Consider the following 57,671-nt stretch of genomic DNA (forward strand, 5'->3'; position numbering starts at 1 on the left):
CGGTTATGTTGAGAGTCATCCAGTCACCAGGCAAATACATTCAGGGCGCCAATGCGCTGGCCGCCGTCGGCGAATACGCCAAATCCCTCGCCGACCATTATTTCGTGATCGCCGACGACTTCGTGATGCAGTTGGCGGGAGACACCCTGATGGGCAGCCTGCAGCAGCACGGCGTGAAACATCATGCGGCCCGCTTCAACGGCGAGTGCTGCCGTAAAGAGATAGACCGGCTTGGCCGCGAGCTGCAGACCCACGGTTGCCGCGGGGTGATCGGCGTCGGCGGCGGCAAGACGCTCGACACCGCCAAGGCCGTCGCCCACTACCAACGGCTGCCGGTGGTGCTCATTCCCACCATCGCCTCCACCGATGCGCCGACCAGCGCGCTGTCGGTTATCTACACCGAACAGGGCGAATTCGCCGAATACCTGATCTACCCGCGCAACCCGGACATGGTAGTGATGGACAGCGCCATCATCGCCAAAGCGCCGGTGCGCCTGCTGGTAGCCGGCATGGGCGACGCGCTCTCCACCTATTTCGAAGCGCAGGCCTGCTTCGACGCTCAGGCCACCAGCATGGCCGGCGGCAAATCGACGCTGGCGGCGCTCAGTCTGGCGCGGCTGTGCTACGACACGCTGCTGGCCGAAGGGGTGAAGGCCAAGCTGGCGGTCGAGGCCGGCGTGGTGACGGAAGCGGTGGAACGCATCATTGAGGCCAATACGTATCTGAGCGGCATCGGCTTCGAGAGCAGCGGGCTGGCGGCGGCGCACGCCATTCACAACGGTTTCACCGTGCTGGAGGAGTGTCACCACCTGTATCACGGCGAAAAAGTGGCGTTCGGCACCCTGGCGCAGCTGGTGCTGCAGAACAGCCCGATGGCGCAGATTGAAACCGTGCTGGCGTTTTGTCATGGCATCGGCTTGCCGATCACGCTGGCGCAGATGGGCGTTACCGGCGACGCGGCGACGAAGGCGATGGCGGTGGCCGAGGCCAGCTGCGCCGCCGGCGAAACCATTCACAACATGCCGTTCAAGGTCACCCCTGCCGGCGTGCAGGCGGCGATCCTGACGGCGGATCGGCTCGGCGCCGCCTGGCTGCTGCGTCATTGATACCGTTGGGGCGCGGTGCGCCGCGCCCCTGGCTTACAGAGGAAACCATCGTGAAAAAACTGATTAATCAGGTCGAGTCGGTGTTGGAAGAGCAGTTGCAGGGGCTGGCGGAGGCTCATCCCGAGTTGCTGGTGCATGCTGATCCGGCGTTCGTCACCCGCGCCGACGCGCCGGTAGCGGGCAAAGTGGCAATTCTGTCCGGCGGCGGCAGCGGCCACGAGCCGATGCACTGCGGTTTCGTCGGTGAAGGGATGCTCGACGGCGCCTGTCCGGGCGAGATTTTCACCTCGCCGACGCCGGATAAAATGTACGAGTGCGGTCAGGCGATCGACGGCGGCGCCGGGGTACTGCTGCTGATCAAGAACTACACCGGCGACGTGCTCAACTTCGAAACCGCCACCGAGCTGCTGCACGACAGCGGCGTCGCGGTGGCGACGGTGCTGGTGGATGACGACGTGGCGGTCAAGGACAGCCTGTTTACCGCCGGGCGGCGCGGGGTGGCCAACACCGTGCTGATGGAGAAATTGCTGGGCGCCGCCGCGGCGCGCGGCGACGATCTGGACAGCGTGGTGACGCTGGGGCATCGCATCAACAACCACGGGCATTCGATCGGTATCGCGCTGGGCGCCTGTACCGTCCCCGCCGCCGGCAAACCGTCGTTCACCCTGGCGGAGAACGAGATGGAGTTCGGCGTCGGCATTCACGGCGAGCCGGGCATTGCGCGCCGTCCGTTCAGCACGCTCAACGCGGCGGTGGATGACATGTTCCATACGCTGATCGACCACGGCCACTATCAGCGCACGATCCGCGTCTGGGATCGCCAACAGGGTGAGTGGCGCGACGAGATGCAGACCAAGCAGCCGCTGACGCGCGGCGATCGGGTGATCGCGTTGGTCAACAACCTGGGCGCCACGCCGCTGTCCGAGCTGTACGGCGTGTACCATCGGCTGGCGGAGCGCTGCGCCGAGGCGGGCATCATCATCGAACGCAACCTGGTGGGCGCGTATTGCACTTCGCTCGATATGCAGGGCGTGTCCATCACGTTGTTGAACGTGGACGACGAACTGTTGTCCTTGTGGGATGCGCCGGTGAAAACGCCTGCGCTGCGTTGGGGTTGCTGAGGAGGAATTATGGCGTTGACCAAACCACAGGTCGTCGATTGGCTGATGCGTTGCGGCGAAGTGTTCAGCCGGGAGCGCGATTTTCTTACCCAACTGGACACCGAGATCGGCGATGCCGACCACGGCCTGAACATGAATCGCGGTTTCAATAAGGTGGTGGAAAAGCTGCCGTCGGTGGCGGACAAGGATATCGGCTTTATCCTGAAAAACACCGGCATGACGCTGCTGTCGAGCGTAGGCGGCGCCAGCGGTCCGCTGTTCGGCACCTTCTTCATCCGCGCGGCGCAGGCGGCGAACGCCAAGCAAAGCCTGGATCTGGCGGAGCTGCATCAAATGATGCAGGAAGGGGTGGAAGGCGTGGTGATGCGCGGCAAGGCGGAGCCGGGCGACAAGACCATGTGCGATGCCTGGTGGCCGGTGGTGGAAAGCCTCGGCCAGTCCGCGCAGCAGAACCTGAGCGTGGCGGATGCGCTGCAGCGCGCCGCCGACAGCGCCGAGCGGGCGGTGGAGAGCACCATCACCATGCAGGCGCGCAAGGGGCGGGCCAGTTACCTGGGCGAGCGCAGCATCGGCCACCAGGATCCCGGCGCCACTTCGGTGATGCTGATGATGAAAACGCTGGCCGAGGTCGCCGGCAGTTAGCAGGAGGCGAGATGATTAATATCGTGGTGGTGTCGCACAGCGCGTTGCTGGCGCGCGGCGTTGAGCAACTGGCGCGGCAGATGATGCGCGGCGACGGCTGCAAGTTGGCGCTGGCGGCGGGCGTGGATGACGAGGAGCACCCGATCGGTACCGACGCGGTCAACGTCATGGAGGCGATCGAAGCGGTCGCCGACGGCGATGGCATTCTGGTGCTGATGGATCTGGGCAGCGCGCTGCTCAGTGCCGAAACCGCGCTCGATCTGCTGGATCCGGAGTTGGCCGCCAAGGTGCGGCTGTGCGCCGCGCCGCTGATCGAAGGCACGCTGGCGGCGGTGGTGGCCGCCAACTCCGGCGCTTCGCTGGAGCAGGTGGTGGCGGAGGCGCAGGGGGCGCTGCAGGCCAAGCAGGCGCAGCTGGGCGAGGCTTCACCTACGGCGAAGCGCGCGGCCTTGCCGCTGGCGCAGGGCAAAAGCGCAACCTGGACGGTGCAGAACCCGCACGGACTGCACGCGCGCCCGGCGGCGCGGCTGGTCGAAGCGCTGGCGCCGTTCAAGGCCGAGCTGGTGCTGGAAAAACAGGGGCAGTGCGTCGATCCGCGCAGCCTCAATCAGCTGGCGCTGCTGCAGGTGCGCCACGGCGACACCATCCGTTTGATCGCCGACGGCGCGCAGGCGGACGAGGCGCTGGCGGCGTTCAAATCGCTGGCGGAGCAGCATTTTGGCGAGACGGTCTCCGAGCGGCAGCAGCCCTCGCTGCACGGCATTCCGGTGGCGGAAAGCGTCACCAGCGGGCCGGTGTTCCAGGCCCGCAGTGTCTGGCCGTCAGCCGCCGAGCGTCGGATCGGCGCGGACGAGGTGTTGGGCGAACAGCAACGCCTGCGGGAGGCGCTGCAGCACACGTTGAGCGATCTCAACCGGCTGGCGGAGCGCACCGGCACGCTGATCGGCAAGCCGCAGGCGGCTATCTTCGGCGCCCACAGCATGCTGCTGGACGATCCGGATCTGCAGCAGGCGGCTTACACCCGCATTGCGCAGCAGTTGTGCAGCGCCGAGCAGGCCTGGCGGCAGGTGCTGGAGGCGATCGCCGAAGAGTACCGCGAGTTGGATGACGACTACATGCGGGCGCGCGAACTGGACGTGCGCGACATGCTGCGCCGCACGCTGTGCCACCTGCAGGGGCAGCCGCTGCCGACCATTGCGCTCGCAGAGCCGTCAATACTGGTGATGGATGAGCTGATGCCCTCAGAGGTAGTGATGCTGGATCGCCGTCTGGTGCTCGGCATCTGCCTGAGCGGCGGCAATGCCCTCTCGCACAGCGCCATTCTGGCGAAGGCGATGGGCATTCCGATGGTGGTCGGCATGCAGGATTGCCTGAGCAAAACCCGCAGCGGCCAGAAGGCGATGCTGGACGCCGCGCGCGGGGTGTTGCAGCTCAGTCACTAGGCGCGCAGCTTGAACTGGCGGATGTCGATCCCGTGCTGTTTGATCTTCCGCCACAGCGTGGTGCGGCCGATGCCCAGCAACTGCGCCATTTCCGTCAGTTGGCCGCGGCTGACGGTCGCCGCCCGCAGGATCGCCTGGCGCTCCATGTCCGTCAGCGTCAACAGCGGCGCGCCGGGCTGCGGATCGCTTTCCAGCAGCGACGGTTGGCCAAGCAGGTGCGCCGGCAGGTCCGCCAGCTGGATGTGGTGGCCGTGGCAAATCATCGCCGCGCGCTCCACCACCCCTTTCAGTTCCAAATCGTTGCCCGGCCACAGATAGAGCGCCAGCTGAGCCATCACCTCGTCATCCACCTGGAAGCGACACTGAAAATGTTGCTCCAGCGTGCGCAGATGATGTTTGACCAGCAGCGGAATATCGCTCAGCCGCTGACGCAGCGGCGGGATTTGGATCTCGAACGCCTGCAGGCTGTAAAACAGCTGGCGGCGGAAGCGGTTTTGCTGCACCAGCAGCGGCAGATCGGCGGCGCTGCCGGCGATCACCCGCACATCGACCGGGATCACCCGGCTGGAATTGAGGCGGATCACCACGCCGGTTTTCAGCACCTGCAGCAGCGCCGACTGCATCTCCGCCGGCAGGTATTCGATCTGTTCCAGGTACAGCGTGCCGCCGTTAGCCAATTCGAATTTACTGAGCTGGCCCGCCTCTTCTTCGCTGGCGTCGCTGCCCAGCAGCTCACGCAGCCCCTGCGCCTGCGGCAGCAGTTGGCAGTTGAGGGCGATATACGGCCCGGCGGCGCGCTCGCCGGCGTTGTGGATAGCCTGGCTGAGCAGCTCTTTGCCAACGCCTTCTTCTCCGCGCAACAGGATCGGATGCTGGCCTTTGGCCGCCTGCTGCCCGTAACGGATCAGTCGCCGCATTTCCAGCGAGGCGGAAGGCATCTGTTCGAAGCTGTGGCTGACGCGCCCCAGCTGGCTGCTGACATACTGGCGCAGCCGTTCGAGCGGGTGCAGCAGGGCGATGAAACTGCAGCGATCGCCGTCGAAAATCGGCTTGAGCGTCAGCAAGGCGGCGATAAACTGCCGCTGGCTTTCGAAGGTGACTTCGACGTGTTGCAGCGGTTGGCGATCGGCGATGGCGCGTTTGAGCAGCGCGGGCAGCGTCAACAGCTGCGCCAACGGTTTGCCCTGGCTCTGCTGTTCGTCCAGCTTCAGCAGGCCGGCGGCGCGCTGGTTGATGTATTGCAGGTAGCCGCGGTGATCCCAGGCCATGACGCCGTCGTCCACGCCGTCCAGCAGGCCGTAAAGCTGATTCAGATGGCGGTTGGATTCCGCCAGCAGGCCGTCGGCGTTCAGCGAGTTGCCGATTTCGCGGGCGATGGCCAGCGTCAGCGACAGATCGCCGGCGGCGCAGTCGGCCAGCAGACAGCCCAGCGCGATCGAGCCGCGCTGGCGGCCGCTGTTGTCGTAGACCGGTGTGGCGCAGAACGACCAGCCGTGCAGCGCTCGGCGCACGTGTTCTTCACCGCTCACCCGCACCGGGTGGCCTTCCGCCGCCGCCAGCGCCGGGGCATTGGTGCCTATCTGTCCTTCGGCCCAGTAAGCGCCGGGGGCGAATCCCAGTTGCTGCAGATGTTCCCAGGTTTGGGCGTCACCGCAGCGCCACAGCATGCAGCCGCTCTCGTCGAGGATCATCAGCAGGCAACGCCGCGGCTCCATGTATTCACAGGCGTCTTCCAGCGCCGCCTGGCCGAGCGTCAGCAGATCGTTCTTGCGGCGGCAAATCGATTCGAAGGTGGCGCCCTGCGCACGGTGCGGCGTTTGCCAGACATCGGGCTGCATCAGGCTGCGGCAACGCAGCCAGGAGGCGTACACCGCCGGCGTCGGGCGCAGCGGCGGCGGCAGTTCGCCGTCGTTAATCAGTTGCTGCCAACGTGAATCGTTGTCCATCGAACCTCATCCAACTGCGAAAACGAGAGTGACGATGATATCACCTGGCGCAGCGGCGGCTGTGAGGCGGCGGGCAGAAGCGGGGAAAATCGGGACAAAAAAAACGGGGCGCGGCGCAGGCCGGACCCCGTGTTTATCAGCGTGCGGACATCAGTTGCGGAATGGGTTGCCGCTGTGGCGAGCCGGTTGGCTGGTGGTAACGGCCGGCGCGGATGCGCGAGTGGCCGCCGGTGCCGGCGCCGCAGTCTGTTGCATCGGCGCATTGTCCTGATAACCGTCCGCATAGGCGTCCTGCGCGCGGTTTTGCGGTGCGACGGCGTCAGGCGCGGTCGATACCGGCTTGCCCAACGCGCCGTTCAGCAGCAGCAGATCGTTCTGGTTCAGCGTGCCGAGCGCCGACTTGATGTTCAGCTGGTTGATCAAATAGGTATAACGCGCATCGGACAGCTGACGTTTGGCGTTATACAGCGTGGTGGTGGCGTCCAGCACATCGACGATGGTGCGGGTACCGACCTGATAACCGGCTTCCATCGCGTCCAGGGAGCTCTGTGCGGAGATCACCGCCTGTTTGTAGGCGTTGATGCTGCTGATCGAAGCGTTAACGTTGTTGAACGATGAACGCACGGTCTGCACCACGCTGCGGTGAGCGCTTTCCAGCTGCTCGCTGGCGCCGACGAAGCCGTACTGCGCTTGTTTAACCTGCGAGTTGGTCGCGCCGCCGCTGTACAGCGGCAGGTTGAAGCTGATGCCCACTTTATTTTGGCCCGCATCGGAGTCGCTGTAGCGTGCGGCATTCGCGCCGCCGGTGTTTGAGCCGTTGTATTTGGTATTGCTGATGCCGGTTGACGCGCTGACGTCAATCGTCGGCATATAGCCGGTCTGTGCGGCGCGGATCTGTTCGCGCGCCAGATCTTGGCTCAGGCGGGCGGACAGCAGGCTCAGGTTGCGCGCTTCCGCTTCTTTCAGCAGGTTGTTCACCGCTTCCGGGCGCTGGGTGCTGAAGCGATCGGTGTTCAGCGAGGCCAGCTCCGGGTAGAAGGCCCCGGTCACCTGGCGCAGCGTTTCCAGCGCGTTATCCAGATCGTTGCGGGCGGAGACTTCGGCCGCCAGCACGGTGTCATAGTTCGAGCGGGCGTTCTGCACGTCGGTGATCGCCACCAGGCCCACGTTGAAGCGTTGGGTGGTTTGATCCAGCGTGCGGTACACCGCGTCTTTCTGCGCCTGGGTGTACGACAGCGTGTCGATCGCCTTCAGCACGTTAAAGTAGGCGGTGGCGGTGTTGAGAATCAGCGACTGCTCTGCGGTCTGGAAGGTGACGTCGGAGATGCCGGCGCTCTTTTCCTGCAGCGTCAGCTGGCGCCATTTCGACATGTCGAAGAGGGTCTGCGTCAATGCCAGCGAACCGCTGGTGACGTTGCTGTTAACGCCATTGCTGTCACGATAACCGTTGGTGTAATCGTAACCTGCGGTTAAACCGAGCTGCGGCAGCAGCGGGCTGCGCGCTTCATTGATCTTTTCGAATGCGGCGTCGCGGTCAGCAGCACTTTTGCGCAGATCCGGGTTACTTTCCCTGGCCTGTTTGTAGACCTGCAGCAGGTTCTCTGCCTGGCTCATTGCACTGAAGCCGCCCAGGCTCAGTCCGATAAGAAGGGGGAGCAGTTTCTTCATTTGCATTCCTTGTTGTGCAGCAATATTGCTATGTTAGCGCTGACGATAGACGAAATAGTTGCCGATTCTAGCAGAGTCTGCGGTACGCATCAGGTGGCTGAATGTGCCATCTCACGTAACTTTTACCTTTCAGACCGCCCATTTACCTTGGCGTACTGCCCGGGCCGACTGCAGCTGATATTATGGCTGACAATCAGGATTGTTTCCCGCTATTACCTGCGAGCGCACAAACGCGCCGCGTCCGGCGGCGAAAAACAGCCTAACATAAAGCGGCGGCGGTGAGACCCGCTGTTTCTGTCATCAAAACCGTTTATTTTATCGGCATACTCACGCAGGAGAATTCGCGCATGAACCGTTCGCAGCCGTCACCCGTCACCTTCGATAAAAAAGATGTAGAAATTATTGCACGCGAGACGCTGTACCGTGGTTTTTTTTCACTCAATTTATACCGGTTTCGCCATCGCTTGTTCAATGGCGAAATGAGTCCTGAAATCACGCGTGAAATTTTCGAACGCGGCCATGCGGCGGTGCTGCTGCCCTACGACCCGGTGCGCGATGAAGTGGTGCTGATTGAACAACTGCGCATCGCCGCGGTCGATACCAGTAATTCGCCCTGGCTGCTGGAAATGGTGGCGGGTATGATCGAAACCGGCGAAAGCGTCGAAGACGTGTGCCGCCGCGAAGCGCAGGAAGAAGCCGGCGTGGTGGTCGGGCGCTGCAAGCCGGTGCTGAGCTATCTGGCCAGCCCAGGCGGCACCAGCGAACGCTTGTCGATCATGGTCGGCGAGGTGGACGCCGGCACCGCTGAAGGCATCCACGGCCTGGCGGAAGAGCATGAAGATATTCGCGTCCATGTGGTCAGCCGCGAGCAGGCTTACCGCTGGGTGGAAGAGGGCGCGATCGATAACGCCGCATCAGTGATTGCATTGCAATGGCTGGCGTTGCACCATGAATCGTTGAGAAAAGAGTGGGCCAACTAATGAAACAGCGCTATACCCCTGATTTCCCCGAAATGATGAGATTGTGCGAAACCAACTTCGCGCAATTGCGCCGCTTGCTGCCGCGCAACGACGAAGCGGGCGAAACGGTGACTTATCAGGTGAACGGCGCTAGCTATCGTTTGACCATCGTTGAGTCCACGCGTTACACGTCGCTGGTGGAGATCGAGCAGATCTTTCCGGCGGTCAGCTACTGGAGCCTGCCCGCGATGACGGTGCGGTTATACCATGACGCCATGGTTGCGGAAGTGTGTTCCAGTCAGCAGATCTACCGCTTTAAAGCGCGTTATGATTATCCTAATAAAAAGTTGCATCAACGCGACGAAAAGCATCAAATTAACCAGTTTCTTGCTGATTGGCTGCGCTACTGTTTGGCGCATGGAGCGATGGCGGTTCCGGTTTGTTAGACAGACTGAAATAACAAAGGACACCATTTGGAAAGCCTGTTTAAACTGCCCGTGGCGAGTGGGGCCGCGGTCAGGATTCTACAAATAACAGATACCCACCTTTTTGCCGGCGAACACGAGACGTTGCTCGGCATCAATACCTATCGCAGCTATCACGCGGTGCTGGACGCCATTCAGGCGCAGCGCCGCGATGTCGATTTGATCGTCGCCACGGGAGATTTGGCGCAGGATCATTCGCAGGAGGCGTACCGCCACTTCGCCGCCGGCATTGCGCAACTGCCGGCCCCGTGCGTGTGGTTGCCGGGCAACCACGATTTCCAACCGGCGATGGTCGACGCGTTGGCCGCCGCCGGCATCGCCCCTTCCAAGCAGGTGCTGCTGGGCGATAACTGGCAGGTGCTGATGTTGGACAGCCAGGTGTTCGGCGTACCGCACGGCGAGCTGAGCGAATATCAGCTCGAGTGGATGGAACGCTGCCTGCAGGCGCACCCCGAGCGTTACACGCTGTTGCTGCTGCACCACCATCCGCTGCCTTCCGGCTGCACCTGGCTCGATCAGCACAGCCTGCGCAACCCGCATATGCTGGGCGCGATCCTGTTGCGCTACCCGAAGGTGAATACCGTGGTGTGCGGTCATATTCACCAGGATCTGGATCTGGAATGGCAGGGCCGGCGCCTGTTGGCGACGCCGTCCACCTGCGTGCAATTCAAGCCGCACTGCACGAACTTTACCATCGACGACGTCTCTCCCGGCTGGCGTTACCTCGATCTGTTGCCGGACGGCCGCGTCGAGACGCAGGTGTTCCGGCTGGAAAACGACGATTTCCGCCCCGATATGGACTCGGATGGATACTGATGCCTTCGACACTGCTCTACCTGCACGGTTTCAACAGCTCGCCGCAGTCGGCCAAGGCGGTGGCCTTCAAGGCCTGGCTGGCCGAACACCATCCCGCTATCGAGATGCTGGTGCCGCAGCTGCCGGCCTTTCCGGCGGAGGCCGCCGAGATGCTGGAAAATCTGGTGCTGGAACGCGCCGGACAAACGCTCGGATTGGTGGGGTCCTCGCTGGGCGGCTATTACGCCACCTGGCTGTCGCAGTGTTTTTCGCTGCCGGCGGTGGTGGTCAACCCGGCGGTCAAGCCGTTTGAGCTGCTGGTCGACTATCTCGGCGCCAACGAGAACCCCTACACCGGCCAGCAATATGTGTTAGAGTCTCGTCACGTTTACGATCTGAAAGTGATGCAGATCGATCCTTTGGAGTCGCCGGATTTAATCTGGCTGCTGCAGCAAACGGGCGATGAAATTCTCGATTACGGCCAGGCAGTGGCGTATTACACCGCGTGTCGGCAAACGGTGGAGTCGGGTGGAAACCACGCCTTCGTCGGTTTCGAGCACTACTTCCCCCAGATTGTGGATTTTTTAGGGCTAAACGCGGTCTGACGGACCGTTCCGGCACCTCCCTTTAACCACGAAAAAATAATCAACGATGACTCAATCCAGCTATAACGCTGATGCCATTGAAGTACTCAGCGGTCTAGAACCAGTGCGCCGTCGTCCCGGCATGTATACCGACACGACGCGCCCAAACCACCTCGGCCAAGAGGTGATCGATAACAGCGTCGACGAAGCGTTGGCCGGACACGCCAAGCGTATCGACGTGATCCTGCACGCCGATCAGTCGCTGGAAGTGATCGACGACGGCCGCGGCATGCCGGTGGACCTCCACCCGGAAGAGGGCGTGCCGGCGGTTGAGTTGATCCTGTGCCGGCTGCACGCCGGCGGTAAATTCTCGAATAAAAACTACCAGTTCTCCGGCGGCCTGCACGGCGTTGGGATCTCGGTGGTCAACGCCCTGTCGAAGCGGGTGGAAGTCAACGTGCGCCGCGACGGCAACGTTTACGGCATCGCCTTCGAAAACGGCGACAAAGTGCAAGATCTGACGGTGACCGGCACCTGCGGCAAACGCAACACCGGCACCAGCGTGCACTTCTGGCCGGACGAACAGTTCTTCGACAGCCCGCGTTTCTCGGTATCGCGCCTCACTCACCTGCTGAAAGCCAAAGCGGTGCTGTGCCCCGGCGTCGAGATCTATTTCATCGACAAGGTGAACAACACCGAGCAGCGCTGGTGCTACCAGGACGGCCTGACCGACTACCTGATGGAAGCGGTTAACGGCCTGATCACCCTGCCGGAAGCGCCGTTCGTCGGCAATTTCGCCGGTGACACCGAAGCGGTGGACTGGGCGCTGCTGTGGCTGCCAGAAGGCGGCGAGCTGCTGACCGAAAGCTACGTCAACCTGATCCCGACCATGCAGGGCGGCACCCATGTCAACGGCCTGCGTCAGGGGCTGCTGGACGCGATGCGCGAGTTCTGCGAATTCCGCAACATCCTGCCGCGCGGCGTGAAGCTGTCGGCGGAGGATATTTGGGATCGCTGCGCTTACGTGCTGTCGGTGAAGATGCAGGATCCGCAGTTCGCCGGGCAGACCAAAGAGCGTCTCTCTTCGCGTCAGTGCGCGGCCTTCGTTTCCGGCGTGGTGAAAGATGCCTTCAGCCTGTGGCTGAACCAGAACGTTCAGGCGGCGGAACAGCTGGCCGAGCTGGCGATTTCCAGCGCCCAACGCCGTCTGCGTGCCGCCAAGAAAGTGGTGCGCAAGAAGCTGACCAGCGGGCCGGCGCTGCCGGGCAAGCTGGCGGACTGCACCTCGCAGGATCTGGCCATGACCGAACTGTTCCTGGTGGAAGGGGACTCGGCGGGCGGATCGGCCAAGCAGGCGCGCGATCGCGAATATCAGGCGATCATGCCGCTGAAGGGCAAGATCCTGAATACCTGGGAAGTCTCCTCGGACGAAGTGCTGGCCTCGCAGGAAGTGCATGACATTTCCGTGGCGATCGGCATCGATCCGGACAGCGAAGATCTCAGCCAGTTGCGCTACGGCAAAATCTGCATCCTGGCGGATGCGGACTCCGACGGCCTGCACATCGCTACGCTGCTGTGCGCGCTGTTCGTGCGCCACTTCCGTTCGCTGGTGAAAGGCGGGCACGTTTATGTGGCCATGCCGCCGCTGTACCGCATCGATCTCGGTAAAGAGGTGTTCTACGCGCTGGATGAAGAAGAGAAAGCCGGCGTGCTGGAACAGCTGAAGCGCAAGAAAGGCAAGCCGAACGTCCAGCGCTTTAAAGGGTTGGGCGAGATGAACCCGCTGCAGCTGCGCGAAACCACCCTCGATCCGAACACCCGCCGTCTGGTGCAATTGACGGTCGCGGAAGATGATGTCGATCAGACGCTGGCGGTGATGGACATGCTGTTGGCCAAGAAGCGTTCGGAAGATCGCCGCAACTGGCTGCAAGACAAGGGCGACATGGCCGAATTGGCGGTCTGAGCCTGACCCTGGCCCGGTGAAACGCCGGGCCGGCTTTCCCGCAGGGCGTTCATGCGGCGCCCGATAACCTGGGCCGGAATGCATGAAGATCACGCTCGAAGAATTGCTGGCGTTCACTTCGGTGGTCGACAGCGGTTCCATCACCGCCGCCGCCGATCAGCTCGGCCAGACGACTTCCGGCATCAGCCGCGCGCTCAGCCGCCTGGAGAATAAGCTCGATACCACCCTGATGCGCCGCACTACGCGTCGCCTGGAGCTGACCGAAGAGGGGCAAAGCTTCCTGAGCCATGCGCGTACGATCATCAACTCGGTGGAAAATGCCGAAGAACAAATGGCGGTGCGCCGGCAGATGCCGGCCGGGCGACTGCGGATCAATGCGGCTGCGCCTTTTATGGAGCACGTCATCGTGCCGCTGGTGGCGGGGTTCAGGGAACGTTATCCGCAAATTTCGCTCGAACTGAACACCGACAATCTGATCATCGATCTGCTGGAAAAACGCACGGATATCGCCATTCGCATCGGCGTGTTGCGCGATTCGACCATTCATGCGCGCGCGCTGGGCGCCAGCCGGTTGCGCATCCTCGCCAGCCCGGCTTATCTGCAGCAGCACGGCACGCCGCAGAGCGTGGAGGCGTTGCACCGGCATTGTCTGCTCGGTTTTACCCAACCGGAATCGCTGAACCAATGGCCGTTGCGCTATCGCCAGGCGCCGCATTTCGCCATCACGCCGACGATCTCGGCGTCCAGCGGTGAAACGCTGCGGCAATTGGCGCTGCGGGGCGAGGGGATCGTACAGCTGGCAGACTTTATGACCCGGCGCGATCGGGAAGCGGGCAAGTTGGTGACGTTGCTGGAGCAGGAGACGCTGGACGTGCGCCAGCCGATTAATGCGGTGTATTACCGCAATACGCAATTGGCGGCGCGCATCACCTGTTTTCTTGACTACGTCAGCGCGCACATCGACGCGCAGACGTTATAAGGCGGAGCTTACAGGGCGTTTTCCAGGATGTAGATCTCGGTGTCCAGCACGCTGTCTTTGAGGGTGTCGCGGTGTTTGAGCATGTGCTCAATGGCCAGATGTTTTTCCAGATGCGCCATGCTTTCCCATTTCTCCAGCATGAACACCGAATCCGGCGACCGCTTCTGCCACGGTGCCTGGGTATTGCTGTCGACCATCGGCGTGTATTCGCCGCAACCCTCTTCCGCCAGCACCAGCGGCACCAGCTTTTCAATGGCTTGCAGTACGGTGGCGCGGCGGCCGGGTTTCACTTTGATTTCTGCGATTACGGTGATCATGCTTACCTCGTTGATGAGTATGTTCTGCGTCAGTTAAGCAAAAATTTTCGCCAGATGCTCGCGATAACGTGCGATGTCCGCTTCGATATCCGGTTGTTTTATCACATCATTGCAGATAAAGGTCGGCAGCGCTTCCATTCCCAGGAACTGGTTGGCCTTGTGGAAGTGCAGGTAAACGCCGTCGACGCCGACGCCGTGGAAGAACTGATCGGGATCGGTGAAGGCCTCCAGCGGGGCGTTCCAGGTCAGGCTCAGCAGGTATTTTTTGCCCTGGATCAGGCCGCCGGAGCCATATTTTTTGCTTTCGTCAGAACGAGAGCGGCCGTCGCTGGCATACAGGCTGCCGTGACCGGCGGTGAACACTTCATCGATGTATTTTTTCAGGATCCAGGGTTCGCCCATCCACCAGCCCGGCATCTGGTAGATGACCGCGTCGGCCCACAGGTATTTCTTTACCTCTGCTTCGATGTCATAACCGTCGTCGACCACGGTGACCTGCACATCGTGCTGCAGATCGCGCAGGAAGCTTTCCGCCACGTCGCTCAGGGTTTGGTTGAGTTCGCCGTTAGAATGGCCGAATTGTTTTTTAGCGTTGATAATCAGGATATTGCTCATCTTTCGCGGCTCCCGTCAGAGTTAAGATATGGCATGCTTCCCGCCGAAAAGGCGGAAACCAGCTCGCTGGCGACGAGTGTAATCGTTAGGCAGGCAAGTAAAAATGCGATCCAGCGCACAACAGTGTTGACTGCCAGTCAATAAACGGGCCACCAGACAGCGAAATTTTGCATAAACCGCAGCGCGCAACCGGCCGCCGCCGGCGATCCTTGCGCCAACTGTGACAGCCACCCTGCAGATGGGTTACTATCGCGGGCAGAATCGACAAGCGATGCCTTTTGTCGTCCAAGGGATTGCCAAGCCACGGTCTGAGGATAATTGAGTAATGAGTGATCTGACTCATGACGGTGTAGAGCGTTTACCGCTGCACACATTCACTGAAAACGCCTATCTGAACTATTCCATGTACGTCATCATGGATCGGGCGTTGCCGTACATTGGCGACGGTTTGAAGCCGGTACAACGCCGCATCATCTACGCCATGTCTGAACTGGGGCTGACCAACAGCGCCAAATTCAAGAAGTCCGCCCGCACCGTGGGCGACGTGCTGGGTAAATATCACCCGCACGGCGACAGCGCGTGTTATGAAGCCATGGTGCTGATGGCGCAGCCGTTCTCGTATCGCTATCCGCTGGTGGACGGCCAGGGGAACTGGGGGGCGCCGGACGATCCCAAGTCGTTCGCGGCGATGCGTTATACCGAATCGCGCCTGTCCAAATACGCCGAGGTCTTGCTGGCCGAACTGGGCCAGGGCACGGTCGACTGGATCCCGAACTTTGACGGCACGCTGCAAGAGCCGAAGATGCTGCCGGCGCGCCTGCCGAACATCCTGCTGAACGGCACCACCGGCATCGCGGTCGGCATGGCGACCGACATTCCGCCGCACAACGTGCGCGAAGTCGCCGCCGCCGCGGTGGCGCTGCTCGACAAGCCGGGCGCTTCGCTCGATGACCTGCTCGAGTTCGTGCAGGGGCCGGACTTCCCGACCGAAGCCGAGATCATCACCCCGCGCGATGAAATTCGCAAAATTTACCAGAGCGGCCGCGGCTCGGTGCGCATGCGCGCCGTGTGGAAGAAAGAGGATGGCAGCGCGGTGATCACCGCCTTGCCGCATCAGGTTTCCGGCGCCAAGGTGTTGGAGCAGATAGCCAGCCAGATGCGCGCCAAGAAGCTGCCGATGGTCGAAGACCTGCGCGACGAATCCGATCACGAGAACCCGACGCGTCTGGTGATCGTGCCACGTTCCAACCGTATCGATCTGGAGCAGGTGATGAATCACCTGTTCGCCACCACCGATCTGGAGCGCAGCTACCGCATCAACATGAACATGATCGGTCTGGACAACCGCCCGCAGGTGAAAGGGCTGGTGGAGATCCTCACCGAATGGCTGGCCTACCGTCGCGATACGGTGCGTCGCCGCCTGAACTACCGCCTCGAGAAGGTGCTCAAGCGCCTGCATATCCTCGAAGGTTTGCTGGTGGCGTTCCTCAACATCGACGAGGTGATCCACATCATCCGCAGCGAGGATGAGCCGAAGCCGGTGCTGATGCAGCGTTTCGGCATCTCCGATACCCAGGCGGAAGCGATCCTCGAGCTGAAACTGCGTCACCTGGCCAAGCTGGAAGAGGTCAAGATCCGCGGCGAGCAGGACGAACTGGCGAAAGAGCGCGATCAGCTGCAGGCGCTGCTGGCGTCCGAACGCAAGCTGAATACGCTGATTAAGAAAGAGATCCAGGCCGATGCGCAGACCTACGGCGACGATCGCCGTTCGCCGCTGACCGAGCGCGCGGAAGCCAAGGCGATGAGCGAGCACGACTTCGTGCCGTCCGAACCGGTGACCATCGTGCTGTCGGAAATGGGCTGGGTGCGCAGCGCCAAGGGCCATGACATCGATCCGACCGGGTTGAGCTACAAGGCTGGCGACAGCTTCCGCGGCGCGGCGCGCGGCAAGAGCAATCAGCCGGTGGTGTTTATCGACTCTACCGGGCGCAGCTATGCGCTCGATCCGATGACGCTGCCTTCGGCGCGCGGGCAGGGCGAGCCGCTGACCGGCAAGCTGACGCCGCCGCCGGGCGCCACCATCGAGCAGGTGCTGATGGCGGCCGACGATCAGAAGCTGCTGATGGCGTCTGACGCCGGTTACGGTTTCGTCTGCACCTTTAACGATCTGGTGGCGCGCAACCGCGCCGGCAAGGTGATGATCACGCTGCCGGACAACGCCAGAGCGCTGCCGCCGATGGAGATCCACGGCGCAGACGATATGCTGCTGTCGATCACCGCCGCCGGGCGCATGCTGATGTTCCCGGTCGCCGATCTGCCGCAGCTGTCGAAGGGCAAGGGCAACAAGATCGTCTCCATTCCGGCGGCGCAGGCCGCCGCCGGTGAAGACAAGCTGGCCTGGCTGTTCGTGCTGCCGCCGCAGGCGTCCGTCACGCTGCACGTCGGCAAACGCAAGCTGACGCTGCGTCCGGAAGATCTGCAGAAGTTCCGTGCGGAACGCGGCCGCAAGGGCACCCAACTGCCGCGCGGCCTGCAGCGCATCGATCGCGTCGAAGTGGATGCGCCGGTGCGGGCGTCGGGTGGCGACAGCGAAGAGTAAGCGTTGGCACCCGCGTTAACGGGCGGTCGCAGCATGCTGTGGCCGCCTTATTTATTTTTGCTGGCGTTTATTTTCCAAATAGTTAACATTTCTGCGCATAAAATTATTGTGCGTACTGCCGCCTGGCGGGAAAATAGCGAGAAATGCAGGCGACATAGGCGTGCTTTCCGCCTGGTCGGCAAATAATGAGTAAAGGAATCTGCGCAGCGAAGTAAACTGCGTTGGCAGTGTGCTAATGAGGTTGTTATGTTATTGATTTTGCGTGCCGTTCTCGCCACTCTTTTCTGTATTCTGGTGTGTATTTTCGGTTCGGTTTATTGCTTGTTCAGTCCGCGTAATCCTCGCCATGTGGCGACCTTCGGCCATCTTTTCGGCCGTCTGTCGACGCTGTTCGGCATCAAGGTTGAAACCCGCGTGCCGGCCGATGCGGCCAACAACGGCAACTGCATCTATATCGCCAACCACCAAAATAACTACGACATGGTGACGGCCTCTAATATCGTGCAGCCGCGCACCGTGACGGTCGGTAAAAAAAGTCTGGTGTGGATCCCGTTTTTCGGCCCGCTGTATTGGCTGACCGGTAATCTGCTGATAGATCGTGATAATCGCGCCAAGGCGCACGGCACCATCGCCCAGGTGGCGGAGCAGTTCAAGAAGAAAGACATTTCGATCTGGATGTTCCCGGAAGGGACCCGCAGCCGCGGCCGTGGGCTGATGCCGTTTAAAACCGGCGCGTTCCACGCGGCCATCGCCGCCGGCGTGCCGATTGTGCCTATCTGCGTATCTACCACCAGCGGTAATATAAATCTTAATCGCTGGAATAACGGCCATGTGATCGTCGAGATGTTGGCGCCGGTGGATACCAGCAAATACGGCAAAGAAAACGTGCGCGAGCTGGCGGCCCATTGCCGCGAGCTGATGGAGGCGAAAATCGCCGAATTGGACGCCGAAGTCGCCCAGCGCAACGCCGCCAAAAAATAAGAGTCTACCGGCTTCAAAGAAGAGTTTTTTAATTGGCGTTCAGCGCCGTTAACGCCTGAGCGCCTGCTAATCTTGATTGGCGGGCGTTTGGGTTTTGCACACGGTTTAGTTATTGCTTTTCATGGAGAAAATATGTCACTCAGTCGACGTCAGTTTTTACAGGCATCGGGCCTGGCGCTGTGCGCGGGCGCCGTGCCGCTGAGGGCTGAGGCGAGCGGAACGCAGACCCCATTACCCATTCCCCCGCTGCTGGAGTCTCGCCGCGGTCAGCCGCTGTTCCTGACCTTGCAGCGCGCCCACTGGGCGTTTATGGATAACCGCAAAGCGGCGGTGTGGGGCATCAACGGCATGTACCTGGGGCCGACGGTGCGGGTTTACAGCGGCGACGACGTCAAACTGATCTACAGCAACCGCCTGCAGGAGCCGGTGGCGATGACCATCAGCGGTCTGCAGGTGCCGGGCACGCTGATGGGCGGCGCGCCGCGCATGATGTCGCCCAACGTTGACTGGTCGCCGGTGCTGCCCATTCGTCAGGCGGCGGCTACCTGCTGGTACCACGCCAACACGCCAAACCGCATGGCGCCGCATGTGTATAACGGGCTGGCCGGATTGTGGCTGGTGGAGGATGCCGTCAGCAAAGCGCTGCCGCTGCCCAACCACTACGGCGTCGACGATTTCCCGCTGATCATTCAGGACAAACGCTTCGATAACTTCGGCACGCCGCAATACGATGCGCCGTCGCAGGGCGGCTTCGTCGGCGATACGCTGTTGGTCAACGGCGTGCAAAACCCGTATGTCGACGTGTCGCGCGGCTGGGTGCGTTTGCGTTTGCTCAACGCCTCCAACGCGCGGCGTTATACCCTGCAGCTCAGCGACGGGCGGCCGTTCAACGTGATCGCCAGCGATCAGGGCTTCCTGCCTGCGCCGGTTGCGGTGCAGCAGCTGTCGTTGGCGCCGGGCGAGCGCCGGGAAGTGCTGATCGACATGTCGAAGGGCGACGAGGTGACCATCACCGCCGGTGAAGCGGCGGGCATCATGGATCGCCTGCGCGGCCTGTTCGAGCCGTCGAGCATTCTGGTGTCCACCCAGGTGCTGACGCTGCGCCCGACCGGCCTGCTGCCGCTGGTGACCGACAACCTGCCGATGCGCCTGCTGGCGGATCAGCTGTTGGACGGCAGCGCCAGCCGCACCCGCGATTTCCGCCTGGGCGACGGCGGCGTCGGCATCAACGGCGCAATTTGGGACATGAACCGCATCGACGTACAGGCGCAGCAAGGCACCTGGGAACGCTGGAACATTCATGCGGATACGCCGCAGTCGTTCCATATTCAGGGCGTGCAGTTCCTGATCAAACGCGTCAACGGCGCGCAGCCGATGGCGGAAGATCGCGGCTGGAAGGATACCGTCTGGGTCGATGGCGACGTCGAGCTGCTGGTGTATTTCAACCAATCCACCTCCGAACACTTCCCGTTCCTGTATTACAGCCAGACGCTGGAGATGGCCGATCGCGGCACCGCCGGCCAGCTGATGGTGCAGCCGACGATGTAACCCGCTCTGCGGGCCGCTTAGGGCGCCCGCAGCGTCTCCAAAAAAGCCTGTACTACCGGCGTGACGCTGTCGGTACGGTATACCGCATACAGATCCGCCGGGGGCGCCTGCTGCAGCGAGCAAAACCGTACGCCGGGCCACGGGATGCGGCCGTAGCTGTCCGGCAGCAGCGTAATGCCGCAGCCTTCCGCCACCAGCGCCAGCAGGGTTTGCGGTTCATTGACCTGATAAGCGACGTCCGGCAAAAATCCCTGCAGCAGACACAGATTGTGCAGGTACAGCCCCAGGCTGGCCTCATGCGGCGGCAGCACGATGAAGCTGTCGTTTTGCAGCGCCGCCAGCGGGATATTCTCCTGCTGTGCCAGCGGATGATCGAGCGGCAGCACCACGGCGATGCTTTCGCGCGCCAGCCGTTGGCAGCTCAATCCCGGCAGCGTCTGCTGCTGCGCCTCTCGCCATACCCCGATATCGATATGCCGCTTTTGCAGCGCGGCGATTTGCTGGCTGGGCGTCAGCTCATTCAACGACCAGGTAGCGCCGACGCTCTGCTCGCTGAACCGCCGCAGCGCCGCAATCAAGCCGCCCCAGGCCGAGGTGCCGACCATGCCGACCACCATGTGGCCGCCTTCGCCGCGCCCCATTTGTTGCACCTGATGCAGCGCGCTGTCGGCCTGATCCAGCAGCCGCTCGACGTTGCGCAGCAGCGTGCGGCCGGCCGGCGTCAGCGTCATGGAGCGGGTGGTGCGTTTGAACAGCACCACGCCGAGCTGGCTCTCCAGCTCTTTGATGTGCTTGCTGAGCGGCGGCTGTGACATATTCAACCGCCGCGCCGCCTGAGTGAAATTCATCTCTTCCGCCACCACGCGGAAATAGTGCAGCAGGCGGAAGTTAATCCGACCGGGATCGGGCAGGGCATGGGGCGGGTTCATCCGGGGTATCGCCTCCTGTGACGCAGCTCAACTTATAGATAAATGGAATAAATCGGCCGCCAAGAATGTATTGGTCTCGGCCGCGCCTCGCTCTCTACTATGGGGCTTATTGTCCCCCGCTTAAAGAGAGAATACGATGTTTAATCAAGAAGATGCTTTTATCTGCGCCGATGTTGTCCGCGCACGTCTGCCGGGTTTTCAGCCGAAAGCGGCCTTGATTCTCGGCTCCGGTCTCGGCGCTCTGGCGGAGGTGATGACCGAAACCGTCACCCTCGATTACGCGGCGCTGCCGGGCTTCCCGGTGAGCGGCGTCGCCGGCCACGCCGGGCAACTGGTCGCCGGCAAGCTGGAGGGCGTGCCGGTCTTGTGCATGAAAGGGCGCGGCCACTTCTATGAAGGGCGCGGCATGCAGGTGATGACCACCGCAGTGCGCACCTTCAAACTGCTGGGCTGCGAATTCCTGTTGGCGACCAACGCCGCCGGTTCGCTGCGCCGCTCGGTAGCGCCGGGCAGCCTGGTGGCTATTACCGATCATATCAATTTCATGCCGGAATCGCCGCTGGTCGGCGCCAACGACGAGCGCTTCGGGCCGCGCTTCTTCAGCCTGGCGAACGCCTACGATCGCGATCTGCGCGCCCAACTGGCGGCGGTGGCCGAAAGCGCGGGCATCCCGCTGGCGGAAGGGGTGTTCGCCGCTTACACCGGGCCGAACTTCGAAACGCCGGCGGAGATCCGCATGATGCAGACCCTCGGCTGCGACGTCGTGGGCATGTCGATCGTGCCGGAAGTCCTGACGGCGCGCCACTGCGGCCTCAAGGTGCTGGTGGTGTCCGCGATGACCAACTACGCCGAAGGGCTGTCGGATACGCCTCTTTCTCACGAACAAACGCTCAGCTGCGCGGCGCTGGCGGCGGACGATTTCATGCGCCTTATCCGCGAGCTGTTCAAAACGCTGTGACACCGTAAGCAAACCGGCGGCGGGCTGCAGGGGACCCGCCGCACCAATCATCGTTGAAAGCATAATAACAAGGTGATGGCGATGGCGATAAAAACACGATTGAAGGTGATGATTTTCCTGCAGTTCTTTATCTGGGGCGCCTGGCTGGTGACGCTGGGCTCCTATATGATCAACACGCTGCATTTCAGCGGCATGCAGGTGGGAATGGTGTACAGCGCCAAGGGGATCGCGGCGCTGATCATGCCGGGCCTGGCGGGCATCATCGCCGATCGTTGGGTGAGGGCCAACTACCTGTATGCGCTTTGCCACCTGCTCGGGGCGCTGGCGCTGTACTGTGCGGCGCAGGTTGAGCAACCGATGCTGATGTTCTGGGTAATGCTGTTCAACGCCATGGTCTATATGCCGACCATCGCGCTCTCCAACGCCATTTCCTATTTTTGCCTGGAGAAGCACGGCTTTGACACGGTAAAGGACTTTCCGCCGGTGCGGGTGTACGGCACCGTGGGATTCATTCTGGCAATGTGGCTGGTCGGTTTCAGCCAAATCGAGCTCAGTAATCTGCAGCTGTATCTGGCTTCTGCGGCGTCGCTGCTGCTGTCCGCCTATTCGCTGACGCTGCCGCGCTGCCCGACCAACCGCGCGGCCGAGTCGAAGCGCTGGGTGAGCGTGCTGGGGCTGGATGCGCTGGTGCTGTTTCGCCAGCGGCGCATGGCGCTGTTTTTCCTGTTCGCCATGTTGCTCGGCGCGGCGCTGCAGATAACCAACACCTTCGGCAACCCGTTCCTGCACGATCTGTCGCTCAATCCGCTATATCAGGACAGCCTCAGCGTCCGGTATCCGGCGGTGCTGCTGTCGCTGTCGCAGATCTCTGAAGTGTTCTTTATCCTCACCATTCCCTTTTTCCTGCGCCGTTACGGCATCAAGCAGGTGATGCTGATCAGCATGGCGGCCTGGACGCTGCGTTTCCTGTTCCTGGCCTACGGCACGCCGGTCGGTTTTGGTTTCGTGCTGCTGCTGTTGTCGATGATCGTTTACGGTTGCGCGTTCGACTTCTTTAATATTTCCGGCGCCATTTTCGTCGAGAAGGAGGCCGATCACCGCATCCGCGCCAGCGCGCAGGGGCTGTTCATGACCATGGTCAACGGTCTGGGCGCCTATGTGGGGGCGCTCGCCAGCGGCGAAGTGGTGGATTTCTTCAGCCGTGACGGCGTGAAAGACTGGCAGAGCATCTGGCTGGTGTTTGCGCTGTATACGCTGGTGCTGGGGATTGTGTTCGCGTTGAGCTTCAACTATCGCCACTCGCCGCAGGAGAGTGCGGCGGCGGCGCAGTAAGGCTGAGGGCGCTGGATGGCGGCGCCCTGAAACGTCAGGCCTGCGGGAAGCGTTGTTGCAGTTGATGCCGGTCCGGCGGATTGGCGGCGCCGAGGCTGGCCACCACGCAGGCGGCTACCCGGTTGGCCAGATCGACCGCCCGCGGCAGCGGCCAGCCGGCGGACAGCCCCGCCAGCAAACCGGCGCAGTGGGCATCGCCCGCGCCGATGGTATCGATGACGTCCACCGGATAGGCGGGAACGTGCAGCGGCGGCGTGCGGCCGTCGCAGATCCAGGCGCCGTCGCGATCCAGGCGGCAGATCAGCGTCAGGTTACGGGCGGCGGCATAGCGCTGCGCGGCATCCACGGCGTCGCCGGCGCCGCACAGCGCGGCCACTTCGTCGCGGTTGAGCGTCAGCAGGGTGTGGCTGTCGCTGAGCATGGCGAAGAAATCTTCGCTGAGCTGGGCGATGCGCGGGCCAGGATCGATCAGACGCGGTTGGTCGAACGGCATGCGCGTCAGCCACTCGCGCAGCGCTTCGCCGTTTTCGCCCGCCAGCTCGTAGCCGCTGGCGTAGATCAGGGTGTGTTCCGTCAGCGGCAGCGTGGCCAACTGCGCTTTATTCCATTGGCTTTCGCAACCGGAAACCGTGATGAAGGTGCGTTCGCCGTTCGGCTCCACCAGCGCCAGGCACCAGCCATTGTCCATCTGGCCGTGGCGCAGCAGCACCTCCAGCCCCAGTTCGCCCATGGCGGCTTCGATCGCCGCGCCCCATTCGCCGTTGCCGACCGGCATACCGTTGATCACCGGCACTTCAAGGCGCGTCAGCGCGCGCGCCACGTTGAACGCGCAACCGCCGATTTGCCGCGCCTGCGGCTGGGCTTCGATATCTTCGCCGCTGGTCGGCAGGCGCGGCAGCGTCATCACCAGATCGCCGACCGCGCCCCCTATCACCAGGACAGGCGTTACAGCTTCCCACTCATTCATTGATGTTCTCTGCGTTGGGTCAGGTACAGACCGTAAGCGATCAGACTAACCGCAAACGACACAAACAGCCCCAGGCTGGAGTCGGCAAACAAGCCTTTAGCCAGCGGGCCGTCGATAAAACCGGTTTTGGTGACCAGCAGGCCGCACAGGGCGCCGAGGAACCAGCAGAACAGCGGGGCTTTGCGCACGCCGCGGTTCTGGCCATGCAGACCGTACAAAGCGTTGCCATCATACCCGTGGTGGCGGCGCAGGCACAGGTAATCGAGCAGGAAAATCGCCTCCCAGGCCGCCAGGAACACCCCGCAGAACACCAGGAAGGAGATGAAGGGCCCCATAAAATCGCCGGAGATGAACAGCACATACAGGGCGATACCCAGCACCACCACGGCGTCGATCGATACCGCCAACCACTGTTTGACCTGCACGCCGATGGTCAGCAGGTTAAGGCTGGCGGAATACAGGCTGAGCACCGCGATGGTGACGATGCCGGCGGTGGCGGCCAGCAGATAAGGGATCGCCATCCAGGCGGGCAGCACTGAGCCTATCAGCGCGATGGGATTGGCGGCGTTGGCCAGATCGGGCAGCTGCACGGAAAGCAGAATGCCGGCCAGCATCAGCAGCATCAGCGGCAAACAGGCGCCGCCCATCACCGCGGCGAAAATGCTTTTGCTCGACGAATTCGGGCTTTGATAGCGGCTGTAATCGGCGCCGGCGATCGCCCAACTGATGCCGGTACCGGCGGCGATCACCGAGACCGCCGGCAGGAAGCCGGTCAGCCAGCTGCCGGAAGGCAGCGCCAGCACCTGGCTCCACTCGGTGTTGAACAGGATATAGAGCACCACGATCAGCGTCATGGTGCCGAAGATGCGGCTGAACCAGCTTTGCATCCAGACTACGGTATTCTGCCCCAGCAGGCTGACGACGATAGTGAGCCCGGCGAACAGCAACAGGCTGAGCGCGGTCAGCAGATGGCTGGCCCCCAGCCCGAAGGCCTCGAACAGCGCCGCCAGCGTCAGGGTGCCGGTGATCACGTTGACCGCTTCCCAGCCCATCAGATTGATCCAACTGAACAGGGTAGGCGCCACGTTGCCCTTCAGCCCGAAAATCACTCGCGACAGCGTCAGCGTAGAGGTGCGCCCGCGCTTGCCGGCGAAGCTGGTGAGGCCAACCAGCACGAAGCTGGCGACGCCGAACAAGGCGGCGAGCACCGATTGCAGGAAGGATAAGCCGAAGCCGACGATGATGGCGCCATACACCACGCCGAGAATGCCGATATTGGCTGCCGACCAGATCCAAAACAGCTCGATGGGCCGCCCGGTCTGTTCCGCATCCGGCACCCGGTCGATACCGGTGCTCTCTACCTTCCATGCTTCATTGCGATTGATATCGGTCATAGCAATTGATCCCTGTTGCGCAGGGCCTTGAGGGCCGCCGCAGTTAACTGAAAAGCAATTTTGTTGGCGCTGCGGCCGCCGCCTCGGATGAGGCTTGCCGACCGCACGGCGCCAATGAGTGTAGACAAAGAGTGGGTCTGCAGCGGAGTTTGGAAGAGAGAGAACGTTTTTATTTGCAGGCATCAGTCCGTTTCACCCGGCGCAAGGGGGATCGCGCGAGGGGATGATGAGCCGTGAGCAAGCTATCCATTAGCACCGTTGCTTATTATTTGTCATTTGTAGTGGCGTCTTGGGCAACGTGACCCATCGGGTACGGCGAAAAGCGGGCAATTCATCCCAAAGGGTCGCCCATCCGCTTCAGCGAACAGGATGTGGACAGCGTATGCCCGCTGCCTGACCATCAGGTGCGTCCTGTCTGGTCGGCAGCGGATTTTTAGTTGTTTTAAAGGTGGATCCCTGGTGTTGGTGCCATTGATGTTTCAACATCAATAAGCACAGATTACGCGCGATCTAGATCCAATGAAAGTCCATTGAATAAAAATTGTGATGTCCCTCTGAAAACATTAGCAATATTTTAGTTATGGTGAGAGGCTTTATCGCCGGATCGGCGATAGGAGAAAGCGAAGTTTGGGCATAGGGCGGAACAAGAGGGCGGGTGAATGACGGATTTTATGGCCTGGCTGCGTGAACATCTGGCGCAGGGGGCGGCGGCGCCGCGCTATATTCAGCTGGCGACGGCGATAGAAACCGCGATCAGGCAGCAGGTGCTGGCGGCGGAGGCATTTCTGCCGCCGGAGCGGCACATGGCGGAAGGTTTGGCGCTGTCGCGCGTCACCGTCAGCAAGGCGATGAAACTGCTGGAGGAGAAGGGGCTGATTTCGCGGCAGCAGGGCGTTGGCACCCGCGTGGCGATGCGTATCGGCTATTCCCTCGATAAGGACAGCGGTTTTACCGCTCAGGCGCTGCGTCATGGCAGCAGCGTCAGCAACCGATGGCTGCTGCGCGCGCGGGTCGGCGCGCCGGCCAAGGCCGCGGCGGCGCTGGGGATCGCGGAAGGGGATGAGGTGGTCAAACTGCGGCGTTTACGCTTGTTGAACGGCAGCCCGGTCTCGCTGGAAACCACCTATATTCCGCTGCGCTTCCTGCCTGAACCGGCGCAGCTGGAGCATTCGCTGTATGCGTTATGGCAATCGCGCGGCATCGTGCCTGAAGATAAACACTTTTTGTTGAAGGCGGTGTCCTGCAGCGGCGAGGTCGCCGAGCTGCTCAACGTACCGTGCGGCGCGCCGTTGTTGCACATCATCCAAACCAGCCGCAACGCCCGGGGCGAGGCGCTGGAGTTCAGCGATATCTTGTGCCGCAGCGACGTTTATGAATTCGAGGTGAATGGTTAGCGAAATAACCATGCTCTTTTTGCCACTAGTGCGTATAATCGCCGCCCGGCGATTAATTAACCTGTAAAAAGAGCAGCAGAATGAGCACCACCAGCCTGATCCAACCCGATCGTGAACTGTTTTCTTATAAGCCTTATTGGGCGGAATGTTATGGCACCGCGCCGTTTTTACCGATGTCGCGAGCAGAGATGGATCAACTGGGCTGGGACAGCTGCGACGTGATCATCATCAGCGGCGACGCCTATGTCGATCACCCGAGCTTCGGGATGGCGATCATCGGCCGCATGCTGGAAGCGCAGGGCTTCCGCGTTGGCATCATCGCACAGCCGGACTGGAGCAACAAAGAAGACTTCATGCGGTTGGGGAAACCGAATCTGTTCTTCGGCATCACCGCCGGCAACATGGATTCGATGATCAACCGCTATACCGCCGATCGCAAACTGCGCCACGACGACGCCTACACCGCCGGCAACGTCGGTGGCAAGCGCCCGGATCGCGCCACCCTGGTCTACAGCCAGCGCTGCAAAGAAGCCTATAAAGACGTGCCGATCGTGCTGGGCGGTATCGAAGCCAGCCTGCGTCGCATCGCCCACTACGACTATTGGTCGGATACCGTGCGCCGCTCGGTGCTGGTGGACTCCAAAGCCGACATGCTGATCTACGGCAACGGCGAACGCCCGCTGGTGGAAGTGGCGCACCGTCTGGCCGCCGGCGAGAAGATCGGCGATATCCACGATATTCGCAATACCGCGGTGATGCGTAAAGAAGCGCTGCCGGGTTGGAGCGGCGTGGATTCCACCCGCCTCGACAAGCCGGGCCGCATCGAACCTATCCCGAACCCGTACGGCGAGGATCTGCCGTGCGCCGACGGCGCCAAACCGAAGGAGCCGGAAGCCAAGCCTGTCACGGTGCGCGCCGCCAAGCCGAAGCCGTGGGAGAAGACCTACGTGCTGCTGCCGTCCTTCGAGAAAGTGAAGGGCGACAAGGTGCTGTATGCGCACACCTCGCGCATTTTGCACCATGAAACCAACCCCGGCTGCGCCCGCGCGCTGATGCAAAAACACGGCGATCGCTACGTGTGGATCAACCCGCCGGCGATCCCGCTGACCACGCCGGAGATGGACAGCGTCTTCGCCCTGCCTTACCAGCGCGTGCCGCACCCGTCCTACGGTCAGGAGCGCATTCCTGCCTACGACATGATCCGCTTCTCGGTGAACATCATGCGCGGTTGCTACGGCGGCTGTTCGTTCTGTTCGATCACCGAGCACGAAGGGCGCATCATCCAGAGCCGTTCGGAAGATTCGATCGTTCGCGAAATCGAAGAGATCCGCGACAAAGTGCCGGGCTTTACCGGCGTGATCTCCGATCTGGGCGGCCCGACCGCCAACATGTACATGCTGCGCTGCACCAACCCGCGCGCCGAGCAGACCTGCCGCCGCGCCTCGTGCGTGTATCCGGAGATCTGCACTTATATGGATACCAACCACGAGCCGACCATCAAGCTTTACCGCCGCGCGCGTTCGCTGGAGGGCATCAAGAAGATCCTGATCGCCTCCGGGGTACGTTACGATCTGGCGGTGGAAGATCCGCGCTATATCAAGGAACTGGCGACCCACCACGTCGGCGGCTACCTGAAGATCGCGCCGGAGCACACCGAAGAAGGCCCGCTGTCGAAAATGATGAAACCGGGCATGGGCAGCTACGATCGCTTCAAACAGCTGTTTGATCACTATTCGAAGCAGGCGGGCAAAGAGCAGTACCTGATCCCGTACTTCATCTCTTCGCACCCGGGCACCCGCGATGAAGACATGGTGAACCTGGCGCTGTGGCTGAAGAAGAACCGTTTCCGCCTCGATCAGGTGCAGAACTTCTATCCTTCGCCGATGGCCAACTCCACCACCATGTATTACAGCGGCAAAAACCCGCTGAGCAAGGTGGGGTACAAGAGTGAAGACGTGGTGGTGCCGCGCGGCGAGCGCCAGCGTCGCCTGCACAAGGCGCTGCTGCGTTACCACGATCCGGCCAACTGGGCGCTGATCCGCGCCGCGCTGGAAGAGATGGGGCTGAAGCACCTGATCGGCAGCCGCCGCGAGTGTCTGGTGCCGGCGCCGAGCATCGACGAGCAGCGCGAAGCGAAACGGCTGCAGCGCCACACCCGACCGGCGTTGACCAAGCATACCGACATCAATCGGCAGCGCACGCCGTCCAACCGACCGCCGCGCAAACCGATTCGCAAGGCCAAGCCGTAACGACGAGGCCCGCGCGCAAACAAAAAGGAGAACCCTCGGGTTCTCCTTTTTATTTTGGCTAATTACAACCGTTCGTAAGCGGCTTCCACTTTCATCAAATGGCGCGGCGCCTGCGGTGCGGGGTGGTATTTGCGCACGTGCCAGTTAAAGGCTTCCGGCGACAGGTTGTTAATCATCGCGATCGCCTGCTGGCGGTTGCTGGAGAAGGTGCGCAGCAGCGCCCCGGTGCCGTTGACGTAGGCGATGATGGTGGCGTAGCGCAGCGTGACGGGATTGGCGATCCCTTTAAGCTGTTGTTTTTGCAAGGTGGCCAGATAGGCGGCGCCGAGATCGATATTGGTGTCGGGATCCCGCAGGTCATCGTCGTCCGGGCAGCCGCGTTTGCCTTTGTAGCGGTAGGCGTCGCAGCCGGCGGTATCGGCTTTCAGCTGCATCAGACCGATCGCATTGGATCTGCTCACTGCGGAAGGGTTGAAGCCGGACTCCACCTGGATCATGGCGGTGATCAGCTTGGCGTCCACGCCGTATTCGCTGGCGGCGTCTTGAATGGCGCTATCGAAGGCGTGGCGATCGTAGCTGACGCGCTGTTTCTTGCCGGCGCAACCCGCCAGCACCAGCATGATGCAAAGCATGCCCAGCCGTGACCCGTGTGAGAAAGAGAATTTCATGGTGCTCCGTGCTTGTCTGTTTTTTTAACGGCGTTAACCGGTGGCCGGAGCCTCCGGCGTCGTCATCATAACGTCAGGCGGCGCAAAGGAGCAATGTGCGGGAAGGAAAAGCCCCCTCCGGCGGGAGAGGGCTTGAGGGGGGTTACAGGGTATCCGGATCCGGCCCCAGGCGGTTGCCGACGTCCAGCTTAGCGATCTCGCCCAGTTCGTCCTTATCGAGTTTGAAATCAAACACCTCGAAGTTTTCGCGGATGCGCGACGGCGTGACCGATTTCGGGATCACGATAAGGCCGCTGTCCAGGTGCCAGCGCACCACGATCTGCGCCGGAGTCTTCTCGTATTTCTCGGCCAGCGCCTTGATCAGCGGCTGGTCGAATACCCCTTCACCACCCTGCGCCAGCGGGCTCCAGGATTCGGTGGCGATATGGTGCGTGGCGTTCCAGGCGCGCAGCTGGCGCTGTTGCAGCAACGGGTGCAGCTCGATCTGGTTGACGACCGGCGCCACGTTGGTTTCATCCAACAGACGCTGCAGGTGCGGCGTATGGAAGTTGCACACGCCGATGCTTTTCACCAGGCCTTGTTCGCACAGTTTGATCAGCTCGCGCCAGGCGGAGACGTATTGATCCTGCTGCGGGCGCGGCCAGTGGATCAGATACAGATCCACGTAGTCCAGCTTGAGCTTTTCCAGACTGGTTTCCAGCGCCGCCAGCGGATCGCCCTGATCGTCGTTCCACAGCTTGGTGGTGATGAACAGGTCGCTGCGCGGCAGCGCGCTGGACTGCAGCGCGGCGCCGACGCCTTCCTCGTTCTTGTAGATCGCGGCGGTGTCGATGGAGCGGTAACCGATCTCCAGCGCTTTGCTGACCGCGCGGGTGGTCTCTTCAATACTCGCCTGCCAAACGCCGAGACCCAACTGCGGCATCAGATTACCATCGTGGAGTTTGATGATGGGTTGTTGCGTTGTCATGCGCATCTCCTTGTGTACGGATTGCGGCGCCTGCGGCACCGAAACGGCTATAGATAAATTCTAGTTGGCAAAATGGGCGGTTGCCGGGTTTGCCAGCCTAATTTCAGCGGTGGCGGGAGGGCGATTTTCTCCCCGCTCTCCCTGCGAATGAGCGGTAAGACGAAGGGTGCGAAACGAGCGGCGGCGCGCTGAGGCGCCCGACTGCGCCCGGCGATCGGCCGAGCGCAGAATGCGGCGAAAAATGGCCGGCGAAGACTAAAGCCTAGCAAAAAATCGCCGTTTTGCGATTAACGCGCCGCTTCATAAATGCGGCGGCTGACGTCCAGGGTGATGTCCTGATGCTCGCCCAGGGCGGTCATGCCGTGCTGCTGCAGCTTGTCGAGCAGCGCGGGAATGCTGCTGCCGTCGAGCTGATAATCCGCCATGCGGGTCGGCACGCCCATCTGCTCGAAGAAGGCGCGGGTGGCGGCGATCGCGTCGTCGATGCGGCTGTCTTCGCTGCCTTCGCGCAGGCCCCAGACGCGTTCAGCGTACTGCAGCAGCTTTTCGCGTTTCTGCGCTTTCTTCTCGTGCAGCAGCGCCGGCAGCACGATGGCCAGCGTTTGCGCGTGGTCGAGGTCGTGCATGGCGGTCAGCTCATGACCCAGCATGTGGGTCGCCCAGTCCTGCGGCACGCCGGCGCCGATCAGGCCGTTCAGCGCCATGGTGGCGCTCCACATCACGTTGGCGCGCACCGCATAGTTCTCCGGCTCGGCCAGCGCGCGCGGGCCGTCTTCCAGCAGGGTCAACAGCAGGCCTTCGGCGAAGCGATCCTGCACCTTGGCGTCGACCGGGTAGGTCAGATACTGTTCCAGGGTGTGTACGAAGGCGTCGACCACGCCGTTGGCTACCTGGCGCGGCGGCAGCGAGTAGGTCACCACCGGATCCAGCACGGCGAAGCGCGGCTGCACCAGCGGTGAGAAGAAGTGCTGCTTGTCGCCGCTGCTCTTCCGGGTGATCACCGCGCCGCTGTTGGATTCTGAACCAGTGGCCGGCAGCGTCAGCACGCAGCCCATCGGCACCGCGTCAGTGATGTGGCTGCCGACGGTCTGCAGAATATGCCAGGCATCGCTGTCGGCCGTATAACGAGCCGCGGCGGCGATGAACTTGGTGCCGTCAACCACCGAACCGCCGCCGACCGCCAGCAGGAAATCGATGTTTTCCGCTTTCACCACCTCGACCGCTTTTATCAGGGTTTCGTAGGTCGGGTTAGGTTCGATGCCGGAGAATTCCCGTACGTCGCGGCCGGCCAGCGCGCTATACACCTGGTCGAGCACGCCGTTTTTCTTCACGCTGCCGCCACCGTAGGTGATCAGAATGCGCGCGTCCGCCGGGATCTGGCCGGCCACTTCGGCGATTTGCTGCTTGCCGAACAGGATTTTGGTTGGGGTATGCAGAATGAAGTTTTGCATGGTTGATTTCTCTCTTTCTGTCAGGCGGGCGCCCAAGCGGCGCAAAGGTTTCTGGCCCGTATTGTCAGCAACCTGGCGGTAACGCACAATGCACATTCCTGTTTGGTTCTTGCCTATTTCTACAGCTGGCTGTAGAAATGGAGAGTTTTAAATTATGATTTATGCCGAATCGTTCTGACTGTAAGAGGGTGTTTCCGTGACTGAAATCGATGCGCTGCGCAGCCGCATGGCGCGCCAGGCGATGGCTATCGCCACCGGCAACGGCTATACGCCGTCACCGGTGCCGCGGGTGAAGATCCTGTATGTCGATCGCCACTGCCCGCGCCAGCCGGTGATGTACGAACCGGGGATCGTCATCATCTTTCAGGGGCATAAGGTCGGCTATTGCGGCAGCAAGGTGTTCCAGTACGATCCGCGCAACTACCTGCTGATGACGGTGCCGCTGCCGTTCGAGTGCGAAACCTTCGCCAGCCCGGAGCTGCCGCTGGTTGGGTTGGCGGTCAACATCGATACCCAAATGCTGCAGGACTTGCTGATCGACATCGGCGACGACGACTACCTGATGCAGCCGCGCGCGGAGAGCAACGGCGTAAACCTGGCCGAGCTGACGGAAGAGCTGTTGTGCGCCACCGAACGTCTGCTGGACGTGATGGCCAAGCCGCTCGACGCTCGGGTGTTGGGGCCGCAGATCGTGCGCGAGATCCTCTACTACGTGCTGCGCGGCGCCTGCGGCGCGTCGCTGCAGGAGCTGGTCAACCGTCATACCCATTTCAGTCAGATCGCCAAGGCGCTGCGGCGCATAGAAAGTCAGTATGCCGAGAGCCTCAACGTCGAGCAGTTGGCCGGCGAGGTCAACATGAGCGTGTCGGCGTTTCACCATAACTTCAAGGCGGTGACCAACACCTCGCCGCTGCAGTACGTGAAGTCGTACCGGCTGCACAAGGCGCGTTTGCTGATGGTGCATGACGGCCTGAAGGCCAGTACCGCGGCGATCCGCGTCGGCTACGAGAGCGCGTCGCAGTTCAGCCGTGAATTCAAACGCCTGTTTGGCGTCACGCCGGGGGATGAAGTCGCCCGGCTGCGCGACGCCAATCCGCTGATGCTGGAGGGGTGAGCCGCCGCCGGGCGGCGGGCTATGGGGTCAGCACGATCTTGCCGAACGGGCCGCGATCGAGGTGATCCAACGCCTGCGGCAGTTGATCGAGCCGGTATACCTGGTCGATCACCGGCTGCAGGTTGACGGCGTCCACGGCGCGCACCAGATCTTCCAGCGCGCGGCGGTGGCCGACGCCGATGCCCTGGATCGCCGCCGATTTCAGCAGCAGCAGGCCGGCGGGGGCGGTGATCTCGGCGCCCGCCAGCACGCCGATCACTGAGATGCGGCCGCCCACCGCCACGGCGCGCACCGAGTTGCCCAAATTCGGGCCGCCGACGGTATCGATCACATGGTCGATGCCGCGATCCTGCGTCAGCGCATAAATCGCCTCCACCCAATCGCCGTCCAGCCGGTTGATGCCATGATTGGCGCCCAATGCCAGGGCTCGCGCCAGCTTTTCATCGCTGCCGGAGGTGACATAGACCTCCGCGCCGTGGGCTTTGGCGATCTGCAGCGCGAACAGCGCCACGCCGCCGGTGCCTTGCACCAGTACCGTCTCGCCGGCATGCAGTTTGCCCTGTTCCACCAGCGCGAACCAGGCGGTCAGCCCGGCGCAAGGCAGGTTGCTGGCCTGTACGTCGTCCAGCGACGCCGGCGCCGCCACCAACCACTCTTCATGCAAAATCACGTATTCCGCCAGCACGCCCTGATAGAAGCCGCCAAGGGTGTGGTAAGGCGCCTGGCGCGCATCGCCGTACGGTTTTTGCCGGCCGTCGATCCAGCCGGGGCTGAAGGTAGAAATGACCCGGGCGCCGGGTTGGAAACGGCTGACGCCGGGCCCGACGGCGTCGACCTCGCCGGCCATGTCCGAGGCGGGGGTGAACGACTGCGGCAGCGTCAGCCCCATGCCGCTTTCAATCATCATTTTGTCGCGGTAGTTGAGCGCTACCGCCTTCACTTTCACTCTGATCTCGCGCGGCCCCGGCTGCGGGATCGCGTCGGTGGTCAGCTGCAGGTGTTCACGCCCCAGGGCGTCCATCGTCCAGCGTTGCATCGTGTCGGTCATGATGTTCTCCAAAGTCTGCGATTAACGACCTGTCGATAATATCGTTGATGAAGGTTCGCCAGTGGCGATAAGATTTCCGCAGATTGTTTCTTTTAGAGCGACAAACCATGAGCGATCGATTGAGCGGCATTTCGGTATTCGTCACCGCCGTGGAGGCGGGCAGTTTTGCGTTGGCGGCCAGTCGGCTGCACCTGTCGCGCTCGGCGGTGGGGAAAACGATCGCCCGGCTGGAACAGCGGCTGGGCGTGCGGCTGTTTCATCGCACCACCCGCAGCCAGAGCCTGACCGACGACGGCGCGTTGTTCTATGAGCGTTGCCTGCGGGCGCTGGAGGAGATCCGCGGCGCGGAAACGCTGCTGGAGTCGGGCAAGCGGCAGGTCAGTGGCCGGCTGCGGGTATCGATGCCGGTGTTGTTTGGCCGCATGTGCATCGCGCCGCTGCTGACCGAGCTGACGCGTGAGCATCCCGGCCTGGAGCTGGAGCTGTCGTTCAGCGATCGGGTGGTGGATCTGATTGAGGACGGTTTCGATATGGCGATCCGCAACGGCACGCTGGCCAACAGCAATGGGCTGGTGGCGCGGCGCATCGGCGATCACCGCATGACGCTGTGCGCCTCGCCGGCCTATCTGCAGCGGTGCGGCGAGCCGCACAGCATCGAGCAACTGGCCCAGCACGAGGCGGTGACCTATATGCGCGCCGGCGCGCGGCGCAGCTGGCAGGTGCTGGACGAGAACGGCGAGCCGCAGGAAGTGATGCCGAATAACCGATTGCAGATGGACGATTTGCAGGCGATTGCGGATGCGGCGACGGCCGGGTTCGGCATCGCCTGGCTGCCGTGTTGGCTGGTGCGTGAGCAGCTGTTGAGCGGGGCGCTGGTGCGCCTGCTGCGCGATCGGCCCGGCGCCGCCTTTGAAGCGCATGCGGTGTGGCCGCACACGCCTCACCTGCCGCTGAAGGTGCGGCTGGCGGTGGATACGCTGGTGAGCAAGTTGCCGCCTCGCCTGGCGTTGGTCGAGAAAGCGCTGTAGCGCGCCGGGATCAGGAAGAGGAGGCGCGTTTTTTACGCCAGACCACCAGCATGGCGCCGAGCAGGCCGACGAACAGCAGCAGCAGCGGCAGCAGCATCAGGCCGGTCATCACCTGGCTTTCGTGGCGTTTCACCAGCGGAATTTGGCTGAAAGCGTAGCCGAGGCCGACCAGCGCGCAGACCCAGATCGCTGCGCTCAGCCAGTTGAAAACCTGGAAGCGCGAGCTGTTGAGCCCGGAAATGCCGGCCATGGTCGGCAGCAGCGTGCGCACGAAGCCGAGGAAGCGGCCGATCAGCAGCGCCGTCAGCCCGTGGCGGTTGAACAGGTTATGCGCGCGCTGATGGTATTGCGCCGGCAGTTGCAGCAGCCAGCCTTTCACCAGGCTGGTGTGGCCCAGCCAGCGGCCTTGGATATAGCTCAGCCAGCAGCCGAGGCCGGCGGCGGCGGTCAGAATCAACAGGGTGGGGGCAAAGCCCATCACGCCTTTGGCGATCAGCGCGCCCGACAGCAACAGCAGGCTATCACCGGGGAGGAAGGAGGCGGGCAGCAGTCCGTTTTCCAAAAACAAGGTGGTGAAAAGTACGGCGTAAACCACCCAAATCACGCTGGGATCGGCGAGGGCGATGAAGTCCTGCTGCCAAAGCGCATGAATAATCTCTCGTAATACATCCATTTTATGTCCTGTTGCATGCCGGTTGCGCCCGGGGTCACGTTCTCCAGGATGCGGCGGTTACCGTATCTGACAGTTACCCGGTTAGTGTACCGCTAATAGCTTAAGCCGACATTAAACGAGACGAAGAAAATTACCGGAATCCGCCTTAGCGCACGCCGTTGAGGCGATCGAAGCCGGCCGCCAGATCGGCGATCAGGTCTTCGACGTTCTCCAGACCGATATGCAACCGCACCAGCGTGCCGGAAAAATCGACGCCGCCCGCCGGGCGGATCGCTTCCAGTTCTTCCGGCTGATTGGCCAGGATCAGCGACTCGAAGCCGCCCCAGGAGTAGGCCATGCTGAAGTGGCTGAAGTTGTCCAGGTAAGCGGCCAGCTGCGCCTCATCCAGCCGCTCTTTCAGCACGAAAGAGAACAGCCCGTTGCAGCCGCTGAAGTCGCGGCGGTAGAACGCGTGGCCCTTGCAGCTGGGCAGGGCCGGGTGATTGACCGTCGCCACCTCCGGCCGTTCGGCCAGCCAGTTGGCGACCTCAATGCTGCTGCGTTCGTGCTGCTTGAGCCGCACGCTCAGGGTGCGCAGGCCGCGGCTCGCCATGTAGGCGGTGTCGGCATCCACCATCTGCCCCATCAGATAGGAGTACTCGCGCAGTTGCTCCCAACAGCGCGCGTTGGCGACGGCGGTGCCGAGCATGTAATCGGAATGGCCGATCAGGTATTTGGTGCCGGCCTGAATGGAAATGTCGATGTCGAAATCCAGCGCCTTGAACAGCACGCCCGCCGCCCAGGTGTTGTCTATCATGATCACCACGTCCGGCGCCACGGCGCGAATGGCCTGCACCATCGCTGGGATATCCTGCACTTCCAGGGTGATGGAGCCGGGGGACTCAAGGAACACCACGCGGGTATTGGGTTGGATAAGCGTGGCGATGTCGGCGCCGATCAGCGGATCGAAATAGGTGGTGCTGACGTTCATGCGGCCGAGGATGTGGGTGCAGAAGTCCTGGGTCGGTTCATACGCTGAGCCGGTGACCAGCAGGTGATCGCCGGCGCCGACGAACGACAGGATCGCATTGGCCACCGCCGCCGCGCCGCAGGGGTACAGCACGCAGCCGGCGCCGCCCTCGAGCTCCACCATCGCATCCTGCAGCGCGAAGTGGGTCAGCGTGCCGCGCCGGCCATAAAACAGCTCGCCGTGGGCGCGTTGCGCGGTGGCCTGTTTTTTGGCGGCGACGGAGTCGAAGACCAGGGAAGAGGCGCGTTGAGTCACGGGGTTGACGGAGCCCTGGGTGTAGCGTTTGCCGCGGCCGGCGCCGATCAGCGTGGTTTCGATGTGTTTTGACGTCATGGTACCTGGCTCACCTCTGGTTGCTCTGCACTGCCCGTTTGCGATAGCCCTTACGTTAGCATGAGTTATTATAGCCATCCAGACGTTTTAACTTCTGGATATAGAAACGGCTATAATTGGCTGCCGCCCGCGCATTTTTCGCGTCATCCTTCTGCCGAGCGGCCAGAGAGAAGCCCATTCATCGGTCGAGACGCCGTTCGGCAGCGTGGCGTTGTTGCGCCGTTGTGGGAGAAAAGTAACGAAATCGCCCTATAAAAGGGGCTTTTAGCGGTGAACGGGCGTGGATTGGCGTTTGGTTGCGGAGGTGTCTAAAATTTTCTCGTTTATTTGGTAAATAATAATGAGAACTACTATCAATCCCCGGTTGGTTTGATATGATCGCACGCTGAATTATTCCTTAATTTTGATCGGTAATGGGTGGAGGCACAGCGTGAAAACGGCTGGCAAGAATTTAAATCAAGGATCGTTCGGCCAGGGCCGGGCGCAGTGGGGCAAGGCCTTTGGCCGCAGCCTGATGGCTTCAATGGTGCTGGTCGTAGGGTTGGCCGGCAGCGCGCAGGCTGCGCCGGCGACCCATCCGGCCGTTGCCGAAAGCGTTGCGCCGGCCGCCGCGCCTGCGCCTGCAGCCGCCGCGCCGGAAAGCATCACGCCGGTGAACCCGGCGCCCACGATCCAGCCGCCGGAAACCCGCGGTATGGACTTGTCCATTTGGGGCATGTACCAGCACGCCGACGCGGTGGTGAAAGCGGTGATGATCGGCCTGGTGCTGGCGTCTATCGTGACCTGGACCATTCTGTTCGCCAAAGGCAGCGAACTGCTGCGCGCCAAGCGCCGTCTGCGCCGCGAGCAGTCGGCGCTGGCCGACGCGCGCTCGTTGGATGAAGCTTCCGAGCTGGCGCAAAATTTCTCCCCGGAGAGCGTCAGCGCGGTGCTGCTGAACGATGCGCAAAACGAGCTGGAGCTGTCCGCCGAGTCTGACGACAACAACGGCATCAAAGAGCGCACCGGTTTCCGCCTCGAGCGCCGCGTGGCGGCCTACAGCCGCAATATGGGCCGCGGCAACGGCTTTCTGGCCACCATCGGCGCCATCTCGCCGTTCGTCGGCCTGTTCGGTACCGTATGGGGCATCATGAACAGCTTCATCGGCATCGCCCATTCGCAGACCACCAACCTGGCGGTCGTGGCGCCGGGCATCGCCGAGGCGCTGCTGGCGACCGCAATGGGCCTGGTGGCGGCGATCCCGGCGGTCGTTATCTACAACATCTTCGCCCGCGTCATCAGCGGCCATCGCGCCCAGGTGGGCGACGTGGCGGCCCAGGTCTTGCTGCTGCAGGGCCGCGATCTGGATCTGGCCGCAACGGCGGAAGCCAAGCGCTCACAGCACGCACATCAACTGCGGGCGGGGTGAGTCATGGCGATGCGCTTAAATGAAGATCTGGACGACAGCGGCGAACTGCATGAAATCAACGTGACGCCGTTTATCGACGTCATGTTGGTGCTGTTGATCATCTTTATGGTGGCCGCGCCGCTGGCAACGGTAGATATCCGCGTCGATCTGCCGGCTTCTTCCGCCAAGCCGCAGCCGCGGCCGGAAAAACCGGTCTTCCTGTCGGTGAAGGCCGACAAGCAGCTCTACGTCGGCGATCAGCCGGTGAATGCCGATCAGCTGACCTCGGTGCTGGATCAACGCACTCAGGCGAACAAAGAAACCACCATCTTCTTCCAGGCGGACAAGAGCGTGGACTATGAAACGCTGATGAGCGTGATGGACACCCTGCGTAAAGCCGGTTACCTGAAAGTGGGGCTGGTGGGCATGGAAGGCGCCGCCAAGTAGCGGCAGCAAAACGATAAAGGGCGCTCAGGCGCCCTTTTTTTACGGCTAAAGAGCTGTCACGCCTTTGCCAGCAAATCCCTGGAACCGGCATGGCGCCAGTGGATGCGGCCCGGCAGATACAGCGCGTTCTGTTCCAGCGGCTGCTCGTCGATAAGCGCGGTGACGTTGTCGAAGCTATGTTGCGCCAGTGCCAGGCAGTCTTGCGCGACCGTGTCTATCTTCAGCGTCATGCAGTCGAACAGGTAGTGATCGTCGAAGCTGCACAGGTGAATGTCGCTCTCCATCAGCTGATGCTGAGTCAGATAACGCAATACGCCTTCCAGCAGGCCGCAGGCGGCGGTAAACAGCGCTTTGGGCGGACGCCCCAACTGTGCGCACAGCTGAGCGAACATCTCGTAACCTGAGCTGGGGTGATAGTTGCCGTTGATGATCCATTCCGGTTTGCACGTTACGCCGGCGCGCTCCAGGCCAAGCTGGAAGCCGGCCAGGCGATCGCGGGTCGGCGAAATGCGCGGCTGCCCGCCGAGAAAATAGATCTCATCCGGATGTTGGCGCGCGACCGTTTCCACCAGGTCGGCGGTCGAATTGACCGAATCGGTGATCACCAGCGGCAGTTCGGAGCCGGCGATCAGGCGATCCATCTGCACCACCGGCAGCCCGGCGTTGATCTTCTGGTATTCTGCGTCGTTCAACTGGCTGGAGGCGACGATCAAGCCGTCCACCTGCCGCTGTACCAGACTGTTCACCGCCATCATCTCCTGCGCCGGGTTTTCATCGGTGCAGGCGATCAACAGCTGCAGGCCGGCTTCGCGGCACAGCGTTTCCAGCTCGCGTGAAATCACCGCAAAGCCGTAGTTGGTCATCTCCGGCACCACCAGCCCCAACGTGTGGCTGCGGTTGGAGCGCAGGGAGCGGGCGTGGATGCTGGGCTGATAATGGTGCTCGTGCGCCAGCGCCAGAATGCGGTCGCGGGTGTCGTCGGACACCCGGTATTCCTTGCTGCGGCCGTTCAGCACCAGGCTGGCGGTCGATTTCGACACCCCGGCCAGCGTGGCGATGTCACTGATGGTAATGCGTTTATTTTTTTTCACTGACGCCATCTGAAGTCATCGGAGGATGCGTCATTCTAGCATGCATGGCGTCAGCGGCCAGTATTCCAACGCCAGCGGCGCGTTTCCGGACAGCCGCAGTTGCGGCTCAATGGCCGGGAAGTAGCGCGCGCTCATCACGGCCTCGCCGCGGTTGATGAAGATCTCCACGCTGGAACGATCGAACAGCAGCTGCAGATGCGTGACCGGGCCGCGCCAGTAACGGTGCTCCGGCTGGCCGTCGGCCAGGGAAGCGCGCGTCAGCCGCAGCCTTTCGCCGTCCCAGTTCAGCGTCATGGCGTCGCCAAAGGCGGCGTTGAACGCGCCCTGCGGCGCCAACTGCAGCTCCGCGGCCCCCAGCGCGCAGGCGGGGGCGTCATCGGCTCGGCCCTGCCAGCATGTTCGTTCGCCGCGCAGCTGTTGCAGCTCGCGCGCCGGACGCTGCTGGAGGCGGCCATGCCGCAGCGACAGCTCGCGCGGGCAGGTCATGGTGTGGATCCAGCCGTAGCGGCGCGTCGGATGGGCTTCTTCATCTTGCTCGGGCACGCCCATCCAGCCGAACAGCAAGCGGCGGCCATCTTCCGCCAGCGTCGTCTGCGGCGCATAAAACTCGAAGCCGGCATCCAGTTCGCGGAATTCGCCGTGACGGAAGGCCGCCTGGCGGTAATCCAGCTTGCCGATCAGATAACCGGCCTGATAGCGATTGAGGTAGCGTTCCGGCTGCGGCGCCAGCCCCTGCGGGCAGCAGATCAAGACCTCGGCGTCGTCCAGCGAGAACAGATCCGGGCACTCCCACATGTAGCCGAATTCGCCTAAGCCGTTCAGGCCGGAACCGGCGATCTCGCCCAGCGGTTGCCAGCCGCGCAGATCGGCGGAGCGCAGTAACAGCACCTTGCCGCGATCCTGCAAGTCCCGCGCGCCGAGCACCATGTACCACGCATTCTGATGACGCCACACTTTCGGATCGCGTACGTGCCCGCTGTAGCCCGCCGGCAGCGGCAGCACCGGCCCGAGTTTGCGGTACTCGCCCCGATCGCTTTCCTGAGCCAGGCACTGGTAAGCGGTGCGTGAGCCGTCGGGGAATTTCACGTTGCCGGTGTAGATCAGCGTGATTTTGTCTTCCGCCACCACCGCCGAGCCGGAGTAACAGCCGTGGCTGTCGTAACAGGCGCCCGGCGCCAGGGCGATCGGCTGATGCGCCCAACGCAGCAAGTCGGTCGACTGCCAATGTCCCCAGCACTTGTTGCGATGGTCGCAGCCCAGCGGATTCCATTGATAGAACAGATGATAAACGCCGTTGTGCTGAATGAAGCCGTTGGGATCGTTCAGCAGGCCAACGCTGGGCGCCAGATGCCAGGCCGGGCGGTGCGGATCGCGCAGCGCGAGTGGCAGGCCGTTCATGACCGCCCGCAGTGCCTGTTTGATTAAGCTGAGCGCCTCCATCATTGCGCGTCCGTTTTATATTTCAGCAGCAGGGAGAGGGCGAAGGCGCTGCCAAACGCGATCGCCAGGCCGATGATATAGCTGACCAGCGAACTGGCCTGCACGATCGCCATGCCGGGGATCGCCGTCAGCCCGACCGCGTTCATGCCGACATGATTGGCCACCACCCAGGCGCCGCCGAGCGCGCCGCCCGCCAGCGCCGCCAGGAACGGTTTCACGAAGCGCAGGTTGATGCCGAACAGCGCCGCCTCGGTGATGCCGAGCATGGCGGAAAAGGCTGAAGGCACCGCGATGGCTTTGATTTTGGCGTCGCGCGTTTTGAAATACACCGCCAGGCAGGCGCCGCCCTGAGCGATGTTGGCCATCGACCAAATCGGCAGCAGGAAGTTGACGCCGATGTTGGGGTTGCCGAGCAGCCCGGCCTCCACCGCGTGGAAGCTGTGATGGATGCCGGTGATGACAATGGCGGAATAGAGGCCGCCGAACAGCAGGCCGGCGAACCAACCGGCATGGGCGATCAGCGTGCTGAGCACGAAGGAGATGCCGTCGCCCAGCGCCCGGCCGGCGGGGCCGATAAACAGCAGGGCGACAAACCCGGAGATCACGACCGTCAGGAACGGCGTCAGGATCAAATCCAGCGCGTTGGGGATCACCTTGCGCAGGCGTTTTTCCAACAGGCTCATGAACCACACCGTCAGCAGCACCGGAAATACCGTGCCCTGATAGCCGATCATGGCGATCTCCAGACCGAAGAAGTTCATGGTATGGAACCCTCCGGCGACGCCCCAGGCGTTGGTCAGCGCCGGGTGCGTCAGAATGCCGCCGAGCGTGGCGCCCAGATAGGGGTTGCCACCGAATTCACGGGCGGCGGTGAAACCGATCAGAATCGGCAGGATAATGAACGCCGCCGAGCTGAACATGTTCAGCATCACGAACAGCGCGCTGTCGGCATCCGCCCAGCCATAGGTTTTCACCATGCCGAGCAGCCCCATCAGCAGGCCGGAGGCGACGATGGCCGGGATGATCGGCACGAAGATGTTCGACAGCAGGCGGGCGATGCGCTGCAGCGGGTTGAGCTTTTTCGCCGCGATATCGGCGGCTTCGGCTTTGCTGGATTCGCTGACGCCCGCCGCCTTGATGAATTCCGCATGCACCTTGTTGACCAGCCCGGTGCCGAAGATCACCTGGATCTGACCGGCGTTGCTGAAGCAGCCTTTGACGCCGTCCAGTTTGCCGATGGCCTCTTTGTCCACCTTGCTGTCGTCCACCAGCACCAGGCGCAGGCGCGTGGCGCAGTGGGCGGCGCTGGCGATGTTCTCTTTACCGCCGAGCAGCGGCAACAGCGCGTTGGCGGTTGCGGTAATGTCCATGTTGTCCCCTTGCTGAATTAAAATGCCGCCGCGCTCTGCGCGGCGGAAATACGTTCATCGATGTCAGAAGAAATACTTGAATCTGGCGCGCACGCCGTAACGCTGGTCGTTGTCGCCGTTGGCGATCTTGTTCTCGGCGTTGGCTTCCAGCAGCGAAACATAGGCGCCTAAATACACATTGAAATTCTTCATATTCATAATGTTAGGTATCTGATACGACGCGTGAACGGTGTGGATGTCGTAGTTGCCCGGCTCGCTGAGCGGATTGTGGATATCGGCGGCGATCCCGGCGGTATTGAACTCTTTGATGTTGTTGTGCGCATAGATATAACCCAGTTCGAAGCGCCGCCACAGCACGTTGACGCCGGCGGTCAAGTCCTGCTCGCCGGCGGCGTCCAGGTAGGCGGTGCTCAGGTTGGCCACCACGCCGTTATCCGGATCGGCCGCGTTGGTGTTCCAGCTCATGGTCATGCCGTAGCCGTTGCGCTTGGATTGATCGACGAAGCGGCCCTGGCTGTCCTGATAGCCGTAGGCATTATTCACCACGTTGCTTTCCATCGCCGCCGCGATGCTGAAGGCCTCTTTCTTCCAGGCGATCACCGGGCGCAAATAGGCGACGTTTTTCTTATTGTTCAGCGCATTGCCGTGGTAGCTGTTGTCCTGGAACAGCGAGGTGCCGTCTTCCACCAGCGTGTTCAGTTCGAAATAGACATCCCCGGCGTATTTGCTCAACATCAGGTTTCCGCCGCTGCTGCTGCGGCCACGGCCTTCTTTCATCATATAGATATAGCCAAAGCCGTCAGCGTAAAGATCGTTGGCGGTGTTGCCTGAATACTGAATGAAAGTGTCCTGATTCAGCGGGAACATGTCGTAGGCTTCGAAGCGGCCGATTTTGGTTTGCCAGTTCTTTTCATTGCCGAAGAAGAAAGCGGCGTCGTCCAGGTTCATTTTGCCGGTCATGTCCGCCAGCGGCTGGACGCTGAAACCGGAGAAGTTGCCGTCCGGATTGCGGCGATAGCCGTCCAGCCCCACCAGAATGCGGCCGTTGATATCCCAGCGCTCTTTGTTGCCGGGTTTCCAATCCTTGTGATCGCTGCCTTTCAACGACGTCAGTTGGCCGCTGCGGCTGGCGCCGTCCAGATTGAACTCCACGTCGCCGTAGAGCTTCAGATCGTTGAAGCCGTTCAGTTTCAGCGCGCCGGTTGCGGGGGATTGCGTTTCCAGCGCGGCGGCGCGTTGCGCGACCCGCGCGGTTTGCCGCTCGGTGCTGGCGGTGCGCTGCTCCAGCTGTTGCGCCCGGCGTTCCGCCGCCGTGGCGCGGGTTTCAGCCTGAGCGGCGCGCTGTTCCGCCTGCGCCAGACGTTGTTCCAGCGCGTTAAGACGCGCCTCGATACTGCCGTCGCCGGAGGCCGCAGCGGCAGAAGTGGAGAGGAAAAGCCCTGTTGTTATCGCCAAATAGCTGAGTTTTTTCATCATCGTCTATCATCCGGGAAGGGTTGTTATTATTTTTTGCTAAATTGCTAAACCGGTTTTTCATGGCGAAAGATAACGATCGAGAAGCGGACTGGCAATCAAGTTTGCTAACCCGATTCAGCTATTGTGATCGAGTGCGCAAATCGTGGGGTTAAAAGACCACGGCGCCCAGGGGATCGCCGTGGATGCAGGGGATCAGCGCAGAAAAGCGGCGAGCTCTTCGGCGCGAGGCAGGGCGGTCATGGCGCCTTTGGCGGTGGTGGCCAGCGCGCCGCAGGCCTGAGCCTGAGCGATAATCGCCGGCCATTGCGCTTCTTGCGGCAATGCGTGAAGGCGCGCCAGCGCCGCTAACAGCCCGGCGACAAACGCGTCGCCGGCACCGGTGGTATCGACCGGCACGACAGGCGCCGCGCGGAAATGACGCAGCCGTTGGCCGTCATGCACGTAGACGCCGTCGCCGCCCAGCGTGACCAGCAACAGGCGCAACGGGTAGGTTTGCATCATCCAGCGGATGCCGTTCTCCACATCGTCAAGATGGCTGATGAAAACCAACTCTTCGCGCGACAGTTTCACCACGTCCGCCAGCAGCAACGCCTTTTGCAGGCAGGGGCGCAGCGCTTCCGGTTGGTGCCAGATCTCTTCGCGGATATTGGGATCGAAACTGACCCGCCCGCCGGCCGCCCGAATGTTTTCCATTGCCGTAAAGGCCGCGCTGCGGCTGGGCTCCTGCGACAGCGCGATGGAGCAGAGATGCAGCCACTCGCCGCGTTGGAAGGCCGGCAGATCGTCAGGCTGTAAAAACAGATCGGCGCTGGGCTGTACCATGAACGTGAATGAGCGTTCACCGTGCTGATCGAGATCCACCACTACCGTGGAGGTGTGGTGTTCGGGATCCGAAAGCATATGGTCAATATCCACCCCTTCTTCGCTCAGCACCTGCTGCAGAAAGGCGCCGAAGCTGTCTTGCCCCACTCGGCCGATAAAGGCGCTGTCGCCGCCCAAGCGGGCGACGCCCACCGCCACGTTAGCCGGCGCGCCGCCGGGGCATTTAAGATAACTGTTTGAATTTTCTGGCACCAAATCGACCACTGCGTCGCCCAGCACCCATACGCGATTCGCCATGCTTAATCCCTGTTTCTACCGATGTCTGATGGGTGGCTAAAATAGAAGAACCGGTTTAGCAAAGCAATGAAATAATGCGTCAGGCGTTTGGGGAGTGAGGAAGATCAAAAAATAGGGCGGGTCAGGCGCAGGAAATACCGCCCGCGATGCGAGCGGGCGGTATGGATGAGCGAAGCGCCTGTAGTGGGCGCTGTGGGTCAGAATGCGACGGAACCCTGCACGAAGAAGGTGCGCGGTTCACCGACGTACTTGCCGAAGTTATTGTCGTTGGAGCGGGTAAAGTAGCGCTGATCGAACAGGTTTTTCACCCCGGCGCCCAGCGTCAGGTTCGATAGCTGCGGCCCGAAATTATATTCCCCGCGCATGTTCCACACCATGTAACCGGCGATATTGCCGAACTGACCATCGGCGCTTTCCTGCGTGACGTACTCCGGCCCGGTGCCCGGCGAATGCTGTTTGGACTGCGCGTAACCGTCCAGATTCCATACCCAGTTACCGGTGGCGTAGCGCGTGCCGACGGTATAGACCTGGCGCGAGTAGAACGGCAGGTCTTTACCGGCGAAGTCGCTCTTGTCGGTGCTGGCCTTGGTGTAGGTATAGCTGGTGTAGACGCTGGCGCCGTCGAGCGCGCGGTTCAGCTCGCTGAGATCGTAGCTGAGCGCCAACTCGATGCCTTTGTGCTTGGTGGCGCCCATGTTGGTCCAGCCCACATCGTTGCTGATGTATTGCAGCTGATTATCGAAGTCGATATAGAACAGCGTGGCTTCGGCCTTGACCACGGTGTCGTCGTAGCGGGTGCCGAACTCATAGGTATGCGCTTTTTCCGCCGTCAGCCCCGGCGCAGGCTGGTTGCCGTTGCCGCCTTTGGTCAGCTGGAAATACTGCATGCTGCCGAACGAGGTGTTGGCGTTGGCGAACAGTTTCCAGGCGTCGGACAGGTGGTACATCACGTTCAATGACGGCAGCGGTTCGCTGTAGCTTTTCTCGCGGCTGATGTTGTTGAACGAATCGTCCACGTGGGTGCGAATGCTTTCATAACGCAGGCCCGGCGTGACCGTCCAGTTGCCGACGTTAATGGTATCGTCGATATAGAACGCGTTGGCTGCGGTGCCGCCGGAGGTGTGCTGGTAATAGTCCGGGGTATCCGGCGTGGCGCCGACATTCGCCGGGTTATACCAGGCCGAACGCGACGCCTTTTCATCCATGGTTTCATTCAGGTAGCGGTAACCGAGGGTGATCTCGTGCGCCATATCCCAGAAGCGAAACAGTTGCGAATAGCTTGGTTCGATCGCCCAGGTCGAATAGTGGCGCGGATAGGACACCATGCGCCGCAATCCGGCATTTTTGCCGGTGCCTTCCGACTCGATGTTGCTGCCGCGGTAGCTGTCGGTGAAGTAGGTCAACACTTCGAACTGTTTGTCGTCTTCCTGATGTTTGTATTTGAACGACATATCCTTGCGGCGGCCTTCGAACTGGTCCCAGGGACGCGTGGACTGGAACGGGTTCTGCGCGTATTGCGCGCTGCTCAGCCCGCCCGGCATGCCGGCTTTGGCGTCGTAGTAGTGGAAATTGGCCAGCAGTTCGTCGCGATCGGTGAACGCATAACGCGTTTTCAGCATGAAATCGTCGATGTCGGTGTTGTCGTTGTTGTCGCGGTAGCCCTGGCCGTGCAGGCCGGAGTAAAGCAGCTCGGCGCCGAAGCCGTTATCTGCGGTGCCGCCCACCGAGGCGCTGGTCAGGGTCTTCAGGCCGCCGTGGCTGGCGCCCTGAGTTTGCACGCCGGCGGTGCCGCCAAACGCTTTTGGAATGTCGCGGGTGACGAAGTTGATCACGCCGCCGACGTTTTGCGGCCCGTAACGCACCGCGCCGCCGCCGCGCACCACGTCAACCGATTGCAGGTTGCCGATCGACAGCGGCGCCATCGACAGCTGTGGCTGGCCGTAAGGCGCGACGGCCAACGGAACGCCGTCCATCAGAATGGTGGAGCGCGGAGAAAGGCGTGAGGTCAGGCCGCGCACGCCGACGTTGAGCGAAATGTCGCTGCCGCCGGTGCCGTTGCTGTCGCGCACCTGCACGCCGGGCACACCGCGCAGGCTGTCGGCGATGGTTTGGTCGCCTTGCTCATGCATCTGCTGCTGAGTGACGATGGATCGCGCGCCCGGATGGTTGAGCAGCACCGAACTGGTATCAGGGTTGTCCAGCCAGTTGCCGACGACGGTTACCGTATCGGCATCGTTTTGAGATGAGTTATCAGCAGCAAGGATGGGGAAAGCAACGGCGATAGAGGTCGCCAGCAGGGAGAGGCGAAAAAGAATTGACATAATAATGCCTTAGAAGTTTCAGACCCGGATGTGTTTTTTTAGAAACGACAATCTTAATGATAATTATTGGCAAGTAAATAGAATTGTTATGGAATAGTTAAGCGGGTAACTACATGAAGGATGCCGGTAGCAGGGCCCGGTTGGCGGGCCCTGGCGGGGATTATTGCGGCGTAAGCCAGAAGACCCCGCTGTAATCCAGCGCGGTGAATTTCTGGTGCACGCTTTCGATATCCGCTTGCGGATCAATATCTTTAAACAGCGCCGGGTGCAGGAATTTGGCGATCGCCTCGACCGCGATAAAGTTGAGCGGCGTGTCGTAAAATTGATGATAAATCGCCATCACGCGTTTTTCTTTCACCGCTTTCAACACGTTAATGCCGGTGCGATCCAGCAGATGCGCCAGTTTCTTTTGGCTGGTGGCCATATCGGTGGTGTAGCCCAGCGGCACGGCCAGCGTACCGCGATGGCCACGGCTCCAGTCGGCGCCGGTCAGCAGATAGAAATCCGGATTGCTGGCGATCACCTGTTCGACGTTCACTTCACCGCCCATGTCTGAAAACAGTTTGCTGCCGATATTGTCGCCGCCGGCGGTATCGATAAACTGCCCGAAGCTGCCTTTGCCGAAGGTATTGCAGCACTGCTCGCCTTTGATGCCGGCGCTGCGTTCGATGAAGACGCTGGGGCGCTGCTCCGGTTTCAGCGTGGCGACGCGCTGGCGCACCAGCTCGAGGCGTTGCTGATAGAAACGGATAAAGGCGTCGGCGTTGGGCTGCTCGTCAAACACTTTGCCCAACAGCGCCATGCTGGCGACGGTGTTGGTCAGCGGCTGCTGGCGGAAATCGATGATCAGCACCGGGATGCCGACTTTTTCCAGCTGGGTCAGTACGCCGCTGTCCTTCAATTTGCTCAGCAGACCGATGTCGAAAATGATCAGATCCGGTTGGCGCACCACCGCGCTCTCCACGCTGAAGTCACTGGTGTAGGGGTTGTCGAAGGTGGGGATTTGCATGACCTGCGGGAATTTTTTCGCATAGGCCTCAACCAGATCCGGGGCTTTGACCTTCAGCGAGTTGTCCCAGGCGATGATGTTTTTCAGCGGCTCCTGCGGATGCAGAATATTCAGCGCCAACAGCGCGCGGGCGTCGGCCAGGATAACGCGCTTGGCCGGTTGCGGCAGCGTAACCTGACGGCCGGCGACATCGGTAACGACGATCGGCGCGGCTTGAGCGGCGCCGGCCAACAGCAAAACGCAGGCGGCCAGCCAGCGGCCGGCTTTGGCGATAAGAACAGCGGACATGGAGATCCTTGAGTAATCGGCTAGGAACGAGAACGCAATGATAAGCGATATCCTTTCGCTTTTTGAACCTCTTCGCTGTCGATAGGCTACTCCTGGCCCATCAGCGGGTCGCTGACGCTGTGTTCGCCATCCTCCAGTCGGCCCGCCAGGCGGCGGCGCCAGCCTCCGGCGCTGTGCAGCGCAAGATCATACCAACCGCCGCTGGCGCGGGCGTCAAGCGTTTGGCGGTGGCTGCCGCCCGCAGGCAGCGTGATGGGCCACGGGCCTTGTTGCGAGTAAGGGCAGCGGTCGAGAGTGACCGTCACCGTTTCGGCACCCGGGTTATCCAACTGCAGCAGCAGGCTGCGGCCCGTCGGGCGCAAACGCACTTCCGGCTGCGGCCGGCTCAACGCGCCGCGCATTTCACGATGAAAACCGTTGGGGCCGAGCAGCCACAGATGGTACTCGTCCTCCGTCTGCCAGTCGTCGCTGACCGCCTTGCCGGCCTCGACGGTATAGCGGCGCGGGATCTGCGTCAGATCTCGCCGGTCGTAGACGTGAAACACCGCCCCTTGCTCGCCGGTATTGAACAGGTTCAGCGTTACGCGCCGCTGCGCGGCCGCGACGCTGACCTCGACGTGCAGCTGATAGGGCAGTGCGCGAGAAGGGCGCGCCAGGCGGCGTTGGTGTGGCAAACGCTGGCGGGCGGGCGGCGGCAGCGGCACCTGCGGCAGCTGCTCCTGGCGTTGACGCAGACCGTCGGCGGCGTGGCGGCTGGTGGCGGGCAGGCTCGGCAATGCTTCGCCGTTAGGATCGACAAAGTTGAACGCCGAGGTGAGATCGCCACACACCGCGCGGCGCCAGGCGCTGATGTTGGGTTCATGCACCTGAAAGCGCTTTTCCAGGAATTGCAGCACCGAGGTGTGATCGAAGACCTGCGAATTGACCCAGCCGCCGCGGCTCCAGGGCGACAGCACCAGCATCGGCACCCGCGGGCCGGGGCCGTAGATGCGGCCGTCCGGCGGCGGCTGGTTCTGCGAGCCGGGCGGCGCCACGTGCTGGAAGATCTCGGTATCGAACGGCATCGTCGATTTACCGGCGAAGCTGCCGTCTTCGCGCAGCGACGGCGCGGAAGGCGAAGGCATATGATCGAAAAAACCGTCGTTTTCGTCGTAGTTGACCAGCAGCACGGTTTTACTCCACACCTCCGGGTTGTCGGTCAGCGCGTTGAGGATCTCTTGCGTGAACCAGCCGCCCTGCACCGGGCTGGAGGGATCGGGATGTTCCGAATAGGCCGCCGGCGCGATGATCCAACTGACCTGCGGCAGTTTGCCCTGCTGCACGTCGGTGCGGAATCCGGCCAGTATGGCGTCCAGATCGTTGCCGTCGGCGGCCGGCAGGGTGTTGCCGTTGCCTTTGTACAGCGGCGCGGTCGCGTTGAGCTCGTCGCGATAAGGCACGAAGGCGTTGAAGTCTTTTGGCGGCCGAGCCGGGTTGCCCACCTGAATGCTGGCGGCGCGGTATTGGCGAAAGCCCGCCAGCGGGTTGTCGGTAAAGTTGTCCGGCAGGAATTGGTACACCTTCCAACTGACGCCGCTCGCCTCCAGCCGTTCCGGATAGGTGGTCCACCGGTAGCCGATCTCTGCCGGGCCGGGGCTGTCCCATTCGTTGACCACTACCGCCACGTCGGCGGCGGACGGGCCGTTGGTGCCGGTCCAGTGGAACAGCCGATTGGTGTTGGTGCCGGCGTGGATGGAGCAGTGATAGGCATCGCACAGGGTGAAGGCGTTGGCCAGCGCGAACTGGAACGGCAGCTCCTGCTGGCGGTAGTAGCCCATCGAGGCCGGCGTTTTGTAGGTGGGCCAGGCGCTCATGCGGCCGTGATCCCAGGCGGCTTGCTCATCCACCCACGAGTGCGGCGTGCCGGTGACGCGCTGGGCGTTGCCGCGTTTGCTGTCCAGATGGTAGGGCAGCACCAGCCGTTCGGCGCCCTGTTGCTGCCAGACCAGGCGATCGCCGGGCAGTGGAATGGTAAATCGATCGCTGAAGCCGCGCACGCCCGGCAAGGTGCCGAAGTAGTGATCGAAAGAGCGGTTCTCCTGCATCAGGATCACCACGTGTTCGACGTCGCGCAGGGTGCCGGTGCGGTTATTGGCGGGAATGGCCAGCGCTTTGCGAATCGAGGCGGGCAACAGCGAGAACGCCGATCCGATGGCGGCAGCCCGCAGGATGTCTCTGCGAGAAAGGTCAGGCATGCGTCGTTAATCTCCGTCAGTGTGCTTTGAAGATAGCCGCTGACGACGATAATGGCGAAAAATAACAGGGAGATGAAAGCGAGAGAAACAATGCTCCCTGGCGGGAGCATTGGGGGATGGGGCTTACTGTCTGATCAGGCGGCCGAGCGTCGGCGCCGTTTCGAAATCGCTGCGGAAGGGGTTGATGTCCAGGCCGCCGCGGCGGGTGTAACGCGCGAACACGCTGAGTTTTTCCGGGCGGCAGCTCTGCTTGATGTCGTTGAAAATGCGCTCGACGCACTGCTCGTGGAATTCGTTGTGCTGGCGGAAGGAGATCAGGTAGCGCAGCAGGCTTTCGCGATCGATTTTGCGGCCTTCATAGTGGATCACCACGCTGCCCCAGTCCGGCTGGTTGGTGACCAGGCAGTTGGATTTCAGCAGATTGGAAGACAGCGTCTCCGCTACGTGCTCCCCTTGATCGGCCGCGCCGCTCAGGTATTCCGGTTTGAAGGCGAAGTCGTCGACCGCGATATCCAGATCGTCGATGTTGATGCCCGGCAGACGATCGATCTGCGCCGGATAACCTTCCAGACCCGGATAGAGCTTGACGGTGACCTGGCCATTGGCCGCCTGCGACAGATCCTTCTGCATGGCGGCGCTCACCTGTTCCACGCTGTCGAAGCGCGTTTGGTTGAAGCTGTTGAGATACAGCTTGAACGATTTGGATTCGATCAGGTTGGAAGAGGAGTGCGGGAAGGTAAATTCGCCGATGCCCACCACCGGTTTGCCCTTGCCGTTGAGCCACGACAACTCGAAGGCGGTCCACAGATCAAAGCCGCTGAACGGCAGCTGCCGTTCGTCCACGCCGATCAGATCGCGGCCGCGTGCGCGCGGCAAGGCTTCGAGCAATGCGGGAGCATATTGGTCCGGATAATCGGAGTTCGCGCCAAGATGGGTGATCTTATCTTGCTTTTGGATATGCATATTCATTGCCCTTTGCTTGTTCGGTATTGATGTAGCGGTTAAACAGACTGCGGGTGGCGTAAATCGGCCCGACGCCCAGCAGGGCGTAAACCACCTTGATCAGGAACTGAGACAGGATCATGGTTTTGATGATGTCCCAGCTCAGCACGTTGTAGAACGCCAGCGTACAGAACACCACGCTGTCGATGGCCGATGCGATTACGGTGCTGGTGATCACGCGCACGAACAGGTAGCGGGAGTTGGTCAACTCTTTGATCTTGCAAAGCAGATAGGAGTTGACGTTCTCGGAGATCAGATAGGCCGCCGAAGAGGCCACCAGCACCGCCATGATGCTGTGCACGATGCCGTTGTAGGTCTCGCTGTACTCCCACTGTGGAATGCTCGGCACCAGCGTCGTCACCCAGACGCCGAGAACGAAGGTCAGGTTGGCGATGAACGAGATGATGATGGTGCGTCTGGCCAGCCGCAACCCATAGAACTCGTTGAGAATGTCCACCAGGATGAACGTGAGCGGATAGATGAAGATCGCCGGCGGCGTGATGAGATTCAGCACCGGAATTTGGATCGGCTTGACGCCGCACAGCGTCGAGAAGATATAAATCACGCTGAGCGCCACGGTAATAATCAGGTAGGCGTACCAGGAACGTTCATGGCGATCGCTGAGCTCATAGGCGGTTTTTTGTTGATTGTCGCCGTAGAGTTTACGGTACAGCGCCTGCAGCTCGTGCCGGCTCAGATCTTCCGATATTTCGCTGTCGGCCAGCTCATTGAGCCCCATGGTAATGGTTTTGCCGGTGGCCAATACCATGACATTGGCCGCGATGGTGCCATGTCGGGTGAAGCCCAACAGCTTGAACTTCTGATTCGGTTCCATTTATAACCTTTCTCCAACGATATAACCCAGGAATTGCACCGTCTCCTGAAGGCGTTTGTCCATGCTTTCGCTGTCTTTGTCGTCAACCACAAAGAAGCCGCTTTTTCCCGAGTGATACAGCAAAGGTGAATCGCAAATCAGTACCGGCGGACGTTTAATGATAATGACTTCGCCCGGAATGAATGACCCTTTAATTTCGGTCTCTATTTTCATTGCCAACATGTTCGACTCATCGCCGAAGAAATAAGTCAAAGGAAACTCGGTGACCAGTTGCCCGATCTTGCGCTGCGAGACGGCCAGATAGCGCGACTGCGGGATCACCGGAATGGCGGAAGGGTTCTTGTTGCCTTCGGTGGACAACGTTTCGTTGAGCAGCTCCAGTTTTTCCAGATCGTAGTCTTCGATCTCTTCACAGGAGACACCGAAAAAATCGGAAATCCGATTAACGGTGGATTGCTGAACGTTGTTCACTCTTCCATCAAGAATTTTGTATAGGGTAGTGCGCGTCAGGCCGCTGCGGTTGGAAAAGGAAGCCTTGGTTTCACCGCGGGTACGCATTAGATATTCAATATTTTTAATGATGTTGATTTTGCGCTGTGCGTTGGGGGTTTTCATAGGCTGTCCTTACAAACATTACGCTGGCTTCACTATATCTTACGCGTTGGCGTTGTCCAGATAAAAAGGCGCAGGGAATAGGATAACAGACTGATTATTTTCGTTAATTATTGCTTTCTGTCAGCGGCTTGGCGGGGGGCGGGCGACGTGGATGCGGAAGGCGGTTTGGGGAAATGATAAAGCTGTGCAAATCAATTGATTAGCTTTTGCTTATGGAAAAGTGAACACAAAAGCCAATTTTATGTTCACTTTTATGTTGACCAAAGGCGATTTCATGGGCTACTGTTCATGCAAGCTGAAGTTTTTCTTTACGATCAAAACACTGAAGCTAACGACTTTTATAATAAAAAGCTCAGAGGGGGATGTTCCCGCACTCTGAGCATAATGGATAGCTTGCTACCGACACCAGGGACCCTCATCACCACGGCCGTTTGTCTGCGCGATCGGCCTATTCCTTTGCGCTGAACTCCGCACTTTGCGAGCAATAAAACACTCCCCCGTCATCGGAGGAGTGCGTTAACGCCTGTGCGAAAATCAGAGCGACTTCTGCGAGGCCAGGGGTTTTTGCGCCCGACTGAAGGCCAGCTTGAGCACCCAATACAGCAGGCTGGCGGCCACCAGTGAGTTGATGGTCGGTACGCCCCATTCGGTCGCCAGGCCAACGGCGCCGCCGGCGATGCTGGCGACGATCGCCGCCCAGCCGATGGTTGGGGTTTCGTTCGGCAACTGGCCCGTACGGCGGCTCTCGTCCAGGATTTTGCGGTGGCTGCGCAGCAGGTAATAGTCCACCAACATGATGCCGATAATGGGCGGGAAGACCACGCCAAGCACCGTCAGGAAGTCGACGAAGCGGTCGAGAATGCCCAGCACCGACAGCGTGGTGCCCAGAATACCGATCGCCAACGTGGTGTAGGTGTACTTCAGCTTTTTGCCGGTGATGCCTTCCACCGCGTTGACGATGCCCAGCGAAGAGGAGTACAGGTTGAGATCGTTGACGCGCAGGGTGGAAAACACCACCACCAGCAAACCGGCGCCGCCGGCCGCTTGCGACATGATGGTGACCACATCCGCGGTGCCCAGGGTTTTGGCGATCAGGATAGCCAGGCCATTCACCACGAACTCGCCGGCGACGATGGTGAAGATCGTAACGCCGAGCACGTGTTTGCCGTTTTTGGAGTAACGGGTCAGATCGGGCGTCATCAGGCTGGCCACGATGGCGCCGCCGACGACGATGGTGATGCCGGCGCTGATGGTCAATGGTTCACCCGGCGGCGCCAGCTGGATGATCTCCTGCAGGTTATGGCCGGAAAGCGCGGTCACTGAAATATAGGCCACCAGCATAATGAACATCGGCACCGCGATACGGGCGGCGATGCGCAACGCCTTGAAGCCGAATGCCACCAGGATGGTCAACAGCGTGCCCGAGAGCCCGGCGGCCAGGCCAAAGCCCAGCTTATTGCCGAGCGCGAAATCGAGCGACTTGGCGAAAATGGCGTTTTGAATGCCGAACCAACCCAGCAGGCTGACGGCCACGACCACGCCGATCAGCACCGAGCCCAGGCGGCCAAAGCCGCACCAGCGCGCCAGCAGGCTGCCGGAAATCCCTTCGCGCATGCCCGCCATCCCAAGCCCATAGGTCACCACGCCGAAGATCAGGCTGCCGACGAAAATGGCGGTGAAGGCGTCAATCAGCGTCATGGAGTTGCCGAGCACGGCGCCGAGCATGAACTGGTCCAGCGCGGTCAGCATGCCCATATGCACGATGGCCACGCTTAAAAACGAGACTCTTTTATCCTGCGGCACCCGGGTGAGCGGATAATCTTCGATCTTTATCACGGTGAGATCTTCCTTGCGGTTCAAATAAACTGAATGCCCTTGGTTATCAGGCGATCGGGAATGTAGTTATCCAGGTTGGCGTATTTGCAATACTCCTCAAACTGTTGCTGAGTATGCACGTTGGCCTTCTGGTAAATATTATAAATGCGGTTTTCGATGGTCTTATTGCTGACGTTATAGATTTTGGCGATCTCTTTCACCGTAAATCGCTGCAGCATAAGGAAAATGACATCGAGCTCGGCGCGGGTGAACAGCTCGTTGTTAACTTCGGTGGTCAAGATGCTGGGTTTTTGCTGATTGATGTATTTCAGCGGCGACAGGCTGTTCATCGGCTTGGCGTTCCAGATCACGCCGATCACCTGTTTGTCATCGTTGTAGACCGGCAGCTTTTCGCTGATAAACGGCGTCAGGCTGTCTTTGCCATACCAGTAGTGCGTCTCGATGACCGTGACCCGATCGCGCGCTGCTTCGGTCATCTTGTCATGCTCGATAAAGTCGGCGGCGGAATCGGCCCAGTCGGCGGGGAATTCGTGGTCATATTTTCCCGCGACGTCGAAATTCAGCGGCGTATTGGTATAGAGATAAGCGGCGCGGTTCATATAGAGGTGGCGGGACAGCTGGTCTTTGATGCCCCAGGGCTCGCTCAGGTGCTCCATCATGGTGATGAGGCCCTTGAAATAAGATTCATTATTTTTATGCGATGAACCCATACCCACCTCTGCGCCGCTCAGGCCGCGTTACAGGCTTTTAGCCAGGTAATGGCGGGTATGGCGATGCGCATAGTCACCCAGCTCGCCATAGACCCGGTAGCCCAGTTTTTCGTAGAAGCCTCTGGCCTGGAAATCGAAGGTATCGACGTAGGCCATATGGCAACCGCGCTTGCGGGCTTCTTCTTCGGCCAGCTGCATCAGTTGGCGACCGTAACCGCTTTTGCGGCATTGTTCGCCGACCCAAAGATACTGTACTTCCAGGCCGCCCCACCAGGTACGTGCGACCAGACCGCCGACGATCTGCTGGTTGTCGTCGGTGACGGTCAGGAACAGCGGGTGAATGTCTACGGGCTGGGTTTTATGGTTGTGCGCCCAGAGGCTGTCGATAACGAACTCTTCATCCTGCGGGTTGGGTTTGTCGGTGATATTAATATTCATTTTTAATATAATCCCCTGATTTAATTATTCAAATCTGAACTAGACGCTTTCGCCCCAACCGCTTCTATTATCACTTTTATTAATGTATTTCAAGGGTGGTTTTCACCCTTTTCCGCCGTGCAGGCGGGCGCTTATAGTAAGCATCACAGGGTGAAGAAAATAGCGAAACAGGCAGTATTAAAACGCTGAAATGCCCTGCCAACACCATCTTTTCCTACTTGCGCCTCACCAGGGCCCCACAGGGAAAACTGCAGTACTGTATGGCTCCACCGGATAGAGCAAGCTAACTTGCCGACGGGGGAGCCACTTTGTTTTTGCGCATCCGTTCCGCGATGACTGCGCGCTGTCTCAGATATTAAACGCTCTTCTTATCAGAAGATATGAGCCGCCGATGAAAATGCGGTCGATACCCTCCTTTAGTCTTCATATGCCACGCTGTTCAGTGCCGGCTCGATGGCGGCACCCAGCATGGCGCCGTGTCCCAAGCCGGGCCACTCCCGATAGCCGACGGTAAGACCGTCGAGCTTTGCCAGGCGTTCCGCCAGCATTTGCGCCGCGTTCGCCGGCAGTGCAGGGCTCTTCACGCCGGGCGGGGCCGCGCGATCGCGCTCCGCCAGACCCACCCACAACTGCAGCCTTGCCGCCGGCGTCGGATGCCGTTCCGCCCACTGCTGCGCCTCTTGCAGGATCATGCCGTTGCCCCACCACAGCGAGGGTTCCACGGCGATATAATGCTGGAAGGCGGCGGGATGGGTGAATAACGTATGCAGAACGAAGAGCCCGCCGTAG

At 61.2% G+C, this 57,671-nt stretch carries 49 protein-coding genes (1 of these 49 running past the window's edge); 21 read left to right on the top strand and 28 right to left on the bottom strand.

Going from position 1 to position 57,671, the window contains the following annotated elements:
- Positions 1–5 precede the first annotated feature (5 nt).
- The 4 genes from ACSBQS_RS17760 to dhaM are packed head-to-tail and all read left to right on the top strand — an operon-like array spanning position 6 to position 4,311.
- Positions 6–1,106, top strand: a complete 1,101-nt coding sequence (locus ACSBQS_RS17760) for a glycerol dehydrogenase (RefSeq protein ID WP_187048406.1) — start codon at positions 6–8, stop codon at positions 1,104–1,106.
- 50 nt (positions 1,107–1,156) lie between these two features.
- Positions 1,157–2,227 (top strand): dihydroxyacetone kinase subunit DhaK, encoded by a 1,071-nt coding sequence (dhaK, locus tag ACSBQS_RS17765; protein ID WP_197666942.1) that lies wholly within the window; start codon positions 1,157–1,159, stop codon positions 2,225–2,227.
- Between the two features lie 9 nt (positions 2,228–2,236).
- Complete coding sequence (dhaL, locus tag ACSBQS_RS17770; protein WP_047026469.1) at positions 2,237–2,869, top strand: dihydroxyacetone kinase subunit DhaL; 633 nt, start codon at positions 2,237–2,239, stop codon at positions 2,867–2,869.
- A gap of 11 nt (positions 2,870–2,880) precedes the next feature.
- Positions 2,881–4,311: a dihydroxyacetone kinase phosphoryl donor subunit DhaM gene (dhaM, locus tag ACSBQS_RS17775; protein ID WP_047026468.1), complete on the top strand. Its 1,431-nt coding sequence runs from the start codon at positions 2,881–2,883 to the stop codon at positions 4,309–4,311.
- Here dhaM and dhaR read toward each other — a convergent pair.
- Positions 4,308–6,257 (bottom strand): dihydroxyacetone kinase operon transcriptional regulator DhaR, encoded by a 1,950-nt coding sequence (gene dhaR / locus ACSBQS_RS17780; protein ID WP_434991258.1) that lies wholly within the window; start codon positions 6,255–6,257, stop codon positions 4,308–4,310. The genes dhaM and dhaR overlap by 4 nt on opposite strands.
- Positions 6,258–6,407: 150 nt before the next feature.
- Positions 6,408–7,925 (bottom strand): multidrug efflux transporter outer membrane subunit HasF, encoded by a 1,518-nt coding sequence (gene hasF, locus ACSBQS_RS17785; protein ID WP_046687823.1) that lies wholly within the window; start codon positions 7,923–7,925, stop codon positions 6,408–6,410.
- 347 nt (positions 7,926–8,272) lie between these two features.
- Here hasF and nudF point away from each other — a divergent pair, with 347 nt between their 5' ends.
- From nudF to ACSBQS_RS17815, 6 genes are all read left to right on the top strand, one after another.
- Positions 8,273–8,905, top strand: coding sequence for an ADP-ribose diphosphatase (gene nudF, locus ACSBQS_RS17790; RefSeq protein WP_004937242.1), 633 nt, complete (start codon positions 8,273–8,275; stop codon positions 8,903–8,905).
- Entirely contained in the window at positions 8,905–9,330 is a 426-nt protein-coding gene (locus ACSBQS_RS17795; protein ID WP_033651295.1) for a DUF1249 family protein, read from the top strand. The genes nudF and ACSBQS_RS17795 overlap by 1 nt, the downstream gene beginning before the upstream one ends.
- Before the next feature lie 27 nt (positions 9,331–9,357).
- Positions 9,358–10,185 (top strand): 3',5'-cyclic-AMP phosphodiesterase, encoded by an 828-nt coding sequence (cpdA, locus tag ACSBQS_RS17800; RefSeq protein WP_004937250.1) that lies wholly within the window; start codon positions 9,358–9,360, stop codon positions 10,183–10,185.
- Positions 10,185–10,769, top strand: coding sequence for an esterase YqiA (gene yqiA / locus ACSBQS_RS17805; protein ID WP_004937252.1), 585 nt, complete (start codon positions 10,185–10,187; stop codon positions 10,767–10,769). The genes cpdA and yqiA overlap by 1 nt, the downstream gene beginning before the upstream one ends.
- Positions 10,770–10,815: 46 nt before the next feature.
- Positions 10,816–12,711 carry a DNA topoisomerase IV subunit B gene (parE, locus tag ACSBQS_RS17810; protein WP_342164194.1) on the top strand — a complete coding sequence of 632 codons (1,896 nt, stop codon included), beginning with the start codon at positions 10,816–10,818 and terminating at the stop codon, positions 12,709–12,711.
- A gap of 82 nt (positions 12,712–12,793) precedes the next feature.
- The gene (locus ACSBQS_RS17815) at positions 12,794–13,690 is read left to right on the top strand and encodes a LysR substrate-binding domain-containing protein (RefSeq protein WP_197749910.1); all 897 of its coding nucleotides are present in this window, start codon (positions 12,794–12,796) and stop codon (positions 13,688–13,690) included.
- A gap of 8 nt (positions 13,691–13,698) precedes the next feature.
- Here the strand turns inward: ACSBQS_RS17815 and ACSBQS_RS17820 are convergent, their stop codons facing one another.
- Both ACSBQS_RS17820 and ACSBQS_RS17825 read right to left on the bottom strand, forming a co-directional pair.
- Positions 13,699–14,007 (bottom strand): putative quinol monooxygenase, encoded by a 309-nt coding sequence (locus ACSBQS_RS17820; RefSeq protein WP_047026464.1) that lies wholly within the window; start codon positions 14,005–14,007, stop codon positions 13,699–13,701.
- A gap of 33 nt (positions 14,008–14,040) precedes the next feature.
- Entirely contained in the window at positions 14,041–14,622 is a 582-nt protein-coding gene (locus ACSBQS_RS17825) for an NAD(P)H-dependent oxidoreductase (protein ID WP_042785391.1), read from the bottom strand.
- A 325-nt stretch (positions 14,623–14,947) separates the two neighbouring features.
- Here ACSBQS_RS17825 and parC point away from each other — a divergent pair, with 325 nt between their 5' ends.
- The 3 genes from parC to ftsP all read left to right on the top strand — a co-directional run bounded on the left by parC (position 14,948) and on the right by ftsP (position 19,750).
- Positions 14,948–17,221, top strand: coding sequence for a DNA topoisomerase IV subunit A (gene parC / locus ACSBQS_RS17830; RefSeq protein ID WP_004937261.1), 2,274 nt, complete (start codon positions 14,948–14,950; stop codon positions 17,219–17,221).
- 246 nt (positions 17,222–17,467) lie between these two features.
- Positions 17,468–18,202 (top strand): 1-acylglycerol-3-phosphate O-acyltransferase, encoded by a 735-nt coding sequence (locus ACSBQS_RS17835; RefSeq protein ID WP_004937266.1) that lies wholly within the window; start codon positions 17,468–17,470, stop codon positions 18,200–18,202.
- A gap of 132 nt (positions 18,203–18,334) precedes the next feature.
- On the top strand, positions 18,335–19,750 hold the full coding sequence (ftsP, locus tag ACSBQS_RS17840) for a cell division protein FtsP (protein ID WP_033644615.1): 1,416 nt from the start codon (positions 18,335–18,337) through the stop codon (positions 19,748–19,750).
- Positions 19,751–19,767: 17 nt separating this feature from the next.
- Here ftsP and ACSBQS_RS17845 read toward each other — a convergent pair whose 3' ends face one another.
- Positions 19,768–20,679 carry a LysR family transcriptional regulator gene (locus ACSBQS_RS17845; RefSeq protein ID WP_072626971.1) on the bottom strand — a complete coding sequence of 304 codons (912 nt, stop codon included), beginning with the start codon at positions 20,677–20,679 and terminating at the stop codon, positions 19,768–19,770.
- A gap of 136 nt (positions 20,680–20,815) precedes the next feature.
- Between ACSBQS_RS17845 and xapA the strand changes: the two genes are divergently transcribed.
- Together xapA and ACSBQS_RS17855 are read left to right on the top strand one after the other, a co-directional pair.
- Positions 20,816–21,637, top strand: coding sequence for a xanthosine phosphorylase (xapA, locus tag ACSBQS_RS17850; RefSeq protein WP_033651299.1), 822 nt, complete (start codon positions 20,816–20,818; stop codon positions 21,635–21,637).
- Positions 21,638–21,718: 81 nt separating this feature from the next.
- Positions 21,719–22,969, top strand: a complete 1,251-nt coding sequence (locus tag ACSBQS_RS17855; protein WP_047026481.1) for a nucleoside permease — start codon at positions 21,719–21,721, stop codon at positions 22,967–22,969.
- 34 nt (positions 22,970–23,003) lie between these two features.
- Here ACSBQS_RS17855 and ACSBQS_RS17860 read toward each other — a convergent pair whose 3' ends face one another.
- The gene (locus ACSBQS_RS17860) at positions 23,004–23,936 is read right to left on the bottom strand and encodes a PfkB family carbohydrate kinase (protein WP_033644619.1); all 933 of its coding nucleotides are present in this window, start codon (positions 23,934–23,936) and stop codon (positions 23,004–23,006) included.
- Positions 23,933–25,330 carry a purine-cytosine permease family protein gene (locus ACSBQS_RS17865; protein ID WP_060660237.1) on the bottom strand — a complete coding sequence of 466 codons (1,398 nt, stop codon included), beginning with the start codon at positions 25,328–25,330 and terminating at the stop codon, positions 23,933–23,935. The genes ACSBQS_RS17860 and ACSBQS_RS17865 overlap by 4 nt, the downstream gene beginning before the upstream one ends.
- Before the next feature lie 659 nt (positions 25,331–25,989).
- Between ACSBQS_RS17865 and ACSBQS_RS17870 the strand changes: the two genes are divergently transcribed.
- Both ACSBQS_RS17870 and ACSBQS_RS17875 read left to right on the top strand, forming a co-directional pair.
- Complete coding sequence (locus tag ACSBQS_RS17870; RefSeq protein WP_033644622.1) at positions 25,990–26,724, top strand: GntR family transcriptional regulator; 735 nt, start codon at positions 25,990–25,992, stop codon at positions 26,722–26,724.
- Between the two features lie 80 nt (positions 26,725–26,804).
- A complete protein-coding gene (locus ACSBQS_RS17875; protein ID WP_072626973.1) occupies positions 26,805–28,973 on the top strand; it encodes a YgiQ family radical SAM protein in 2,169 nt (722 codons plus the stop codon).
- A gap of 62 nt (positions 28,974–29,035) precedes the next feature.
- Here ACSBQS_RS17875 and ACSBQS_RS17880 read toward each other — a convergent pair whose 3' ends face one another.
- The 3 genes from ACSBQS_RS17880 to yqhD all read right to left on the bottom strand — a co-directional run bounded on the left by ACSBQS_RS17880 (position 29,036) and on the right by yqhD (position 32,059).
- Entirely contained in the window at positions 29,036–29,641 is a 606-nt protein-coding gene (locus ACSBQS_RS17880) for a transglycosylase SLT domain-containing protein (RefSeq protein WP_033644624.1), read from the bottom strand.
- A 142-nt stretch (positions 29,642–29,783) separates the two neighbouring features.
- Complete coding sequence (gene dkgA, locus ACSBQS_RS17885; RefSeq protein ID WP_047026461.1) at positions 29,784–30,608, bottom strand: 2,5-didehydrogluconate reductase DkgA; 825 nt, start codon at positions 30,606–30,608, stop codon at positions 29,784–29,786.
- Positions 30,609–30,895: 287 nt separating this feature from the next.
- On the bottom strand, positions 30,896–32,059 hold the full coding sequence (yqhD, locus tag ACSBQS_RS17890; RefSeq protein ID WP_164119646.1) for an alcohol dehydrogenase: 1,164 nt from the start codon (positions 32,057–32,059) through the stop codon (positions 30,896–30,898).
- Between the two features lie 226 nt (positions 32,060–32,285).
- Between yqhD and ACSBQS_RS17895 the strand changes: the two genes are divergently transcribed.
- Positions 32,286–33,173: an AraC family transcriptional regulator gene (locus ACSBQS_RS17895; protein WP_405052945.1), complete on the top strand. Its 888-nt coding sequence runs from the start codon at positions 32,286–32,288 to the stop codon at positions 33,171–33,173.
- Positions 33,174–33,192: 19 nt separating this feature from the next.
- Here ACSBQS_RS17895 and ACSBQS_RS17900 read toward each other — a convergent pair whose 3' ends face one another.
- Entirely contained in the window at positions 33,193–34,221 is a 1,029-nt protein-coding gene (locus ACSBQS_RS17900) for a zinc-dependent alcohol dehydrogenase family protein (RefSeq protein ID WP_434991259.1), read from the bottom strand.
- A 107-nt stretch (positions 34,222–34,328) separates the two neighbouring features.
- Between ACSBQS_RS17900 and ACSBQS_RS17905 the strand changes: the two genes are divergently transcribed.
- Positions 34,329–35,249 carry a LysR family transcriptional regulator gene (locus ACSBQS_RS17905; RefSeq protein WP_149542311.1) on the top strand — a complete coding sequence of 307 codons (921 nt, stop codon included), beginning with the start codon at positions 34,329–34,331 and terminating at the stop codon, positions 35,247–35,249.
- Positions 35,250–35,259: 10 nt separating this feature from the next.
- Here ACSBQS_RS17905 and ACSBQS_RS17910 read toward each other — a convergent pair whose 3' ends face one another.
- Positions 35,260–35,922 carry a DedA family protein gene (locus tag ACSBQS_RS17910; protein WP_033644630.1) on the bottom strand — a complete coding sequence of 221 codons (663 nt, stop codon included), beginning with the start codon at positions 35,920–35,922 and terminating at the stop codon, positions 35,260–35,262.
- A 145-nt stretch (positions 35,923–36,067) separates the two neighbouring features.
- A complete protein-coding gene (gene metC, locus ACSBQS_RS17915) occupies positions 36,068–37,264 on the bottom strand; it encodes a cystathionine beta-lyase (protein ID WP_033644631.1) in 1,197 nt (398 codons plus the stop codon).
- Positions 37,265–37,694: 430 nt separating this feature from the next.
- Between metC and exbB the strand changes: the two genes are divergently transcribed.
- On the top strand, positions 37,695–38,672 hold the full coding sequence (gene exbB / locus ACSBQS_RS17920; RefSeq protein ID WP_072626976.1) for a tol-pal system-associated acyl-CoA thioesterase: 978 nt from the start codon (positions 37,695–37,697) through the stop codon (positions 38,670–38,672).
- Positions 38,673–38,675: 3 nt separating this feature from the next.
- A complete protein-coding gene (exbD, locus tag ACSBQS_RS17925; protein ID WP_004937307.1) occupies positions 38,676–39,098 on the top strand; it encodes a TonB system transport protein ExbD in 423 nt (140 codons plus the stop codon).
- Positions 39,099–39,154: 56 nt separating this feature from the next.
- On the opposite strand, the gene ACSBQS_RS17930 is transcribed toward exbD, so the two are convergent.
- The 15 genes from ACSBQS_RS17930 to ACSBQS_RS18000 all read right to left on the bottom strand — a co-directional run.
- Complete coding sequence (locus ACSBQS_RS17930; protein ID WP_047026460.1) at positions 39,155–40,198, bottom strand: LacI family DNA-binding transcriptional regulator; 1,044 nt, start codon at positions 40,196–40,198, stop codon at positions 39,155–39,157.
- 21 nt (positions 40,199–40,219) lie between these two features.
- A complete protein-coding gene (locus tag ACSBQS_RS17935; RefSeq protein ID WP_353440499.1) occupies positions 40,220–41,629 on the bottom strand; it encodes a sucrose-6-phosphate hydrolase in 1,410 nt (469 codons plus the stop codon).
- Positions 41,629–42,999 (bottom strand): sucrose-specific PTS transporter subunit IIBC, encoded by a 1,371-nt coding sequence (locus tag ACSBQS_RS17940; RefSeq protein WP_033644635.1) that lies wholly within the window; start codon positions 42,997–42,999, stop codon positions 41,629–41,631. The genes ACSBQS_RS17935 and ACSBQS_RS17940 overlap by 1 nt, the downstream gene beginning before the upstream one ends.
- Before the next feature lie 63 nt (positions 43,000–43,062).
- Positions 43,063–44,472 (bottom strand): carbohydrate porin, encoded by a 1,410-nt coding sequence (locus ACSBQS_RS17945; protein WP_033651352.1) that lies wholly within the window; start codon positions 44,470–44,472, stop codon positions 43,063–43,065.
- Positions 44,473–44,667: 195 nt separating this feature from the next.
- Complete coding sequence (locus ACSBQS_RS17950; RefSeq protein WP_033651307.1) at positions 44,668–45,594, bottom strand: aminoimidazole riboside kinase; 927 nt, start codon at positions 45,592–45,594, stop codon at positions 44,668–44,670.
- Positions 45,595–45,791: 197 nt separating this feature from the next.
- On the bottom strand, positions 45,792–47,915 hold the full coding sequence (locus ACSBQS_RS17955; protein ID WP_164106434.1) for a TonB-dependent receptor family protein: 2,124 nt from the start codon (positions 47,913–47,915) through the stop codon (positions 45,792–45,794).
- 160 nt (positions 47,916–48,075) lie between these two features.
- Complete coding sequence (locus ACSBQS_RS17960; protein ID WP_033644639.1) at positions 48,076–49,212, bottom strand: ABC transporter substrate-binding protein; 1,137 nt, start codon at positions 49,210–49,212, stop codon at positions 48,076–48,078.
- An 86-nt stretch (positions 49,213–49,298) separates the two neighbouring features.
- Positions 49,299–51,446, bottom strand: a complete 2,148-nt coding sequence (locus tag ACSBQS_RS17965; protein WP_434991260.1) for a phosphocholine-specific phospholipase C — start codon at positions 51,444–51,446, stop codon at positions 49,299–49,301.
- A 123-nt stretch (positions 51,447–51,569) separates the two neighbouring features.
- Positions 51,570–52,409: an NADPH-dependent 7-cyano-7-deazaguanine reductase QueF gene (gene queF, locus ACSBQS_RS17970; protein WP_033644641.1), complete on the bottom strand. Its 840-nt coding sequence runs from the start codon at positions 52,407–52,409 to the stop codon at positions 51,570–51,572.
- Positions 52,387–53,283, bottom strand: coding sequence for a queuosine precursor transporter (locus tag ACSBQS_RS17975; RefSeq protein WP_033644642.1), 897 nt, complete (start codon positions 53,281–53,283; stop codon positions 52,387–52,389). The genes queF and ACSBQS_RS17975 overlap by 23 nt, the downstream gene beginning before the upstream one ends.
- A complete protein-coding gene (locus ACSBQS_RS17980) occupies positions 53,284–53,898 on the bottom strand; it encodes a helix-turn-helix domain-containing protein (RefSeq protein WP_033644644.1) in 615 nt (204 codons plus the stop codon).
- 534 nt (positions 53,899–54,432) lie between these two features.
- On the bottom strand, positions 54,433–55,734 hold the full coding sequence (locus ACSBQS_RS17985; protein ID WP_033644921.1) for a cytosine permease: 1,302 nt from the start codon (positions 55,732–55,734) through the stop codon (positions 54,433–54,435).
- 20 nt (positions 55,735–55,754) lie between these two features.
- The gene (locus ACSBQS_RS17990) at positions 55,755–56,444 is read right to left on the bottom strand and encodes a helix-turn-helix transcriptional regulator (protein ID WP_033644646.1); all 690 of its coding nucleotides are present in this window, start codon (positions 56,442–56,444) and stop codon (positions 55,755–55,757) included.
- A 27-nt stretch (positions 56,445–56,471) separates the two neighbouring features.
- A complete protein-coding gene (locus tag ACSBQS_RS17995; RefSeq protein WP_089192255.1) occupies positions 56,472–56,882 on the bottom strand; it encodes a GNAT family N-acetyltransferase in 411 nt (136 codons plus the stop codon).
- Positions 56,883–57,298: 416 nt separating this feature from the next.
- A protein-coding gene (locus ACSBQS_RS18000) for an alpha/beta hydrolase (RefSeq protein WP_047026458.1) crosses the window boundary here: on the bottom strand, positions 57,299–57,671 show its 3' end. The gene runs 542 nt beyond the window's last position; only the last 373 of its 915 coding nucleotides appear in the window; its start codon lies beyond the right edge, outside the window; it ends in the stop codon at positions 57,299–57,301.

The sequence above is a fragment of the Serratia sp. H402Y genome, assembly GCF_051172415.1.
In the GTDB taxonomy this organism is placed as follows: domain Bacteria; phylum Pseudomonadota; class Gammaproteobacteria; order Enterobacterales; family Enterobacteriaceae; genus Serratia; species Serratia ureilytica.

Excerpts from the sequence above, each read along its gene's own strand:
- ACSBQS_RS17760 (WP_187048406.1), top strand. The coding sequence starts at position 6 with ATGTTGAGAGTCATCCAGTCACCAGGCAAATACATTCAGGGCGCCAAT.
- dhaL (WP_047026469.1), top strand. The coding sequence starts at position 2,237 with ATGGCGTTGACCAAACCACAGGTCGTCGATTGGCTGATGCGTTGCGGC.
- dhaM (WP_047026468.1), top strand. The coding sequence starts at position 2,881 with ATGATTAATATCGTGGTGGTGTCGCACAGCGCGTTGCTGGCGCGCGGC.
- dhaR (WP_434991258.1), bottom strand. The coding sequence starts at position 6,257 with ATGGACAACGATTCACGTTGGCAGCAACTGATTAACGACGGCGAACTG.
- hasF (WP_046687823.1), bottom strand. The coding sequence starts at position 7,925 with ATGAAGAAACTGCTCCCCCTTCTTATCGGACTGAGCCTGGGCGGCTTC.
- nudF (WP_004937242.1), top strand. The coding sequence starts at position 8,273 with ATGAACCGTTCGCAGCCGTCACCCGTCACCTTCGATAAAAAAGATGTA.
- ACSBQS_RS17795 (WP_033651295.1), top strand. The coding sequence starts at position 8,905 with ATGAAACAGCGCTATACCCCTGATTTCCCCGAAATGATGAGATTGTGC.
- yqiA (WP_004937252.1), top strand. The coding sequence starts at position 10,185 with ATGCCTTCGACACTGCTCTACCTGCACGGTTTCAACAGCTCGCCGCAG.
- parE (WP_342164194.1), top strand. The coding sequence starts at position 10,816 with ATGACTCAATCCAGCTATAACGCTGATGCCATTGAAGTACTCAGCGGT.
- ACSBQS_RS17815 (WP_197749910.1), top strand. The coding sequence starts at position 12,794 with ATGAAGATCACGCTCGAAGAATTGCTGGCGTTCACTTCGGTGGTCGAC.
- ACSBQS_RS17820 (WP_047026464.1), bottom strand. The coding sequence starts at position 14,007 with ATGATCACCGTAATCGCAGAAATCAAAGTGAAACCCGGCCGCCGCGCC.
- ACSBQS_RS17825 (WP_042785391.1), bottom strand. The coding sequence starts at position 14,622 with ATGAGCAATATCCTGATTATCAACGCTAAAAAACAATTCGGCCATTCT.
- parC (WP_004937261.1), top strand. The coding sequence starts at position 14,948 with ATGAGTGATCTGACTCATGACGGTGTAGAGCGTTTACCGCTGCACACA.
- ACSBQS_RS17835 (WP_004937266.1), top strand. The coding sequence starts at position 17,468 with ATGTTATTGATTTTGCGTGCCGTTCTCGCCACTCTTTTCTGTATTCTG.
- ftsP (WP_033644615.1), top strand. The coding sequence starts at position 18,335 with ATGTCACTCAGTCGACGTCAGTTTTTACAGGCATCGGGCCTGGCGCTG.
- ACSBQS_RS17845 (WP_072626971.1), bottom strand. The coding sequence starts at position 20,679 with ATGAACCCGCCCCATGCCCTGCCCGATCCCGGTCGGATTAACTTCCGC.
- xapA (WP_033651299.1), top strand. The coding sequence starts at position 20,816 with ATGTTTAATCAAGAAGATGCTTTTATCTGCGCCGATGTTGTCCGCGCA.
- ACSBQS_RS17855 (WP_047026481.1), top strand. The coding sequence starts at position 21,719 with ATGGCGATAAAAACACGATTGAAGGTGATGATTTTCCTGCAGTTCTTT.
- ACSBQS_RS17860 (WP_033644619.1), bottom strand. The coding sequence starts at position 23,936 with ATGAATGAGTGGGAAGCTGTAACGCCTGTCCTGGTGATAGGGGGCGCG.
- ACSBQS_RS17865 (WP_060660237.1), bottom strand. The coding sequence starts at position 25,330 with ATGACCGATATCAATCGCAATGAAGCATGGAAGGTAGAGAGCACCGGT.
- ACSBQS_RS17870 (WP_033644622.1), top strand. The coding sequence starts at position 25,990 with ATGACGGATTTTATGGCCTGGCTGCGTGAACATCTGGCGCAGGGGGCG.
- ACSBQS_RS17875 (WP_072626973.1), top strand. The coding sequence starts at position 26,805 with ATGAGCACCACCAGCCTGATCCAACCCGATCGTGAACTGTTTTCTTAT.
- ACSBQS_RS17880 (WP_033644624.1), bottom strand. The coding sequence starts at position 29,641 with ATGAAATTCTCTTTCTCACACGGGTCACGGCTGGGCATGCTTTGCATC.
- dkgA (WP_047026461.1), bottom strand. The coding sequence starts at position 30,608 with ATGACAACGCAACAACCCATCATCAAACTCCACGATGGTAATCTGATG.
- yqhD (WP_164119646.1), bottom strand. The coding sequence starts at position 32,059 with ATGCAAAACTTCATTCTGCATACCCCAACCAAAATCCTGTTCGGCAAG.
- ACSBQS_RS17895 (WP_405052945.1), top strand. The coding sequence starts at position 32,286 with ATGGCGCGCCAGGCGATGGCTATCGCCACCGGCAACGGCTATACGCCG.
- ACSBQS_RS17900 (WP_434991259.1), bottom strand. The coding sequence starts at position 34,221 with ATGACCGACACGATGCAACGCTGGACGATGGACGCCCTGGGGCGTGAA.
- ACSBQS_RS17905 (WP_149542311.1), top strand. The coding sequence starts at position 34,329 with ATGAGCGATCGATTGAGCGGCATTTCGGTATTCGTCACCGCCGTGGAG.
- ACSBQS_RS17910 (WP_033644630.1), bottom strand. The coding sequence starts at position 35,922 with ATGGATGTATTACGAGAGATTATTCATGCGCTTTGGCAGCAGGACTTC.
- metC (WP_033644631.1), bottom strand. The coding sequence starts at position 37,264 with ATGACGTCAAAACACATCGAAACCACGCTGATCGGCGCCGGCCGCGGC.
- exbD (WP_004937307.1), top strand. The coding sequence starts at position 38,676 with ATGGCGATGCGCTTAAATGAAGATCTGGACGACAGCGGCGAACTGCAT.
- ACSBQS_RS17930 (WP_047026460.1), bottom strand. The coding sequence starts at position 40,198 with ATGGCGTCAGTGAAAAAAAATAAACGCATTACCATCAGTGACATCGCC.
- ACSBQS_RS17935 (WP_353440499.1), bottom strand. The coding sequence starts at position 41,629 with ATGGAGGCGCTCAGCTTAATCAAACAGGCACTGCGGGCGGTCATGAAC.
- ACSBQS_RS17940 (WP_033644635.1), bottom strand. The coding sequence starts at position 42,999 with ATGGACATTACCGCAACCGCCAACGCGCTGTTGCCGCTGCTCGGCGGT.
- ACSBQS_RS17945 (WP_033651352.1), bottom strand. The coding sequence starts at position 44,472 with ATGAAAAAACTCAGCTATTTGGCGATAACAACAGGGCTTTTCCTCTCC.
- ACSBQS_RS17950 (WP_033651307.1), bottom strand. The coding sequence starts at position 45,594 with ATGGCGAATCGCGTATGGGTGCTGGGCGACGCAGTGGTCGATTTGGTG.
- ACSBQS_RS17955 (WP_164106434.1), bottom strand. The coding sequence starts at position 47,915 with ATGTCAATTCTTTTTCGCCTCTCCCTGCTGGCGACCTCTATCGCCGTT.
- ACSBQS_RS17960 (WP_033644639.1), bottom strand. The coding sequence starts at position 49,212 with ATGTCCGCTGTTCTTATCGCCAAAGCCGGCCGCTGGCTGGCCGCCTGC.
- ACSBQS_RS17965 (WP_434991260.1), bottom strand. The coding sequence starts at position 51,446 with ATGCCTGACCTTTCTCGCAGAGACATCCTGCGGGCTGCCGCCATCGGA.
- queF (WP_033644641.1), bottom strand. The coding sequence starts at position 52,409 with ATGCATATCCAAAAGCAAGATAAGATCACCCATCTTGGCGCGAACTCC.
- ACSBQS_RS17975 (WP_033644642.1), bottom strand. The coding sequence starts at position 53,283 with ATGGAACCGAATCAGAAGTTCAAGCTGTTGGGCTTCACCCGACATGGC.
- ACSBQS_RS17980 (WP_033644644.1), bottom strand. The coding sequence starts at position 53,898 with ATGAAAACCCCCAACGCACAGCGCAAAATCAACATCATTAAAAATATT.
- ACSBQS_RS17990 (WP_033644646.1), bottom strand. The coding sequence starts at position 56,444 with ATGGGTTCATCGCATAAAAATAATGAATCTTATTTCAAGGGCCTCATC.
- ACSBQS_RS17995 (WP_089192255.1), bottom strand. The coding sequence starts at position 56,882 with ATGAATATTAATATCACCGACAAACCCAACCCGCAGGATGAAGAGTTC.